The sequence below is a fragment of the Paraburkholderia caledonica genome (assembly GCF_000383275.1).
Classification (GTDB): domain Bacteria; phylum Pseudomonadota; class Gammaproteobacteria; order Burkholderiales; family Burkholderiaceae; genus Paraburkholderia; species Paraburkholderia caledonica.
In genome coordinates, this window is sequence record NZ_KB911046.1 from 57,672 (window position 1) to 115,342 (window position 57,671).

The 57,671-nt window shown below is 58.1% G+C and carries 50 protein-coding genes and 4 pseudogenes (2 of these 54 cut by a window edge); 15 read left to right on the forward strand and 39 right to left on the reverse strand.

Going from position 1 to position 57,671, the window contains the following annotated elements:
• From H281_RS0128170 to H281_RS37045, 6 genes and pseudogenes are all read left to right on the forward strand, one after another.
• Positions 1-827, forward strand: the 3' portion of a protein-coding gene (locus H281_RS0128170) for an SDR family oxidoreductase (RefSeq protein ID WP_020070493.1). 184 nt of this gene lie to the left of the window's left edge; 827 of the gene's 1,011 nt are visible here — the last part of the coding sequence; its start codon lies beyond the left edge, outside the window; the stop codon is at positions 825-827.
• Positions 828-830: 3 nt separating this feature from the next.
• Positions 831-2,606, forward strand: a complete 1,776-nt coding sequence (locus H281_RS0128175; RefSeq protein ID WP_020070494.1) for a glycoside hydrolase family 15 protein — start codon at positions 831-833, stop codon at positions 2,604-2,606.
• A gap of 131 nt (positions 2,607-2,737) precedes the next feature.
• A pseudogene (locus H281_RS35475) lies at positions 2,738-3,064 on the forward strand (transporter substrate-binding domain-containing protein); the annotation flags it as partial.
• A 418-nt stretch (positions 3,065-3,482) separates the two neighbouring features.
• On the forward strand, positions 3,483-3,668 hold the full coding sequence (locus H281_RS0128185; protein WP_020070496.1) for a hypothetical protein: 186 nt from the start codon (positions 3,483-3,485) through the stop codon (positions 3,666-3,668).
• A 69-nt stretch (positions 3,669-3,737) separates the two neighbouring features.
• Positions 3,738-4,178: a universal stress protein gene (locus H281_RS0128190; RefSeq protein ID WP_020070497.1), complete on the forward strand. Its 441-nt coding sequence runs from the start codon at positions 3,738-3,740 to the stop codon at positions 4,176-4,178.
• A 71-nt stretch (positions 4,179-4,249) separates the two neighbouring features.
• Positions 4,250-4,411: a hypothetical protein gene (locus tag H281_RS37045; RefSeq protein WP_164701958.1), complete on the forward strand. Its 162-nt coding sequence runs from the start codon at positions 4,250-4,252 to the stop codon at positions 4,409-4,411.
• A gap of 470 nt (positions 4,412-4,881) precedes the next feature.
• Here the strand turns inward: H281_RS37045 and H281_RS0128200 are convergent, their stop codons facing one another.
• Positions 4,882-5,199: a DUF1840 domain-containing protein gene (locus H281_RS0128200; RefSeq protein ID WP_020070499.1), complete on the reverse strand. Its 318-nt coding sequence runs from the start codon at positions 5,197-5,199 to the stop codon at positions 4,882-4,884.
• A gap of 1,075 nt (positions 5,200-6,274) precedes the next feature.
• Between H281_RS0128200 and H281_RS34950 the strand changes: the two genes are divergently transcribed.
• Positions 6,275-6,757 carry a universal stress protein gene (locus H281_RS34950; RefSeq protein ID WP_020070501.1) on the forward strand — a complete coding sequence of 161 codons (483 nt, stop codon included), beginning with the start codon at positions 6,275-6,277 and terminating at the stop codon, positions 6,755-6,757.
• Positions 6,758-7,305: 548 nt separating this feature from the next.
• Here H281_RS34950 and H281_RS37745 read toward each other — a convergent pair.
• From H281_RS37745 to H281_RS0128245, 7 genes are all read right to left on the reverse strand, one after another.
• Positions 7,306-8,205 (reverse strand): reverse transcriptase domain-containing protein, encoded by a 900-nt coding sequence (locus tag H281_RS37745; protein WP_456306467.1) that lies wholly within the window; start codon positions 8,203-8,205, stop codon positions 7,306-7,308.
• A gap of 750 nt (positions 8,206-8,955) precedes the next feature.
• Positions 8,956-9,378, reverse strand: coding sequence for a LacI family DNA-binding transcriptional regulator (locus H281_RS36165; protein ID WP_084690189.1), 423 nt, complete (start codon positions 9,376-9,378; stop codon positions 8,956-8,958).
• Between the two features lie 332 nt (positions 9,379-9,710).
• Positions 9,711-10,757 (reverse strand): histone deacetylase family protein, encoded by a 1,047-nt coding sequence (locus H281_RS0128225; protein ID WP_020070503.1) that lies wholly within the window; start codon positions 10,755-10,757, stop codon positions 9,711-9,713.
• Between the two features lie 65 nt (positions 10,758-10,822).
• A complete protein-coding gene (locus H281_RS0128230; RefSeq protein WP_027805017.1) occupies positions 10,823-11,935 on the reverse strand; it encodes a porin in 1,113 nt (370 codons plus the stop codon).
• A 247-nt stretch (positions 11,936-12,182) separates the two neighbouring features.
• Positions 12,183-13,628, reverse strand: coding sequence for an aldehyde dehydrogenase family protein (locus H281_RS0128235; RefSeq protein ID WP_020070505.1), 1,446 nt, complete (start codon positions 13,626-13,628; stop codon positions 12,183-12,185).
• 20 nt (positions 13,629-13,648) lie between these two features.
• Positions 13,649-14,767, reverse strand: a complete 1,119-nt coding sequence (locus H281_RS0128240; protein WP_020070506.1) for an ABC transporter ATP-binding protein — start codon at positions 14,765-14,767, stop codon at positions 13,649-13,651.
• A 12-nt stretch (positions 14,768-14,779) separates the two neighbouring features.
• Complete coding sequence (locus H281_RS0128245) at positions 14,780-16,168, reverse strand: aminotransferase (RefSeq protein ID WP_020070507.1); 1,389 nt, start codon at positions 16,166-16,168, stop codon at positions 14,780-14,782.
• Positions 16,169-16,301: 133 nt separating this feature from the next.
• Here H281_RS0128245 and H281_RS34960 point away from each other — a divergent pair, with 133 nt between their 5' ends.
• Positions 16,302-16,979 (forward strand): GntR family transcriptional regulator, encoded by a 678-nt coding sequence (locus tag H281_RS34960; protein ID WP_020070508.1) that lies wholly within the window; start codon positions 16,302-16,304, stop codon positions 16,977-16,979.
• Between the two features lie 79 nt (positions 16,980-17,058).
• Here H281_RS34960 and H281_RS0128255 read toward each other — a convergent pair whose 3' ends face one another.
• The 13 genes and pseudogenes from H281_RS0128255 to nagA all read right to left on the reverse strand — a co-directional run bounded on the left by H281_RS0128255 (position 17,059) and on the right by nagA (position 29,387).
• On the reverse strand, positions 17,059-18,099 hold the full coding sequence (locus H281_RS0128255) for an ABC transporter substrate-binding protein (protein WP_020070509.1): 1,041 nt from the start codon (positions 18,097-18,099) through the stop codon (positions 17,059-17,061).
• Positions 18,100-18,152: 53 nt separating this feature from the next.
• On the reverse strand, positions 18,153-19,175 hold the full coding sequence (locus H281_RS0128260) for a histone deacetylase family protein (protein ID WP_027805019.1): 1,023 nt from the start codon (positions 19,173-19,175) through the stop codon (positions 18,153-18,155).
• A 34-nt stretch (positions 19,176-19,209) separates the two neighbouring features.
• Positions 19,210-19,950 (reverse strand): SDR family NAD(P)-dependent oxidoreductase, encoded by a 741-nt coding sequence (locus tag H281_RS0128265; protein ID WP_020070511.1) that lies wholly within the window; start codon positions 19,948-19,950, stop codon positions 19,210-19,212.
• Positions 19,941-20,867 carry an aminotransferase class IV gene (locus H281_RS0128270; protein WP_020070512.1) on the reverse strand — a complete coding sequence of 309 codons (927 nt, stop codon included), beginning with the start codon at positions 20,865-20,867 and terminating at the stop codon, positions 19,941-19,943. The genes H281_RS0128265 and H281_RS0128270 overlap by 10 nt, the downstream gene beginning before the upstream one ends.
• A gap of 16 nt (positions 20,868-20,883) precedes the next feature.
• Positions 20,884-21,699, reverse strand: a complete 816-nt coding sequence (locus H281_RS0128275; RefSeq protein WP_020070513.1) for an ABC transporter permease — start codon at positions 21,697-21,699, stop codon at positions 20,884-20,886.
• Between the two features lie 10 nt (positions 21,700-21,709).
• Positions 21,710-23,053: an ABC transporter permease gene (locus H281_RS0128280; RefSeq protein WP_020070514.1), complete on the reverse strand. Its 1,344-nt coding sequence runs from the start codon at positions 23,051-23,053 to the stop codon at positions 21,710-21,712.
• 42 nt (positions 23,054-23,095) lie between these two features.
• Positions 23,096-24,142, reverse strand: a complete 1,047-nt coding sequence (locus H281_RS0128285; protein ID WP_241077921.1) for an ABC transporter substrate-binding protein — start codon at positions 24,140-24,142, stop codon at positions 23,096-23,098.
• Positions 24,143-24,238: 96 nt separating this feature from the next.
• Positions 24,239-25,288, reverse strand: coding sequence for a transketolase family protein (locus tag H281_RS0128290; RefSeq protein ID WP_020070516.1), 1,050 nt, complete (start codon positions 25,286-25,288; stop codon positions 24,239-24,241).
• Positions 25,285-26,175, reverse strand: a complete 891-nt coding sequence (locus H281_RS0128295; RefSeq protein ID WP_084690191.1) for a transketolase — start codon at positions 26,173-26,175, stop codon at positions 25,285-25,287. The genes H281_RS0128290 and H281_RS0128295 overlap by 4 nt, the downstream gene beginning before the upstream one ends.
• A gap of 300 nt (positions 26,176-26,475) precedes the next feature.
• Positions 26,476-26,982, reverse strand: a pseudogene (locus tag H281_RS34965) (IS110 family RNA-guided transposase); the annotation flags it as partial.
• A gap of 128 nt (positions 26,983-27,110) precedes the next feature.
• Positions 27,111-27,386, reverse strand: a pseudogene (locus tag H281_RS36170) (IS5/IS1182 family transposase); the annotation flags it as partial.
• A 41-nt stretch (positions 27,387-27,427) separates the two neighbouring features.
• Positions 27,428-27,625, reverse strand: a complete 198-nt coding sequence (locus H281_RS37675; RefSeq protein ID WP_408735250.1) for a DUF6685 family protein — start codon at positions 27,623-27,625, stop codon at positions 27,428-27,430.
• 631 nt (positions 27,626-28,256) lie between these two features.
• A complete protein-coding gene (gene nagA, locus H281_RS0128310; RefSeq protein WP_020070520.1) occupies positions 28,257-29,387 on the reverse strand; it encodes an N-acetylglucosamine-6-phosphate deacetylase in 1,131 nt (376 codons plus the stop codon).
• Positions 29,388-29,489: 102 nt separating this feature from the next.
• Between nagA and H281_RS0128315 the strand changes: the two genes are divergently transcribed.
• Both H281_RS0128315 and H281_RS37680 read left to right on the forward strand, forming a co-directional pair.
• Positions 29,490-30,356 (forward strand): LysR family transcriptional regulator, encoded by an 867-nt coding sequence (locus tag H281_RS0128315; protein WP_027805022.1) that lies wholly within the window; start codon positions 29,490-29,492, stop codon positions 30,354-30,356.
• A 184-nt stretch (positions 30,357-30,540) separates the two neighbouring features.
• Complete coding sequence (locus H281_RS37680) at positions 30,541-30,714, forward strand: 3-hydroxyacyl-CoA dehydrogenase family protein (protein WP_408735249.1); 174 nt, start codon at positions 30,541-30,543, stop codon at positions 30,712-30,714.
• A gap of 310 nt (positions 30,715-31,024) precedes the next feature.
• On the opposite strand, the gene H281_RS0128325 is transcribed toward H281_RS37680, so the two are convergent.
• The 12 genes from H281_RS0128325 to H281_RS0128375 all read right to left on the reverse strand — a co-directional run bounded on the left by H281_RS0128325 (position 31,025) and on the right by H281_RS0128375 (position 43,549).
• Complete coding sequence (locus H281_RS0128325; protein ID WP_027805023.1) at positions 31,025-32,176, reverse strand: iron-containing alcohol dehydrogenase; 1,152 nt, start codon at positions 32,174-32,176, stop codon at positions 31,025-31,027.
• A gap of 130 nt (positions 32,177-32,306) precedes the next feature.
• Entirely contained in the window at positions 32,307-33,125 is an 819-nt protein-coding gene (istB, locus tag H281_RS0128330) for an IS21-like element helper ATPase IstB (protein WP_020070523.1), read from the reverse strand.
• Entirely contained in the window at positions 33,122-34,168 is a 1,047-nt protein-coding gene (istA, locus tag H281_RS0128335; RefSeq protein ID WP_020070524.1) for an IS21 family transposase, read from the reverse strand. Before istA ends, istB begins: the two co-directional genes overlap by 4 nt.
• A 244-nt stretch (positions 34,169-34,412) precedes the next feature.
• Entirely contained in the window at positions 34,413-34,865 is a 453-nt protein-coding gene (locus H281_RS0128340; protein WP_020070525.1) for an acyl-CoA thioesterase, read from the reverse strand.
• Positions 34,866-35,140: 275 nt separating this feature from the next.
• Positions 35,141-35,845, reverse strand: coding sequence for an ABC transporter ATP-binding protein (locus tag H281_RS0128345; protein WP_020070526.1), 705 nt, complete (start codon positions 35,843-35,845; stop codon positions 35,141-35,143).
• Entirely contained in the window at positions 35,839-37,632 is a 1,794-nt protein-coding gene (locus H281_RS34975) for a branched-chain amino acid ABC transporter ATP-binding protein/permease (protein WP_020070527.1), read from the reverse strand. The genes H281_RS0128345 and H281_RS34975 overlap by 7 nt, the downstream gene beginning before the upstream one ends.
• Positions 37,622-38,518 carry a branched-chain amino acid ABC transporter permease gene (locus tag H281_RS0128355; protein WP_020070528.1) on the reverse strand — a complete coding sequence of 299 codons (897 nt, stop codon included), beginning with the start codon at positions 38,516-38,518 and terminating at the stop codon, positions 37,622-37,624. The genes H281_RS34975 and H281_RS0128355 overlap by 11 nt, the downstream gene beginning before the upstream one ends.
• Positions 38,519-38,551: 33 nt before the next feature.
• On the reverse strand, positions 38,552-39,685 hold the full coding sequence (locus tag H281_RS0128360; protein ID WP_020070529.1) for an ABC transporter substrate-binding protein: 1,134 nt from the start codon (positions 39,683-39,685) through the stop codon (positions 38,552-38,554).
• A 41-nt stretch (positions 39,686-39,726) separates the two neighbouring features.
• On the reverse strand, positions 39,727-40,521 hold the full coding sequence (locus H281_RS0128365) for an enoyl-CoA hydratase/isomerase family protein (RefSeq protein WP_020070530.1): 795 nt from the start codon (positions 40,519-40,521) through the stop codon (positions 39,727-39,729).
• Between the two features lie 12 nt (positions 40,522-40,533).
• Entirely contained in the window at positions 40,534-40,860 is a 327-nt protein-coding gene (locus H281_RS37685; protein WP_084690193.1) for a Zn-ribbon domain-containing OB-fold protein, read from the reverse strand.
• Positions 40,861-42,021: a thiolase C-terminal domain-containing protein gene (locus H281_RS0128370; protein WP_020070531.1), complete on the reverse strand. Its 1,161-nt coding sequence runs from the start codon at positions 42,019-42,021 to the stop codon at positions 40,861-40,863.
• Positions 42,014-43,549, reverse strand: a complete 1,536-nt coding sequence (locus H281_RS0128375) for an AMP-binding protein (RefSeq protein ID WP_020070532.1) — start codon at positions 43,547-43,549, stop codon at positions 42,014-42,016. Before H281_RS0128375 ends, H281_RS0128370 begins: the two co-directional genes overlap by 8 nt.
• A gap of 427 nt (positions 43,550-43,976) precedes the next feature.
• Here H281_RS0128375 and H281_RS0128380 point away from each other — a divergent pair, with 427 nt between their 5' ends.
• Positions 43,977-44,633, forward strand: coding sequence for a TetR/AcrR family transcriptional regulator (locus H281_RS0128380; protein ID WP_020070533.1), 657 nt, complete (start codon positions 43,977-43,979; stop codon positions 44,631-44,633).
• 111 nt (positions 44,634-44,744) lie between these two features.
• Here the strand turns inward: H281_RS0128380 and H281_RS0128385 are convergent, their stop codons facing one another.
• Entirely contained in the window at positions 44,745-45,596 is an 852-nt protein-coding gene (locus tag H281_RS0128385; protein WP_020070534.1) for a 3-hydroxybutyryl-CoA dehydrogenase, read from the reverse strand.
• A gap of 761 nt (positions 45,597-46,357) precedes the next feature.
• Between H281_RS0128385 and H281_RS0128390 the strand changes: the two genes are divergently transcribed.
• Together H281_RS0128390 and H281_RS0128395 are read left to right on the forward strand one after the other, a co-directional pair.
• Complete coding sequence (locus tag H281_RS0128390) at positions 46,358-47,932, forward strand: 4-hydroxyphenylacetate 3-hydroxylase family protein (RefSeq protein WP_020070535.1); 1,575 nt, start codon at positions 46,358-46,360, stop codon at positions 47,930-47,932.
• A 41-nt stretch (positions 47,933-47,973) separates the two neighbouring features.
• The gene (locus H281_RS0128395) at positions 47,974-49,920 is read left to right on the forward strand and encodes an AMP-binding protein (RefSeq protein ID WP_020070536.1); all 1,947 of its coding nucleotides are present in this window, start codon (positions 47,974-47,976) and stop codon (positions 49,918-49,920) included.
• A gap of 38 nt (positions 49,921-49,958) precedes the next feature.
• On the opposite strand, the gene H281_RS0128400 is transcribed toward H281_RS0128395, so the two are convergent.
• Both H281_RS0128400 and H281_RS0128405 read right to left on the reverse strand, forming a co-directional pair.
• Entirely contained in the window at positions 49,959-50,489 is a 531-nt protein-coding gene (locus tag H281_RS0128400) for an isochorismatase family protein (protein ID WP_020070537.1), read from the reverse strand.
• Positions 50,490-50,991: 502 nt separating this feature from the next.
• Complete coding sequence (locus H281_RS0128405; protein ID WP_020070538.1) at positions 50,992-51,867, reverse strand: oxidoreductase; 876 nt, start codon at positions 51,865-51,867, stop codon at positions 50,992-50,994.
• Between the two features lie 177 nt (positions 51,868-52,044).
• Between H281_RS0128405 and H281_RS37690 the strand changes: the two genes are divergently transcribed.
• Entirely contained in the window at positions 52,045-52,392 is a 348-nt protein-coding gene (locus tag H281_RS37690) for a MerR family transcriptional regulator (protein WP_027805027.1), read from the forward strand.
• A gap of 278 nt (positions 52,393-52,670) precedes the next feature.
• Here the strand turns inward: H281_RS37690 and H281_RS0128415 are convergent, their stop codons facing one another.
• A complete protein-coding gene (locus tag H281_RS0128415; RefSeq protein WP_020070540.1) occupies positions 52,671-53,321 on the reverse strand; it encodes a TetR/AcrR family transcriptional regulator in 651 nt (216 codons plus the stop codon).
• Positions 53,322-53,604: 283 nt separating this feature from the next.
• On the opposite strand from H281_RS0128415, the pseudogene H281_RS37380 reads away from it, so the two are divergent.
• A pseudogene (locus tag H281_RS37380) lies at positions 53,605-53,780 on the forward strand (transposase); the annotation flags it as partial.
• A 1,235-nt stretch (positions 53,781-55,015) separates the two neighbouring features.
• Here the strand turns inward: H281_RS37380 and H281_RS0128425 are convergent.
• A complete protein-coding gene (locus tag H281_RS0128425) occupies positions 55,016-56,122 on the reverse strand; it encodes a porin (RefSeq protein WP_027805028.1) in 1,107 nt (368 codons plus the stop codon).
• Between the two features lie 1,013 nt (positions 56,123-57,135).
• A protein-coding gene (locus H281_RS0128435; RefSeq protein WP_020070544.1) for an ABC transporter ATP-binding protein crosses the window boundary here: on the reverse strand, positions 57,136-57,671 show its 3' portion. It continues 529 nt past the right edge of the window; the window shows 536 of its 1,065 coding nt (coding positions 530-1,065); the start codon falls outside the window, past its right edge — the gene reads right to left on this strand; the stop codon is at positions 57,136-57,138.

A 57,671-nucleotide genomic window follows, 5' to 3' on the forward strand; every position in this document is an offset into this window, starting at 1 on the left:
CCCTTCCCACCGACGTCGCCGACGCGAGCGCCGTGGATGCAGGTGCATCGCGCGTGGAAGAGACGCTCGGTCCGATCGACGTCTGGGTCAACGTTGCGATGGCGACCGCGTTTGCGCCAGTCTCTGCCCTCGAGCCCGACGAAATCGAGCGGGGCACGAAAGTCACCTATCTCGGCCAGGTGCACGGAATGATGTCGGCGCTTTCGCGCATGCGCACACGCAACCGCGGAACGATCGTCAACGTCGGCTCCGCGCTCGGCTACCGCTCAGTGCCGCTGCAATCAGTCTATTGCGGCGCCAAGTTCGCGATTCGCGGTTTCACGGATTCTCTGCGCTCTGAGATCATTCACGACGGTGTGAAGGTCCATCTGACGATGGTCGATCTACCCGCCGTCAACACACCGCAGTTCGACTGGGCTCGCAACAAGATGGGCAAGCGCGCCCGGCCCGTGGCGCCGGTCTTTCAACCGGAGGTCGCCGCACGGGCCATCTTTTTCGCGGCGACTCACCGTCGTCGCGAAGTGTGGGTGGGATTCTCGACCGTGAAAGCAATACTGGCCAACCGCGTTGCGCCCGCGCTCATCGACCGCTACCTCGCGAAGTCGGGCTATACGGGTCAGCTGACGAACGAGCCGCTCGAAAACAGCGCTGCCGGCAATCTGTTCGAACCGGTACAAGGCGATTATGCGGCGCACGGCAGGTTCGACGGCGAAGCGACGCGGCACTCATGGGAAATGTTCACCGATCGTCATCGGACCTTCTTCTGGGCAGTCGCGGGCGTGGGCGCACTGAGCCTGCTTCGCGCCGTGGCGAGACGGCGGAGCTGAGCCATGAGCCGCCCGATCGAGGACTATGCGCTGCTCGGCGACGGCGAGACGGCGGCTCTCCTCAGCAGTGACGGTTCGATAGACTGGCTGTGCTGGCCTCGTTTCGATGACGATGCGTGTTTCGCCGCGCTTCTCGGCACTGCCGACAACGGCCACTGGATGCTGTCGCCGGTCGCCGCCATCAAAGGCCACGCGCGGCGTTATCAGCGCGACACGCTGATCATGGAGACCGACTTCGCAGTCCAGGACGGCGCCGTTCGCGTGACTGACTTCATGCCGGTCGGCGACGGTCCGAGTTCGGTGATCCGCATCGTTACAGGATTGCACGGCGTAGTCGACATGGACTCGGCATTACGTTTGCGCTTCAATTACGGTGAACTGGCTCCGTTGCTCGAACGCCGCGACGGCGCGGTCGAGGCGCGCATCGGACCGGACTGCGTCGTACTTCGGACAGACGCACACATCGAGTTGGCGGCCGGCACCATTCGTTCGCGCTTCACGGTCAAGGCAGGCGATTGCGTGAGCTTCACGATGACCTGCAAGCGCGCACACGAGGCGCCGCCGCAACCGCTTGATGTCCAGCACGCGCTCGATGAAACGCAGCGCTTCTGGCGCAACTGGATCGCCTCGTTCGACGACAGCCGGACCGCCTGGCCGCAGGCGGTTCGTCGCTCACTGTTGACGCTGAAAGCGCTAATGCATCGCCGTACCGGCGCGATCGTGGCCGCGCCGACGACCTCGCTGCCCGAAGCGCCAGGCGGCAAATTGAACTGGGACTATCGCTATGCGTGGTTGCGCGACACGAGCTTCGCCATGGTCGCCCTGCTCAATGCGGGGTTTCATGGAGAAGCCCGTGCATGGCGTGACTGGTTACTACGCACCATTTCGATCGAGCCTGAAAGAAGCAGGATCATGTATCGCGTGGATGGCGGGCGTCATCTCCGCGAGTGGACCGTGGACTGGCTGCCCGGTCATCGCTACGCCAAGCCGGTTCGGGTCGGCAATGCCGCGGCTCATCAGCATCAACTCGATGTGCTGGGAGAAGTGATCGACTGTCTCGACGTCGCACGGCGGGGCGGACTCGACCCCGCGCCCCACGAGGACCTGATCGAGACGCGCATTGTCGAACACCTGGAGAAAGTGTGGCGCCTCCCGGGCGCCGGAATCTGGGAAGCGAGAGCAACGCCGCGCCATTACACATACTCGCGCGTTATGGTCTGGGTTGCGCTCGACCGCTTCGTCAAACGCCGTCAGCCTGGCAGCGCGGGGACCGCGACTGTCCAACGGCTCTCCGTGCTGCGCGATCGCATTCGTCAGGAAGCACTTCGCGAAGGCTGGAACGAAGGGCTCGGCACCTTCACGCAGTACTACGGTGGCGAAGAACTCGACGCCAGTCTGCTGCTGATGCCGCTGGTCGGTTTCATTTCCGCGGACGACCCGCGGATGGCTTCGACCATCGAAAACATTCGCCGTGGACTAAGCGAAGGCGGACTTATACGGCGCCACCATCGCAACCCGTGCGGCCCGAGCGAAGGGACGTTCCTCGCCTGCTCCTGCTGGATGGCGGATTGCCTGAACCTGCAAGGACGCACACTGGAAGCGCGGCAACATTTCGAACGAGTGCTGGCCACCGCCAACGATGTCGGATTGCTCTCCGAGCAATACAACGTCCAGCGCCGCGAACTTGCTGGCAATTTCCCTCAGGCGCTCAGTCATCTCGCGCTCATCAATACGGCTTTGGGGTTGAGCGGGCCAACATTGCAAAGGGGCGGCGGGTAGACGACTGCCGCGATGGCGTTGTCAGGCGCCGACCCAGCGGTGTCACGAACACTTTCCTTTAGATCAAACCGGCGTTGGTAAACCACTGCCCATCGATCAGCCATTCTTTCCGCCTTCAGCTCACGGGCACGATGCGCGCGTCGATCAATCTGGGCACCCGGGCTCGCCAGCAAAAATCCGCAAACCGGCGAGCCTTTCGGCGTCGCGGTCGATCTCGTGCGATCGTTCGCGAAAACGCTGAGTGTAGAACTGGAACTCGTGGTCTTCGACACGGCCGGCAAATCGGTGCACGCCGTAAGCGAGGAGCGCGCCGATTTCGGTTTCTTCGCCGTCGATGCGTTGCGCGGCGAGAAGATTGCGATTACCGCGCCGTATGTGCTGACCGACGGCTTCTATCTGATCCGGAACGAGTCGCCGGTCAAAACAAATGAGGACGTCGTCAGGCGCACAACCGCGTTAAAAATGTCATGCCTTAGCTATTTCGGCACCTTTCGAGCGTTGCCATCATCGCCATAGACCACCTTTTGCTCGATAAGTCGCTCATTACCAAGCTTACACTCGATTCATCCAGCGCAGAGGCCCAAGCATACCCACCCCAACGCATCAAAAATCGCCCAAAACCGTTGAAACGCCTTGACTTGCGGTGCGAACCGAAATCTCACACTAGCGTTATCCAAGGACACGATTAGCAGTTACTATATTTGTATCACACCATGATATATAATTGGACCAAGGGCCCCTAAGGCAACCCGGGCGTATTGAACATACAACCGGCGCAAGATAACAACCGGGCAAGCGGCCCCGGTGTGTCGGCAAAAGTGCTTCACTCGAGGCTTTGAACGCGCGGTCTCACTGCGAACTGAAGGGGAAGGCGCAATGGTCATCAATAACGATTTTGAAATCAGCTACCTGCTGATTGCGTTTGCGCTGCTTGGCACGATCCTGGTTGGTGACCTGCTCAGAACTCCGCAGGTGCAACGCTGGCATCCCAAGCTGCTAGGTGCAGCATTGGGCGCTTTACTGGGTTTCATGCTGATCGAGGCCGTGCCGATGTTCACCTGAACGATTTCGCGGCGACCAATCTGATCGCTCGACTGAATGACGCAGCCAAAGTTGACAAAGGCATCCGCCATGGCCCCGTTCAACCGGATCCTTCTCTGCTACGACGCCACACCCGAAGGACGCCTCGCGCTGCGTTTCGGTGCGGCCCTCGCGCAACAGTTGCAAGCTGAAACCCATCTGCTTTCGATTTTCGACTGCACCTACACCTACTGGTCAAGCGGGTTCGACGTTATGTCGTCGATGAAACCCGAGGTCGATGAGCAGGCGGCACGAGAGACCCTGCGTGAGGGGATTGACTGGCTGCGGGCGTGGGGCGTGACTGCAACGGGACATTATTCGGTCGGAAACGCGGTTGACCAGATTTCCCGCCTGGCGGACGCACTGAAGGTCGACCTGATCGTCATTGGACATCATCCCCACGGTTTCTTTGCGCGCTGGTGGTCGGGAGAAAACCACGCATTGCTGCTTGATCGCGTATCTTGCGGTGTCCTGTTCAAGGTGGCCGCCTGACGGTCTTGGACGAATCCGAATCGTGGCGGCCAGGAGCTCTTGTTGGATGCACAACCCTTATGGAGGCGAAGATGATAATGGATCTTCTGGTGCAGATTGCCGTTGCGGGCGCAGTGCTGACGCTGGTGGTCCTTTTTGTCATTGCACGGGCTCCGGGAGACGATCCTCGCGAACGGATTTTCCAGCATGCAGCCGGTAAGCACTGGTGGAACCGCACGCGTCACGGACCTTGACGGTGCGGACAGGCCGCTACAGTGCTAGCCAGAGAAAGATCACGTGCCGGTCGTCGCCAGTGTGCTTATGACGCGTGTCTCCCGTGTGCCACCGCCTGCTGTCCGGGCAGCAGCCGTTCGGCCACTTCACCAGCACGAAGGGTCCGCTCGATAGCATATCGAGTGTCGTACGCCCGTACACGCTGACAACCCTTACCGGAATATCGGAAATATAGGGAGCAGACGCTTCAGTGGTTGGCGCAGCCCCCAACGTCCTGACCGGCTCGGCGCCGTTCCGGTAGGCGCACAATCTTGAGGCCGCATCCTGTGGTTGGCCGCATGAGTGCGCGCCTGCCCACGCCGGCGCACAGATGCCGCACGCGGCGAAAGTGGCAGCGAACAGGGGCGGTGCAATCCATCGTTTCATCCTGGCGCCTCTTATCGGGCGGTGCGACACGCACGCGGCACTCACAGGCGCTGCAATGCGGCATCTACAGCCCCCAGATAATGTCAGCATTCTGTTTGCTGGCCTCACGCATCATGTCGAGAAATGGCCACGCTCGCTGCGAAAGTCCACTGCCGGAACCCTGACGGCGTTCGCGGGAATACTGCAGTGATTCGAGGGCAATCTCCGCTTTTTCATCGTCCGAAATCGCCGTTTCGAGACGACTGATTGCGCGAGGCAACTCATCGTGGAGAATGACCCCACGCGTATTGAGCCGCTTGCCCACGAGACCCAGTAGATACTGCGCGAGGTCTCTGAGCATGACGACATCGGGCGTGGCGGGCGATTGAAATGTGATGAGCATGATGGCTCCTTGCTTCGATCGATCTTGCGCTATTGCACCCGAAAACTATTCGGACTTGCCCCTGCAGGCTCATGCAACGCGTCTTGGCGTTGTGGCGCAACACGCCTGGCCGAACCGATGATCTTCATCCTGTGATGGCGGCCGCGGGCCTTCAGGATGACTGGCTGTTTGCGTCGGAGCGAACCGCGGCATCCCCATGGACGCACGCCATCCAGATAAATCATCTTTGTAGTTTCAGCCGGCCTGCTCCTGTTCAAGAGTCTGTCACGGAGATGCCTGCCTTCATTTTATATCACGGCGTGATATTTTCAAGCTCAGCCTACAGGTCGATTGCCCGGTTTCGCGGCGACGCCACGCTCTTAACCTGGCTGTCCCGCATGGTTGTCAACGAATGCTACGGACGTCTGCGCCGGGCAGCGCGCCGGCAGAACGCAACTCCTTGGTGGACGAAACATTCAGGTCGATATTAATGCCATGATCGCGCAAGGATTCCGATTCGCCAGACAACGCGATAGCGCGCGCTAACTGCCCGAAATCTTTCGCGTTGTGTTTGTGTTGCGTTCTGTCGTGCAACTGAGCGTCGAGGAGACGGCAAGTTTCTCGACATCTCGGAAGCGACGGTGCGAAGCCGCCACTTCCGCGCCAAAAGCCTGTTGCGCGAATCGTTGGTGCAACGATATCGATCTCGCCCAGCGTGACGTACTCGAATTCGGCGGCGCCAACTGCGACAGGGTGATCAGCAACGTCCTGTCGCGGAAAGCCGGGAGGATGGCCAGAGCAGTAGCGCACCGGCGATTTAGATCGCTCCCCTCGTCGGCGTCTGACTCACGACCTCACGCGCCAGTGCGGCGGACTGCAAACGTTCTCGTAGATCTTGTTACAACGCACTCACCGGTACGCCATCTGAAAGCTGCAAAGGCGACCGTTTTTATATCACACAATGACATATAATAAAATTGAACCCACCTTCGACGTTTGTGCTGCCGCAGTCTAGCGCGACAGCCTCCCGAACTGTAGCGATCTACTGCTCGGTTGCTGAACTAGCGAGACGGATTGAATCGGAGCGAATGACGACATGTCTGCATTCGGGCGCATCCTGTTGTGTTACGACGCAACCCGTGAGGGGCGGCGCGCGTTGCGCCATGGCGCCTCATTGGCGGAGCTGATGAATGCGGAAACGCACCTGCTTGCCGTTCTCACTAGCCCGACATGGTCGCAGGGGGCCGATATTGCGTCCGCCGTGCCGTTCGATACGCTGGAGCAGTCTGCAAGGGAGATACTCTGCGATGGAATCGAGAAACTTGCGGCGCGCGGAGTCGTCGCAACATCCCATTTTGCGATTGGTGACCCGCTGGACCATATACCGCTTTTTGCCCGCGAGCTGAAGGCCGATCTGGTTGTCGTGGGGCATCGCCGAAGCGGCCCAGTCCGGCGATGGTGGAGCGGCAGGAACGACAGATTGCTGCTAGATAGGGTTTCCTGTGCAGTACTGATCGCTATGGACCTGGACGACGCAGACGCTCACGAGCCGGTAGAGACAGTTATCACGCATGCATAGTGTCTTGGGAAAAGCGCGTCGCCAAACGATCCGGCAGTCGTGATTTTCCCACCACGCCAATACCTTGAAACATGACCAACAAAACCATTGAAGCCATCATTGGTGACACCGCATGTTCAGTGTCACCAGTTCGGCTCGGCGCATGCTGGGCTCCCGCAATCCGACCGGAAGCGCCCCAGCATGGCATCATCAGCAAAACGCGACATTTCAATTTAGCGGAAACGCGACATCTGAACTTGGGACTCACATCCATTCCGTTGATAATTTAATTTATGTCAAATTGGGTGTTTTGCGAAGAGCGCTTGATGTCGCTAATCGTTGGTTCAAGTAATTTTGTTTCGGTTTTGCAATCGCGGTAGGGATGCCCATTACTGGGCACCCCCCGCACAGATCCCGCGTGCGCGATCCGCGCACCGGGCTCCGACCTCGGGTGTTTGACGGCAAAGCGCTGGTCGGGCCACGGATGAACGATTCCAGGGCGTGGGAGCCAGGTGTTGGCGATCCGCGTTATTCGCTCCCACGTCATGGCGTCCTTCTGGCTGCGTCGCTTAAGCGTGCGCCGCCAGAGGTTGACAACGTGGTGACGAAACGCGCCGAGCGCGCGCGAGTTTGTGGGAACCGCGTGATACGCAAAGTACCCGCGCACCACCTGCCTTAGCCACTTTCCTTGCACTGGTATCGGGTCGTGCATGCGCCGCCGAAGCGCCTTCTTGACCTGCCTGAGTTTCTCCCGCATGCGGTCGCCACGAGTCTTCCGTTGAAGCTGGAAGGCACCGCGACGAGACTTGCCGCAGATAAATATGAAACCCAGAAAGGTGAAGGTCTCCGGCCGTCCAAGACCACGACTTTTGGCGGTTGGCGGCTGCATAGCGACCAAATTCCAGTAGCCTCGTCTTGTCCGGGTGAAGCGTAAGCGCGAACTCCTCCAGCCTCGCTCGCATCGCGTCCCAGAAGCGCCTTGCGTCGGCTTCGTACTCGAAGCCGACGACGATATCATCCGCGTAACGCACGATGATCACGTTGCCTTTGGCTTCACGCCGTCGCCACCGATTGGCCCAGAGATCAAAAGCATAGTGCAGGTACACATTCGCGAACAGCGGTGATGCCACTGCCCCCTGCGGTGTACCCGTTTCACTGACGCTCAGTTCCCCGTCCTCCAGAACGCCCGCCTTGAGCCACTTACGCACAAGGCGGATGATGCGCTGGTCGCCGATCCGGTGTTCCAGAAATCGGATCAACCATTCCTGGCTTAATCCGCCAAAGAAGCTCCGAATATCTGCGTCCAGAATCCAGTCCACTGGCGTGCGGTCGATGGCCACCGACAACGCATCCATCGCATCATGCTGACTGCGCCCGGGCCGGAACCCGTACGAGAAGCCGAGAAAATCTGTCTCGTAGATCGCGTTTAGCACCTCGACCACCGCACGTTGGACGATCTTGTCTTCCAACGCAGCAATTCCCAACGGGCGCTGTTTCCCATCCGGCTTGGGTATGTACTGCCGCCGAACGGGCAGTGCCCGGTACGCTCCACTTTGTACTTACGCGTGCAGACGCAGAAGGTTGCCCTCCAGATTTGCTTCGAAGTACCGCCATATCATACCGTCCACCCCAGGAGCCGCATTGCGCTTGAGCGCATGGAACGACTCGCGAAGCCGGTCGATGGTGACGTGGTGCAGCAGAGCGGTGAACCGCTCCTTCTTCCGCTGCCATGCAGCTTGCCGTACACGTTCCAGCCCCTGTGGCACGCTTGCCCGGTTCTGCGCCCGGCACGTGTTGGACTGACCCGTGTTCCCCTTGGTCCCCGCCCTTCGCTCCACCCACTCCGCGGCCGGATCCCCGGCGTTGTTCGCGGGCTTCTTCGCTACTATTGCGGAGTCTGACTTCTCCGTCCGTTCATCATCGGCGACGGCTCCTCGCCTTCCCGATGCGGGCCTGTCCATGCCGCGACAGGTCAGACTGGAGATCTCCCGGTTCCCGCACAAGCAGCGTACGCACGTGCCAGGGTCTCTGACCACGCTGGGCCGCCCGGTCACTCGCGATAGCGCAACCGGTCGTGTTGCCTTCCATGATTACTAACATGTCTGCGCCCAGGACGATACAACTATCGTGGCTCAATGGCTGGCCCGCACGCACCCCTGCCGACGCTTCGCAGACGTCCTCGCGGGCGGCTACGCACGGCTCGGGGCCGACGTGAGTTGCTAGCTCTTCATCGTAACGGACTTCCACCGTCTACTCTTTGCCGGTCTCCCGGCGCACAGTAATTTTGTTCCGTGCGAGCTGAAAGTCGCTTGAGTTTCTGTTTCACAGGAGAATTGATGACTTGATGAAACCGGTTGTTCCATCAACCGTTCCCTACCTGGACATGCTAAGCCGGTAACAGCTCGGTGTGAAGCTCTGGGGACAACGTAGCCGCCGGGCAACCCGGAACGCTTTGTGCGAAGGGTCGCCGTAATCCGGTTTGGGGAATATTTAAGCCGGCGCGCCGCTTGAAGCACACGGTCAACCACATCCGCGCTGATCAGATGACGGGTATCGGGATTCATCACACGGGAGACTGTTGACGAGTGAACGCCGATAGAATCGGCCAATTCTCGCAGAGTAATCAGCTTTTTTTGCGTCATCTCTGGAACAACGCGGTGCTGCCGGCCGCGCTTTATTAACCATAGCCACCTGGCCTAACCGGCGGGAATGAATCGGAGTTCCTTGTCGCGGGACGGTTACAAAGTTCAAAGGCAGCGCTTCTGCCCGGGCATCACGCAATCGAAAAATCCTGACGCCGAATGCTGCGGACGTGAGCATCAATGCCGTTGCTTAATCGGCCAGCGGAAGAAAGGAGTCTCGCGATTACCGATGCGGAGTAGCTGTACGGGACGAGTTCGCACCACTCAATGAGGCTTTCGATTCACACAGCGCTATGTTCACGAGCATGCCTCACGCCCCGAACTCAACGCTGTCAGTCATGGATCGGCCCGTCATGTTTACTTGCAAAATTGATCATAAAAGAGCCGAAGACGTCCGATAGAGTATCGAGGTTATAACCGCCCTCCTGCACCAGAACGGTTGGTACGTGGAGTGCCCCCAGGCGCGCCCCTATTGCACCAAAGCCAGAAGTGCTGATACGCAGTCCATTCGCCGGGTCGGCTTCATGAGCGTCGAAGCCCAACGACACAACTAACGCGTCTGCATTGAAAGCCCGGATTACCTCTTCTGCACGTACCAACGCGGTAAAATAGGCTTGCTCGTCACTGCCGCGGTCCAGCGGCAGGTTCAGGTTGAAGCCCGCCCCGACCCCGCGGCCAGTTTCCGACGCATATCCCGTTGCGTATGGGTAATAATCCGCAGGATCCCGGTGAATCGACACGAACAACACGTCAGCGCGTTCGTAGAAGATTTCCTGCGTGCCGTTTCCGTGGTGAACGTCGATGTCGATGATCGCTACTCTCGAACGTTTCTTTAGTAGCGTATGTGCGGCAAGCGCCGCATTGTTGAAGTAGGTCGCACCTCCTCCCGCATCTATGCCTGCGTGGTGGCCCGGAGGCCGACATAGGGCATAACTGAACGATCCGTTTTCGGACACAATCAAAGCGGCGCGAATCGCGACGTTGGCCGAGGCGACAGCGGCCTCGAAGGTATGGACGCCAATGGGCGACAAAAAGTCGGTCATGTGAATGCCCGCACGGCCGAGAACCGATCCTGGATAGGTCTCGACTGACGTTCCTACCGGGAAAAAGCTGGGTTGGACCAGGGAGGCATCCAATCCCAGCGCCGACCATTCACCATATGCTGACTCAAGGAAGCGGATGTAGCGTCCAGAATGCACAGCGGCAAGTTCCGTCCAACTGGTCGCTTCCGATAGGATGGGTTCGAGCCCTGCCTTGATCGCCTCGACGAGTAGACGCTCCACCCGCTCAGGAACATCCCGGCTCGTTCGCAAGGAGCCCCTCTCGAAGACCTGACCGGGAATATGCAACCGATGCTTGTCAGAATAGACGACATGCATTGACGAATCTCCTTCAAACCGGTCCGCCGCGGAAAACCGGCAGCGGACCAGTGACAATCGCCGCTTCAGAACCGGTGGCGGATACCGGCAACGCCGACTATCTGATGATTGTTGCTGGAAGGCGCCGCATCTTGCTCGATCCACGCATTGGCACCGCTCGCACGCTGATAAAACGCATTCAGATAAACGTCAGTGCGTTTGGACAGGAAGTAGTTGGTTCCCGCTCCGATCTGATGGTAGTGGGCGTTCGTCGCAGTCGCTGATGTGCTTCGCTGAGTGGTGTACATATAACCCAGACCGAGTTGAACTGCCGGTGTCAGCATGTATTTCAAGTTTACTTCGTAATTGCCAAAATGGAGGCTGCCTCCAGTCTGCAAATCGAACGTCGAATTGGTATAGAGCAATCCTAGTGTCGCCGTCCCGAAGGTATAGGCTGCTCCGCCACCAGCCACCCTGTTGCGCTTCACATTGCTGATGATGGAAGATGCGAGACTGAAGTAATTATCCGAACCGATCGCCCCTCCGAGACTGCTGCCCGGATTGTCGAGCAGCGCATAAGCAGCGTCGAGACGAAGCGGGCCGTTCACATAGTCCGCGCCAACGCTCCAGGTGCGATTCGACGCGAATCCTCCCGCCGCATTGGAAAAACCGTAGAGAGCGCTCCCAGTCAAGCCGCCAATGGTTGGGCTCGTGTACTTGACGGAGTTCTGGGAGCGATACGTATTATTGATCGCGTCGGTATCGTAGATCGCGTTTCCATAGCCTGAGAGCGTCCCGACGCCGTTGGCCTGCAGATAAGGCAGGAAATCCTGGACGCTGTTGTACTGGCGACCAAACGTCACTGAGCCATATGAAGGATCACTGATTCCGACCCAAGCGCTACGGCCGAAAAGGCGACCACCCTGCGCGAGCGCCCCGTTCTCAGGATTGAAACCGTTCTCGAGCTTGAAAAGAACCTTTCGCCCGCCCCCAATGTCCTCAGCCCCCTGAATCCCCCAGCGCGATCCTGCATAGTTGCTAGCAGTGGCTTGATAAGCTTTCTCGCCTCGCTGATTGTTCGTGAAAGTAAAGCCGGCATCGACCAAGCCATAAAGCGTTACCGAACTTTGTGCATGCGCGTGTACACCTGAGCATGCAATCGTACAACCGACTGTGACCTTACAAATTTTAGTTTTCATTTCCAACCTTCCTTTATTTGTAGTTAGTTGTACAGATTAAATCTATCAATACTTACAATTGTAGGAACTGCGGTTTGTTCTACGGTCGCAGCAAGTCGACGCTCTAGAACAAACCGCAGGTCAGTCGATTGACGCGTTGAGGCGAATCAGATACGTGACCTGCTCGGAACAATCATGCTGAGATTGTGGCAGCCATGCCCGTGTTCGCTCACCTAGTCACAGCCAACATCTGCAAGAACTAACGACCTCACACCTTTCCGACCTTGTCTCTCACGACCATCAGACGAAGTTCCGTCATGTCCTCGATCGCATATTTCACGCCTTCGCGGCCCAATCCCGAATCCTTGACGCCGCCATACGGCATGTTGTCGACGCGAAATGACGGAACGTCGTTGATCACCACGCCCCCCACTTCCAGTTCGTCCCATGCAAGATTCACGTTCGTGAGGCTGTCGGTGAAAATGCCGGCCTGCAGGCCGAAATCGCTGTCGTTGACCGTTTCGAGCGCCTGGCTGAAGTCCGTGAACTTTTCCAGGATCGCGACCGGCCCGAATGCTTCCTTCCGGTACAGATCCTGGCCGCGCTGCACGCCTTCCAGCAGCGTCGCTTCGAACATTGCGCCCTCGACCTTGCCGCCCGCGATGATTTTCGCGCCGCTCGCCACGGCGCTTTCCATCCAGCCGGCTAGCCGCTTCGACTCGGATTCCGAGATCATTGGGCCAACGAAGGTCTTTTCATCCTTCGGATCGCCCGTTTTCAGCGACTTCGTTTCCGCGATGAGCTTTTCACGCAAGGCGTCGTAGATATCGGCGTGAATCAAGATCCGCTGCACGCCGATGCAACTCTGCCCCGACTGATAAAACGCGCCGAACGCCAGCCGGTCCACGACGTAATCCAGCTTGTCAGCCTGATCGCGATCGACAATCGCCGCCGCGTTGCCGCCCAGTTCCAGGATCACCTTCTTCTTGCCCGCTTTCTTCTTCAGTTCCCACCCGACCGCCGGCGATCCGGTGAACGACAGGAGACGAAATCGATCATCGGTGGTGAAAAGATCGGCACCGTCGCGATGAGCGGGAAGGATAGAGAACGCGCCTTTCGGCAGATCGGTTTCGGCGAGGATTTCGCCCATGATGAGCGCGCCAACCGGCGTGCGGCTCGCGGGTTTCAGCACGAACGGGCAACCCGCCGCGATGGCCGGCGCGACCTTGTGCGCCGTGAGATTCAGAGGAAAATTGAACGGCGAGATGAACGAGCACGGGCCAATTGGCACGCGTTTGTAATAGCCGTGGTAACCGGCCGCGCGTGGCGCAATCTCCAGGTTGATCATGCCGCCGTCAATACGCACCGACTCCTCGGCCGCGACCCGGAAGGTATCGATAAGCCGCGTGACCTCACCCTTCGAATCGTTGATCGGCTTGCCCGCTTCAATGCACAGCGCCTCGGCGAGTTCGTCGAAACGCTCGCGAAAGCGCTTCACACAATGATCGAGCACCGCTTGGCGCTGATACGGCTTGAATTCCCGCATCGCGCGCTGGGCGGCAACGGCGTATCCAATGGCCGCGTCGATCGCCTTCGCGTCCGCCATGGCCACGCGGGTGGCCACTTCGCCGCTGAATTTATCGGTGACTTCCAGGTCGGTATTGGCCGCGACAGCTTCGTTCGCCAGATAGTAAGGGTATGATTTTCGTAACATCAGCTATACCGTGACAGGGGTTATTTAAGTGATGACAGCGGTTGATGCATCGATCGCTGAAACGCGTGTGCATCCTGCGTTCTCCACCCAAAACGGAGTTCCTGACCCACACTTGGCAAGGCCCGATATGCTCCAGAAACTTTTGCGATGAATGAGTCCCCCGAGTCAGTGACCAACAACACCCGCAGGTGATCTCCCAAGTACGTCAGGTCAGAAACTCGTCCTTGCAGCCATTGCCATTGATCGTCGGCAGATCCCTGTTCGATCGACACGCGCTCAGGTCTGACCACAATTTCAACCACTCGATCAATCTCTCGAACCGGACTCGTCGATGGCACCTCGAGCGAAAGGCCGGAAGTCAGACGAACCGTGTCAACCATACTGCCCACGCTGACGACGGTACCTGTAAGCCGATTGCTCTCGCCGATAAAGCTCGCAACATCGAGATTTGCCGGTCTTTCATAGAGTTCGTCTGGCGAGCCAATTTGGGAAATGACGCCTTGCTGAAACACCGCAATCCGGTCGGACATCGTCATCGCTTCGGCCTGGTCGTGGGTCACATACACTACCGTCACGCCCAACTCGTGATGTAACTGCTTGATCTCATACTGCATGTGCTCGCGAAGATTCTTGTCAAGGGCGCCAAGTGGTTCATCCATCAGGATCAATTCAGGCTCGAAAACCATCGCGCGCGCCAGCGCCACACGCTGCTGTTGTCCGCCGGACAGCTCCGAGGGCCGACGCCTTTCCATGCCATGAAGTCGCACCATGTCCACGGCGCGTTTGACCTTTGCCACGGTCTCGTTGCGCGATACATTTCGCATCCGCAGCGGATAGGCTAGATTTTGCTCAACGGTCATATGTGGGAACAGCGCGTAGTTTTGAAACACCATGCCAATTCCGCGCTTATGCGCCGGAACAGTCTCAATCGGTTTGCCGTTCATCCAGATTCCGCCTAGCGTCGGCGTCTCGAACCCCGCGAGCATCATCAGTGTCGTTGTTTTGCCCGATCCTGATGCCCCGAGCAACGTCAGGAACTCGCCGCGGCGAATAGACAGGTTCAAATCCTTTACTACCAGATTTTCGCCGTCGTAGGATTTCTGTACCCCAACGAAATCAATAATTGATTTGCTTTCCACCTTGCACCCCTCTTAATTCAGGTCGACCTGCGGGCTTCGCCCGGCTTCGTCAAGCGCACGCGTGAGCTTCTGGACAATCAAATCTATTTCGTCCCGCGTGACGATGAATGGCGGACTCAGGGCAATCACATCGCCCATATTCCGCAGGATCAACCCGTGCGCCCTCGCTCGCGCTTCGACTGTGGCACCGACATGGGCCTCAGACCGAAACGGCGCTCGCGTGTCCTTGTCGCTGACAAGCTCTATTCCTGCTATCAAGCCGCGCCCCCGAATTTCGCCCACGAGAGGATGTCCGGCTAGCGACGCGAGCCGGTCGTGCAGGTAAGCACCCAGTTCCTGTGTCCGCTCCGGCGCGTTCATTTCCTGATAGATCGTGACCGCTTCCAGCGCAACGGCAGCAGCAACCGGATGGCCCGAGTAGGTGAAGCCATGCCCGAATGGGCCGCTGCGTGCGCTTTCACTTTGGAGCGCGGAATATATTTCTCCGCTGATTACCACGGCGGAAATAGGCACATAACCCGATGAAAGCGTCTTTGCGCACGACATCATGTCCGGCACGAAGCCGGCTCCTTGTGCACCGAACCAGTCACCGGTGCGCCCGAAGCCGCAAATGATTTCATCGGACAACATCAAGATGCCATGTTTTCGGAGCACCTTTTGGACAGCCGGAAAGTAACCGGCCGGCGGCACGATGACACCGCCCGCCCCCAGAATCGGCTCAGAAATAAAGGCTGCGATCGTGCCCGCGCCTTCGCGAGCGATCAACGCTTCGAGCTCAGCCACCAACCGGGCGACAAACTCCGCTTCGGTCTCGTTCGAACGGCCGTTCCTGTAGAAATGCGGACACTCGACGTGCAGGATTCCTTCCACCGGCAAGCCAAATGCCGCGTGCATATGCGGTAGACCCGACAGGCTTGCGCCCATGACCGTCGACCCATGAAAGCCCTTCTTGTGCGCGATCATCTTCCGGCGTTCCGGCTTGCCGAGCGCGCGATGATACGACCACGCTATTTTGGTCATCGTGTCATTGGCTTCTGAACCAGACGATGCAAAGAAAATTTTCGGGTCTTCAAGCGGCACGATCGCCGCAACCCGTTCGGCAAGGCGCGCGACAACGTCGGGAACACGGTGGTTGAACGTGTGATAGTAAGGCAGTGTTTCAAGCTGCCGTGTCGCAGCGGCGGCCAGGCGTCGATCAGAAAATCCCAGCGCCGCGCACCAGAGCCCGGACATCGATTCGATATATTCTTTACCGGTTTCGTCGTAGACGCAGATTCCATCACCCCGACACATCACGAGCGGCCCTCGATGCTGATGTACAGGGAGGTTGGTCTGCGAATGCAGATGGAATTGCACGTCTTTTCTTGCCAGATCACTCAGGTTTTCGGTCTGAATACTCATCTTGCCTCCCGTTTCAATATAGGATATATCCTATATTTTTGAAAAAAATTGGCAACCCATTTCATTGCCGTAGCGGCGTTCAACCAAACGCCGAATCCGTTATAATTGCCCAAAATATACGATATAGAATCCAGTGAACGACCACCTTCAACCCATCGAACGCGCGAACATGTCTGCGCGCGTGTATAGCGAAGTCCGTGAGGCGCTGATCGCCGGTAGCTTCATGCCAAACGAACGAATTCGCATCCACGAACTGGCCGAACGGTTCGGCACCAGCGCAACCCCGGTTCGTGAAGCGCTCATGCGGCTGGTCAGCGAGAGAGCGCTGGATATGCAGGCCGCCAAGATGATCAGCGTGCCGCCGCTCGATACGGCCCGTTATGTCGAGCTCCGAACCATTCGGCTCTCGCTCGAACCGCTCGCGATCGAACTGGCGACTCCCCGGCTATCTAAACGCGATCTGGCCGAGTTGAACTCAATTAACAAGCGCTACATCCAGGCCGGGTTGAAGCATGACCCCGTTGAGCGGATGCGCCACAACCGTGAGTTCCATTTCGGTATCTACAGTCGGTGCGGACTTCCTACTCTGCTGGCGATTATCGAAACCTTGTGGGCTTCGACCGGTCCCATACTTCGCGCCTACTACAACGATGCCTATTCCGGGTCGAACAACGATCCCGACAGTCATCGAGAAATTCTGGATGCCTTGGGGAAAGCGGACGCCCAGGCTGCCGGTGAAGCAATCCGCACCGACCTGCTCGGCGCGGGCTCCACCATCAGTGCATTCCTCGATCGGGTTTCCGGTAACTGAAACTCGTCGATGGAGCCTGATCAGACGTCATCGACCCGGGGACCCTGTCATCAACGCAGCGCAACCCGCTCCTGCATTCCTAGTGGCTGCTCCAGCGTGCAAAACGTTGCTGCAATTCGTCGAGATGATCCGCCCAGAACGCGGTGTTTTGAAGAACCGGACCCTGCAGGTTCTGAGGCGCGTTAGGCAAGTTGGCCAAGGCCGCTGCGGGCAAGGATGCCAACGCCTGCCGATTCGCCGGTCCGTATGGAACGAGCTGAGAAAAGCGCGCCTGCTCCTGCGGGGCGGACATATAGTCGATCAACCTGACAGCCGCTGCCTTATTCGGTGAGCCCTTGAGCACGACCCAGAACGTGGGGCCGTAGATCTCATTCTTCCAGACGATCCTGAATTGCCGGCCTTCCTTGTTAGCCGCATCGAGCCGGCCGTTGTACGCACTGGTCATGGCAACCGCGCCCGAGGCAAGCCATTCAACCGGCTGCGCACCGGCATCCCACCACTGGATATACGGCTTCAGTTGATCGAGCTTCGCGAATGCCCGGTCCTGCCCGGCGGGCGTGGCGAGCACCTTATAGACGTCGGCAGGTGCGACACCGTCGGCGAGCAAAGCAATTTCCAGCGTTTGCTTCGCCTGCTTGCGCAGACCCCGCTTGCCCGGCCATCGTTTGACGTCCCAGAAATCGGCCCATGACTTTGGGCCGTCCTTGATCCGGCCGCCGTCATAAGCGAGAACGTTGGCCCATATCATCGACCCCACGCCGCAGCGCGAAATCTCGCTGCGAGGGATCCCGGCGGTCCCCGGCGCGGCACGCGCCCAGTCAACCTGTTCCAGCAAGCCCTGATCGCAGCCATTGACGACGTCCTCTTCATCCATCTGCACGAGGTCCCAGATGACATTATTCCCTTCGACCATCGCCTTGGCCTTCGAGAGACCGACGAGGTTGGTATCCTCGATCAGGTGTTGCCCTGTTTGCTGTTGATAGGGCTTCCAGTAAGCTGCTCGATACGCATCCTGCAAGGCGCCGCCGACACTCACCACGGTAAGATCGCGAGCGTATGCAGTCGAGAGTGCGCAACACACCAACGCCGCAGCGAGCGGCACTATTTTTAGTGGCTTCATTTAGATTCCCCGGAAATCAGATCGACAAAAGCGGCGCTCAGTTTCGAACCCATCTAGCCGGCGAAACCGCGAAAGAAACTCAACAGGTTCGCGCCGATATTGGCGCGATCGTAGCCACCTTCCTGAACCAGAACGGACGGTAACTTGAGCGCCGCAAGCTTGCCCGCGATACGGGCAAAGCCATCGGTCGTGATGCGTAACCCCTGAAACGGGTCGAGTTCGTGAGCATCGAGACCGAGTGACACCACCAGCGCGTCCGGTGCAAACTTCTCGACACGGCGCAAGCCAAAATCCAGCGCACCGAGGTATGCGTCGTCGCCGGTGCCCGCAGGCAACGGCAAGTTGAGGTTGTAACCAAGTCCGGCACCTTCGCCGCGCTCCTGAGCGTAGCCGCAGAAATACGGGTGATAGTCGACCGGGTCGCGATGCAGGGAGACGAAGAATACGTCTGGACGTTGATAGAAGACGCCTTGCGTGCCGTTGCCGTGATGAACGTCAATATCGACTATGGCGACCCGACGGGCCGTGCGCAGCAAATACTGAGCAGCAATTGCGGCGTTGTTGAGGTAGCAGACGCCGCCTCCGCGATCCGCATAAGCATGGTGACCCGGCGGGCGGCACAGTGCATAAGCAGCGTGCTCGCCGGCGGCGACCCGCCTCGCGGCATCTGCGGCAAGATTCGCCGCGGCCATTGCAGCCACGTATGTTCCCTCACCCATCGGCGAGGCGAGATCCTGCATGTGATATCCCGCTCGCCCGACGATCCGGGTCGGATATCCGTGAGTCATGCCATGTACCGCGAACACGTTGGGCACCACTTCCGGACCGGCCTCGGGAATCTGCCGCCACATCTCGTAGGCCTCTTCGAGAAAGCATAGATAGTCCGGCGTATGAATCGCGGCGACAGGCGCAATTCCAAGCTGCTCCGGCACAGGCGTCGGGTATCCCGCGGCCTTGACGGCCGCCAGCAATTCGTCGGCGCGTTCGCGCTTTTCCTGGGCTTCGCCCATTGCGCCTGCTTTGAAGAAAAAGCCTGGCTCGTGCAGGCGATGCGCTTCCGTATAAAGAACGGGAATCATAAAGGTCTCACTATCAGATCAGGATGTCGTTTCAGACCGGACGAGGGGGAGTCTTCAGCCCCGCTGTCTCGCCGCCGTCGACGGTTAGAGTCGCGCCATTGACATAGCTGGAAGCCGGCGACAACAGCCAGTGCACGGCCTCGGCTACTTCGGACGGCTCAGCCAGCCGTCCTGCCGGAATCCTGTGAGTCAGCGCCGCCAGACGTGCGCTATCAGCAAGTACCTTCTCCATCATCCGCGTTGCAATCTGCCCCGGACAGACCGCGTTGAAGCGAACCTGCTGGCCGTATTCCAGCGCAAGGGCCTGTGTCAGTCCCAGCAAGGCGGCTTTCGACGCACAATAGATCGCGAGCCCTTCTTCGCCGACCTTGCCTGCAATCGACGACATGTTGACTACCGAGCCGCGTGCCGCAATCAAGGCCGGCAGTGCATGCCGGATGAACAGGAATGCGGAACGCGCGTTGACCGCCATCACCCGATCCCAATCCGCCGCGCTTGCCTCGGAGAATGCACTGCGGGCCGAGGTGCCGGCGTTGTTCACCAGCCCCGACAGCTTGCCATTGCTGAGCGCCACCGTTGCTTCGACAATGCGCTGACAATCCGCTTCGCTGGCGACATCGCCCTGCATGAAGGTAGCGCCGGAAAGCTCCGCTTCGAGCGCTCGCCCGCTGGCTTCATCGCGTCCGGTGAAAACCAGCTTCTGGTTATCGAGCACGAGGCGTCTTACGATAGCTTCGCCGATTCCATGTGTGCCGCCGGTGATCAGAAACATGGTACGGGTTCTCCGTTTTGCAGGCTGTAGTCGATCGGCGTGCCGAGCCAGCCAGTTTCCTGGCGCCGCCAGTATTCACCTGCGAATTGCCTCGTGATGCCGCCGACGCAGCCGCCGCCCACCGGTTCGCCATCCAGAACGGTTACCGGCATGATGCCGCCCGCCGTACTGGACAGGAAAATTTCGTCCGCCTGGCGTAGCTCGTCCGGGCTGACTGGCCGAACCTCGCAGCGCCGATCGAGCAATCCGGCCAATTCGATGACGGTACGACGAGTCATCCCTTCGAACACTCCGCTGTCCGGCGTAGCAAGAATGCCATCCTTAACGAGGAACACGTTGAACCCGGCACCCTCGGTGACATGTCCGTGGCCGTCGCCCAGCACGGCTACGATCGCGCCACGGTCGTAGGCTTCGAAAATTCCCATGGTCAGGTCGAGCCAGTGAAAGTTCTTGACGCGCGGGTCTACCGCTGCGGGCGGAATGCGCTGCACGCCGCTGACGATCATGGAAAGGCCGCGTTCGCGTTGTTCGTCGTTTGCGATCCAGACGAACGGCTGCGCGAAGGCATAAAAGCGATTGATACATTCTCGTGGATCGCGCGAACCGCGAGTGGGCACGCCACGCGTACAGGTCATCTGCACATACGCATCCCGCAAGCCGCTTTTGCGAACGCACTCGGTGAGAATGTGCTCGATCTGCTCCTTTGAGTAGGGCAAGCTCATCCGCAGGCTGCGCATCGATTCGAAAAAACGGTCGATATGATCGCCCAGCCGGAAAAAGCTGCCCTTCCAGACATGGGCGACATCGTAAGTCGCGTCGGAGCGCACGAAGCCCCGGTCGAGGATCGGAATCGTGGCTTCTGAAACCGGCATATACACGCCTTCGATGAAGGCAACGCCATTGCTAAAATCGGACATGGTCAGGACTCTGCAATCAGGTGGGCAGTTGCAACTGGCGGCGCGCACGTTGCGTCATCCATGCGACGCAAAGCAAAGTGAGAAACGCGACCAGCAGAAGAAAAGTGGACATCGCAACGGTGGACGGGTTGATGCTGTCGCGCATGCCGTCGAACATCTGGCGCGGCAACGTGCGTTGCGCCGGTCCACCGATAAACAACGCGACCACGATGTCATCGAACGACGTCATGAAGGCGAACAGTCCTCCGGAGACGATACCCGGCGCAATCAATGGCAATGCGATACCAAAGAAGCTTCGCATCGGCGCGGCGCCGAGCGTCGACGCCGCTCGCAGGAGGTTCATGTCGAAGCCCTGCAGCGTCGCGGTCACGGTGACCACCACAAACGGCGTCGCCAGCACGGTATGAGCAAGCACGAGTCCGGGCAGGGTGCTCGTGAGCCCGAGTTGACCGAAGAAGAAATACATGCCGAGCCCACTGATAACGGGCGGCACGATCATCGGGGAGATCAGGAAGCCGAGCATCGAACGCGCCGCAGGCAAATCGCGCCGCGCGAAAGCAAACGCTGCAAGCGTCCCCATCACCGTCGCAAGAACTGTCACGCTGGCGCCCACGATCAGGCTGTTCAACAGCGCGTCCATCCACGGTCCGCCGGTAAACACCTGCCTGTACCACTGCAGTGAAAACCCCGGAAGCGGATAGGACAAGAAGCTGCCCGAGCTGAACGAGATCGGCACGACCGCTAGCAACGGCGCGATGAGAAACACGATCATGATGCCGCCAAACGCGTGATGGATCGCGTTGGCAAGCCGGCTTAAAGATTGATGGATCATTCTTCCCTCCCTAGCGCAAGCCGGCGATCTGGCGAATGCCTACTGTTCTCGCCGCAATCGCGTAGATCAGTGCGACGCTGGCCAGCAAGACGATTCCGAGTGCCGACGACATGCCCCAGTTCACCGTTGTGTTTGCATAGAAAGCGATGAAGTAGCCGAGCATCTGTTCTCGGGCACTGGCAACCAGAGACGGCGTGATGTAATACCCGATCGTGATGATGAACGTGAGCAGTGCGCCCGCGCCGACGCCGGGCATGGTCATCGGCAGATATACGTGTAAAAAGCCGCGTACTGGATGCCCGCCGAGCGATGCCGAAGCGTGCATGAAATGCTTCGGTATCGCCTTCATGGATGTGTAGATCGGCAGCACCGTGAACGGCAGCATGATATGGACCATGACGATATACAAGCCAGTCGAGTTAAATATCAATGTCAGCGGTTTGTCGACGATATGAAGTGCGATCAGCGCATTGTTTACGAGGCCATTCTCCTGAAGCACGACGATCCATGCGGTCGTCCTCGCCAGCAGCGACGTCCAGAACGGCAACATGACGGCGAGGAGCATCGCGAACGCAAACACCTTGTTCGCCTTCACCATCAACGCCGCGAGCAGATATCCCAGTACCAGGCAAACGGTCGTCACGACCGCCGCGATCCTGAAGGTGCGTACGAGTATTTCCAGGTAAATCCGCTGATCGCCAGAAACCCGGACAATATGCCCGCTGTCGTCCACGTGCAGATCGAGCGCCGCCAGCAGGTAATATGGCGTGTAGGACGGTGCTGCGCGGCGCAACGCCCGCCACGTCGACGCAGCGCCCCACTCGGGATCGATCATGGTAAGCCTCTGTGTTGCGCTTACGTCATTCCCGCTCGTCCCGGTTGCCGCACCTGCAGTCGCTGCCGCGGTCGCCGGCGTGCCCGTCCCGGCCGGCTGGGCCGCCCAGCCGCCTACGCTGTTCGTGTCTTCGCCATTGGCAAGCGTGCGCGCCGTCTTCAGAAACAGCGTCCGGAAGCCGCTATGCTCATAGTTCATCCGGCGCGCTACTTCGCCGAGTTCCCGGGAGCCATAGGACGCTTTGAGTTCGGCGGCAAGCGTTCGGTAAATCGCCTCCGGCGGCAACGCGGTCGCGTTCTCCGGTTGCCATGCAAGGACCGCTTCCGCGGTATGAGGAAGCGCTTCCCGGACCTCGGGATTGGCGAGCGCCCGGTAGAACATGACTCCGATCGGCAAGACAAAAAAAGCGGCAATGTACACGCTTAACGGTGCAATCAGAAAAAGCGACACCAGCCGCCGGCTACGGTTCGACGTTCGCAATGCACGGCGCAATGGCGTCGGTATCGAGAGTGTGGTCACGGAAGTTTCCATTTGGAGCCTGACGCTTGATGGGCGCAAATTTTATTGAGCAACCCACTTGTTGAATCGGGCCACGAGTTCTTCTTCATGGTCGAGCCAGAAATTCGTGTCGAGCAGCAAGGCGTTTTGCATGTGATCGGGCGCCGTCGGAAGTTGCGACAGCAAGCTGGCGGGAATCATGGATGCGACCTGACGATTGGCGACCCCGTACGGAATCGTCTCGACGAATTTCTTCTCATTGGCCGAGTCCATGGTGAAATTCAATAGATCGTAGGCACCGGCTTTGTTCGGCGTGCCTTTGATAATCGTCCAGTAGTCCATGCTGAAAAGCTGGTTGCGCCAGACGATGGGGAACGGCCGCCCTTCCTTCTGTGCGGCACTGACCCGTCCGTTGTAGGCGGCTGTCATTGAAACCGTACCCGAGGCCAGCCATTCGAGCGGTTGGGCCCCTGTGTCCCACCACTGGATCTGCGGCTTGATCTCGGCGAGTTTCCTGAATGCGCGATCCTGGCCCGCGCGCGTGGCGAGTACCTTGTACACATCCGGCGGTGCGACGCCGTCGGCCATCAGCGCAATTTCGAGCGTCATGCGCGGTTGCTTGCGCAACCCGCGCTTGCCCGGATATTTCTGCACGTTCCAGAAGTCCGCCCAGGATTGCGGCGGATTCGACGCGAACTTCTTCGGGTCATAACTCATCACCTCGGACCAGACGAACGCCCCCACTCCGCATTTGGCGATCGCCTGAGGCACATACTCGTTCGCATTCGGCAGTTTCTTGCGGTCGAGCACTTCCAGCACGCCCTGGTCACATGCAGCGGCCATTTCGTTCTCATCCATCTGAACCAGATCCCAGGTGATCGCGGACGATTCGACCATCGACTTCTGCTTGGCGATGCCGCCGTCATAGCTGTCCTGGATCAGATGATGGCCACGTGCCGCAGCAAAGGGCTTGAAGTACGCGGTATCGAACGCCTGCTGCAAGGAGCCGCCAAAACCGACCACGGTGAGGTCGCGCGCCTGGGCGGTGGCCGACCAGCCACACGTTCCGAGCATGAACATGAGGCTAGTTTTTGTTAGTAGATTCATCATCTGATCGTCCTCGAGTAGGTGAATGAAAACCTGGAAACGTGCGCTCGAGCCCGCACCAACGTCCTGTGCTCGCGCCGTTTCCAGAACAGGGGAATATCAGACGGCGCCGGCCGTTCGATATTTCGCCCCGGCCGCCGGACGTTGCAACTGTTCCAGCGCCACCGCGCGGATCCCCGCTGCATCGAGCCGATAATGGCGATACAAATGGGTGGGAGGCGCAATCAAGCTGTATTCGTCATTGAACCCATGACGCTTCAAGCGCACGCCCGCGCCCTCATCGGTCAGCACCTCGGCTACCGCACCGCCCAGTCCGCCGAGCACGTTGTGCTCTTCGACCGTCATCAATGCAGCGCTCTCGTTTGCCACCGCGAGGATCGCGTCACGATCCAGCGGCTTGATGGTCGGCATGTCGACCAGTCCCACCGACCACCCTTCCTGATTCAGTTGTTCGACTGCGGCGAGCGCCGGATGCACCATCGTTCCGCACGCGATAATCGTCAGGTCGCTGCCACGCCGATGAGTAATCGCTCGGCCGAATTCGAACTCGACGTCCTGCGCATAGACATCCGGCTCCTGGCCACGGCCGATGCGAAAATAAATCGGCTGCCTGTGCGTGGCTGAGGCCCGAATCGCCGCAGCGAGTTGCGGGCCGTCAGCGGGCGCCACAACCGTGAGATCGGCGATGCTGCGCATGATTGCGAGATCTTCAGTCGCATGGTGCGACGTGCCGTAAAACCCGAGCGTGATACCGGCATGGTGACCGATCAGGCGCACCGGCAAGGCCGAGTAGGCGATATCCGTGCGGATCTGCTCGCAGCACAGCAGCGCAAGGAACGACGCGAACGTCGCAACAAATGGCATGGCGCCCGTCGTTGCCATACCGGCCGCGGCCGACACCATGTTCTGCTCTGAAATCCCGAACTGCGTGAAGCGCTCCGGATATTTTTCGGCAAACCGCACAAGGCCATTCGAGTATTGCAAGTCGGCTGTTCCGACCATGACCGGATGTCCCTGGTCCACCAGTTCGCACAGCGCGCCAGACAGATAACCGAGTCCCGCCGCGCGTTCGTTGATCTGCCGGTATTGCCAGGATGCAGGATTGAGCGGCTCCGCATTTTTCGGTTTCGCTTTATAAGCCGTCGTCATAGCACTGCTCCATTGATCTCATCGATTGCTCTCGCGGCGTCATCGTCGGCGAGATAGCCGAGATGCCAGCCAGGTTCGGTTTCCATATAGCCGACGCCTTTGCCTTTCGATGTTTGCGCGATGAGGCAAGCGGGTCTGGTGCGCGAGGCGTCATCGGCCAGTTCGCGCAGTTTCAGGGTCAACGCGCCGGCATCGTGCCCGTCGACTGTGTGCACATCCCAGCCGAAGGCGCGCCATTTTTCGTCGAGCGGTTCGATACCGATAATGTCGTCGACCTTACCGTCGAGCTGATAGCCATTACGGTCCACGATCGCTATCAGCCGATTCGCCTTGTGGTGTGCGGCGGACAGGGCTGCCTCCCATACTTGTCCTTCGTGCATTTCACCGTCGCCAAGAAGCACGAACACGTTGAAATCGCAACCTGCCGCACGCTGTCCGAGCACCATGCCAAGACCGCCCGACAGCGCATGGCCTATCGACCCGGAACTGAAATCGATGCCCGGCACCTTGCGCATGTCCGGGTGATCCCCCAACGGACTGCCAAGACGCGTGTAGCTATCGAGCCATTCCACCGGGAAAAAATCCAGGTCCGCGAGAATCGGATAGAGCCCAACAGCGGCGTGGCCCTTCCCCATCAGAAAGCGATCTCGCTCGGGCCAGGCAGGTGTTCCGGGACGCAGATTCATCACGTCGTAGAACAACGAAGCGAATATCTCTGCACAGGAGAAAACCGACGTGTAATGACCCACCTTGGCAATCGAAATCAACCGCACCGTTTCGAGTCGGACAAAGCGCGCTCTTTCCTCTATCCGACCGATGACCGAACCGTCTAACGCAGGCCGTACCGACCGCCTGCCATCAGGCAACCCATGTTGTAGCTGTTGCATAAAAACACCCTTTATTGAATATAGGATATATCCTATTCGCAAACAAAAAAACACACAACCGCGGGTTTGCCCTTGTTACGCTTCAAAGCCCCACTGCATAGCACTCCCGGCGTTCAGAAAGTGTGCCGCATCGCCACACGCAACACGATTTGATGTGCGTTTGTTGATTTGCGCGGAATCTTGACCCACGATTGGAGTGAACCCCTGAGGCTGGACCGGGAATCGGTCCAGCCTCAGGGGTTCACCCCAAATTACTGCGTAGGGTGGGTCAGGATTCCGCGCAAATCAACACGCTGTTTCGTCTTCTAGCCAGACAGGAACAGCGCGGCGCAACTGTAGAATCTCTCGGGGCGCCACAATGCCATATTCGGAGGTCAGGCCGCGAATCTGGTTTGCCTTTGCGTTACGTTGCTCCATTAATCCGGCGCGGACGCGGTGAACCGCCTGCACGTCCTGCTGCTCGACGGTCTTGACGGCAACAAAGCGCATTCCTGGCCGGCTCATCGCTTCACAGATAGCTTCGGCGTCGTTTGCGTCGTTTTTGTTACTCTTGACGTATGGCTTCACAAACTGCGGGGCTATCAGCTTCACGGTATATCCGATCGCCTGAAGACGACGCGCCCAATGATGCGCACTACCGCAGGCTTCCATGCCTATCACGGCATGCAGAGGAACGGTCCGTTGCAAAACATCCAGCCATTCCACACGGGTAAGCTTGCGGCTCCATATTGCCTTCTCGCTTCGATCGACGCCATGCATCTGGAAAACGTTTTTGCCGAGATCAATCCCAACACGAATCATGTCCATTTCAGGTTCCTCCTCGTTGACTGGTCGAACGCAACGACAATCATGCGCCGTGCGCCGCGAGCCAGCGGGTGAGGAGGAGTCCATCCCATTGTTTATGGCCGCACTCCGACCGATAAGGCCAGCTCGATGACCGTCTTTACATCGAACCCGGTAGGACTGGTGCGGTCTGCACTTTCAATCAGATCGAGATATCGCTGCACGCTTTCCTCGATCTGCTTCTGGCGCTTGTCGATCTTGCTTGCCGTGTAGTTCCTGTCGCGGGTGTTCGATGCCTTGAACTTGCTACCGTCGATAGCCACCATGTCACTGGATAGCAGCTTGAGCCCGCGACACAGTTCGACGAAACGCCGGCATACGTTGCGGATCGCGGCGCCGCTGTCACGGCGGAAGTCCGCGATCGTCTGGTGGCAACGTGGGCACGCGCTGGGCCAGTAGACTTGCAGATTCAGGTCATGCTCGACAGTCGTGAATCGATGGATCGCCCGACCTCCTCCCTAAGTTCGATCACTTCCAGGCTGGCGCGCAAGGGGACGCGTCGTCGTAACTGCCCCGCAATGTACGCTGCGCCGGCGAAGTGGTGGGATCCGCCGGCGTTATACAGGAAGAGTCGACACCCGCCAACGCGTCGGGGCCGTGCGGACAGGCTACAAAATTGGCCACAGCCGTCACCGGAAGGAACAAAATTCCTTGCGACTTTTTAAGGTAAATTCGTTCCCGGAAATCCGGGAACGCCGATGCAGACGCCACAAGCGCGCGAACAAATTTGTGCGAACCAACGGGCCATCGCGGCTCTTCAAGGATTCGCGACGTTTGCCGTTATGTCACCGCTTAACGGCATCCGTGTGACACCCCTGAGACAAGAAAGCCAAAAGTAGCTTCTTGTGAAGCTATTGAAAGAGACGGTGGGGATGCCGAACTCAAATGCGCTTATCTCATCGCCTCAGCCGCCGGGAAGACCGGCAACAGCATTGCCAAACACCTCAGTACGCGGGAAATTCGGTTCGGGCTTTCCGCCCCGCGAGGACGTGATCAGCGAAAGTGCCGGGAGAGACGGCAACGGAGACCGCGGGAACGATTGCAAGGCCGTGACGATGTGATCGGGGCCCGCGAAGGAAACCCCGGCGGGCGATAGTGACAGTCGCGCGATACTTTTTCCCGATCGCTGCTCGCAACGACATGCAGCGTCATCCCGTCAACCGAACCTAGTAGTGGTGCGTGGAAGGTTCCACCTGCAAAACCGTATCCGAGCAGTGCGACCTGAAGATTCCTGTTTGTCATGGTTGCTCCACACTGATCGTCGAGGCTGGCTTGACGTGTTCACCCTCGATGCACACCTCCTCTAACGCAAGGTTTTGACTGAGCGCTACATAGTCCCCCCAAGCTCCAGGTACAAGTCGGCCGCGATCCTGCAGTCCGAGAAAATCAGCCGGAAAGCGCGATAGACGATCCGACGCGTCCGCGATGGTCATTCCCAGTGACACCAGGTTGCGCAGCGCCTCGTCCATCGTCAACGTGCTGGCAGCGAGTGTTCCATCGGCAAGGCGAACACCTGACTCACAGCGCCTTCTGAAAACCTTCTGGGCACCGAGCGTAAATTCGCCTTCACCCATGCCCACAGCTGAGCACGAATCGGTGATGCAGTAGAGCTTAGGGATCGCGCGAAACGCAGCCTTTACAGCCCCAGGATGAACATGCAGTAAATCAGGAATCATTTCCGCGTATTCCGCGTGCGCAAACGCAACTCCGACGATCCCAGGATCTCTGTGATGCATGCCGCTCATCGCGTTGAACAGATGGGCGAAGCCCGTCGCACCGCATTGCAACGCGGCGAGCCCCTGCTCATAGGTACCAGTGGAATGTCCCAATTGAACCCGAATGCCGCGTTCGACCAACTTACGAATAATGGCCAATTGACCCTCAATCTCCGGGGCGAGAGTCACCAACCGTACATGCGCGATGTTCAGTAGCTCATCGAGTTCTGCCGGCGCGGCACAGCGCGTATGCGCCGGTTGGGAGCCCCGCTTGTTCGCATTTAAGAATGGCCCTTCCAGATGCACCCCGAGAATGCGCGACTGTCCAGGGCCGCGCGGCTTCCGAATCGCGGCGCCCAGGTGTCCCGTCGCCACCCTCAAATCGTCCTCGGGCGCTGTCATCGTTGTGGCGAGGAAGGAAGTTGTCCCATATTCAGCGTGCGTTTTCGCGACGACACATGCTGCTGTCTCGCCGTCCATAAGATCCGTGCCGCCACCGCCGTGCACGTGCAGGTCAATAAATCCTGGAAGGACGTAGCCCGCCGCTAGAAGCGGACTCGTAACAGGCGATCCCTCGATCCGCGCGATCAACCCCGCGGCATCGACGACTACCCGTCCAAGTACCCAGCCTTTAGGGGTCAAGATGTTTTTCATGCGAGATCTCTGATTCAATTTTCAAATTTCATCATCACAATTTGCCCCGATACGTTCGATGCGTCCAATGACATTTTTAGTGGCTCGTGATACGCTCAGAACATGGAACTAGACCTGCTCCGTTCGTTTCTCGCATTGGCAGAAACACTAAATTTTGGAAAAGCATCTTCGGCGCTGCATCTTTCTCAACCTGCTTTGAGTCGCCGTATTGGTAAGCTTGAGGAAGAACTTGGTGGTCCCGTTTTTTCACGGGGGCGGCAGGGGGCTCGTCTCACGGAGCTTGGCAAGTCATTTGCGACGGATGCCCGGCAACTGATCCAAGGGGCCGATGAAGTGTTGAAACGGGCTCAGCGTCTTGCTAGCGGCGAGATCGGAGAACTGCGAATCGGTTTTGGATTTTGGGCCATCACTATTGTGACCACTGCGGTGCCGCGTTTTCGCAGTCACTATCCGGAAGTACGCATACAGTTAAACGATTGTTCGTCGGCCGAGCAACTTCTAAAGCTGAAGAATGGGCTCTTGGACATAGCGTTCATGCGCATGGTTGCGGATACTTCGTTGCAGCAACACGCGATCTCAAGGGATAGCCTTGCGTTCGTCGTACCGCATCATTTCCCCTTGCCTGATAACGCGATAAATGCAAAATCGGTCAAGGGGACCCCTTTCGTCATGATCGCTCCTGACCGTGCACCAGATTTTTATCAAAGCGCCATGGATTTTCTTCGCCAGAACCAGTTGGATCCATCTATCGTTCAGGAAGCAAATGAGTTTCACTCGATCCAAGCATTAGTGGCAGCAGGGCTTGGCATTTCGCTTGTGCCGGCGTCCACCGCTAAGCTTTCCATTGAGGGCCTCCAGCTACGGATCATTCCCGCCAGCAAGAAGCAATGGAAGCTTGGGGTCGCCATTCGACGTGGCGAAACGCAGCCTGCAGTCCGGCGTTTTGTCGAATTGCTCGAACGGGACTGATGCATCAGAACACGCCGGGGCTATGGAAGTAGCGATTCGCGCGCTTTGTGAACGCGTTAGCCGGTTGTCATCTACCCTTGCGATGTAATACAAGCGCATCCGAATAGAACGAATAGAACGAATAGAACCGCGACAATGTTCGGGACACCAGTCAGAAGTAACAGTAGACGCCCTGCTTAATAAGATGCGGATCTCCGTAAAGAATTCAGCAGGGTTTGTCGTCAACAGAATTCTAGTGCCCATGATTGACGAAGCGTTCTTCGTACTCGCCGAGGGTGCGCGTGCGGGGAAGTTGACGCGGGCATTGAGCTCGGAGCGAATCATCTTACTGGTCCGCCCGGACTACCGGTTTGTTTGAGCTTGAAGTTGTCTATCAGTAATGGACGTTCTAAAAACGGATCTCGGAGACCAGCAGTACCGCGACTCTCCGCATTTTCGCGAGATGGTGGCCGCTGGCCGCCCTGGATGCAAGACCAAGCAAGGTCGTCTTCGGACAAAACGCCGTGAGTCAGGCTATCGCGAATAAGATGACTCGGGTCTGCAACGGGTCCCATAGTCGAATGCTCAACGTGGAGGAACTCAGTCTGTGCTGGGTGCGCCCAAACGACGCGTGCGGCACTAGCTCGGCATAGTCGTTGTGTGGCGTCCGATGCGCGGTCATGGAGACGTCAGAAAACTTCCTGATACATCGCCAGCGCGTCGTCGTACCCAACTTCCCGAGGATTATTAACAAGCAGCCTGCTCTGCTTCATTGCATCAATTGCTAGGTCAGGCAGATCTTCCGCGGTGATGCCGACGTCACGCAGCCTTACCGGTAATCCCAATTTCACCGGCAATTCCGTTAGATAAGCTAGTAACGCACGTGTGAGTTCTTCAGGGCTACCAATTGCGTTCGGCACTAACAGGCTAGCCAATTCTGCATAAAGCGATTCCGCCGACGTCATGTTGAAGCGCAAGACTGCAGGCAACATTAGAGAGTTCGACAGCCCATGTGGGACGTGGAAACGAGCCCCTATTGGATACGCCAAGGCGTGTACCGCCGCAACAGGCGCATTGGCAAAGGCCATACCAGCAAGATTTGCCCCGAGCAGCATTGCTTGGCGCGTTTCTACGTCGTGTCCTTGCGCACAAACCCGTTCAAGATGCGGTCCAAGCAGCCGTAAGGCTTCGCGTGCAAGACAGTCAGACAGTGGGTTTTTCAACGATCGACTTGTGTAGGCCTCGATGGCATGCACCATGGCATCGATTCCGGTCGCGGCACTTACGTGCTTCGGCAGCCCAATCGTCAGTTCGGCGTCAAGCACAGCAATATCGGGCAACAATACCGGACACACGACCCCTTTCTTCTCGCCCGCGCCCGTCGTTACTATCGAGATAGGGGTAGCTTCAGATCCGGTGCCCGCCGTGGTGGGTACGAGCACCAAGCGGAGTCGAGGGCCTTCCGTCTTGTGAATACCGTAGATATCTTCTAAGTCGACTCCGCTTTTTGCGAGCAGTGCAGCGAGCTTGGCTACATCCATAGGACTTCCTCCGCCGATCGCGACAACGCAATCAACGCCGGATGACCGCGCAAGTTGTGCGGCGGCTTGGACCGTTGCTGCAGACGGATCGGCCTCGACATCGAAAAAGCACTCCACCGCGATCCCAGAAGTGCGAAGGTGAGCCATCGGAGCCTCAAGCAGACCCGCATTCTTTACGCCGCGATCCGAAACGAGCAGCACCGAATTGACGCCCAAGGGCTCGAGCACTTCACCGATTCGAGCCGCCACACCTGGTTCGGCAATAAGAGCGCGTGGCGATTGAAACTTAAATCCAGCCATTGTCATTTGCTCCTGCATTACGTTTGCGATGGAACTGAAAACCGACGATGCGCAATGTCAACGGCACTCAGGAATTGATACAGTTTCTGTCGGCATCGGCACTTCAGATTTGATACACCGGGTTGTAGTGTTATTGCGGTGCCGACCGCATTCCGTTGGCGGCGTTCTCCTTTGTTGTAGTCGATCTCTTCATGACCAGTCCGGCGCGCCGCTTGTCGCGTAGTCGATAGCTCTCGCCCTGGATCGCCACGACGTGAGCGTGATGCAATAGCCGGTCGAGCATGGCAGCAGTGAGCGTTGCGTCATCGGCGAACGTCTGGTCCCACTGCCCGAACGGAAGGTTGCTGGTCACGATCAGACTGCCACGCTCGTATCGTTTGGCGATCACCTGGAAGAACAGGTTGGCCTGCTCACGGCTCATCGGCAGGTATCCGATCTCATCGATGATCAACAGCCTGTACGGGTTGACGAATCGTTTTAGCGCGTCTCCCAGCTGGTTCTGTCGATGTGCCGTGGTCAGTATCATCAGCAGGTCCGCTGCGGTGATGAAACGCACCTTGATCCCCGCTTGCGTTGCTGCATAACCAAGTGCCATTGCAATGTGCGTTTTGCCTGTGCCACTCGGTCCGAGTAATACGACGTTCTCGTTTCGCTCCAGAAACGTCAGACTTGCCAGCTCCTGGACCTGAGATCTGGGCACACCGCTGGCTGCTGCGAAGTCGAAGCCGTCGAGGGTCTTGATCGTCGGGAAGCCTGCCAGGCGTGCAAACGTCGCGCGCTGTCTGACGAGCCGTGCTGTGTGCTCGGCCTTTAGTACCGATTCGAGAAACTCTGTCAGGTTCACCTCGTCGGCGATCGCCTTTTGCGCCAGGTGTGGCAACGCGTCCGCGATGGTCGTGAGCTTCAGTTGGGCGCATAGCTGCGCCACGCGTTCGTGTGCGATGTTCATGCGGCAACCTGAATCAGCTGGTCATACACCGACAGCGGGTGCTGTAGCGGAGACAGCCAGTCGTGGAATCGCTCGCGCAACTCTTGTCCGCTTGCTGGTGTCGTTGCTGGCAACAGCGCCGGATACGGTGGCGGTACGCTCTGCAAGGCCTTCTGCTCAATAAGCAGTTGCTCGCCTGGCTTCAAGCGGGTCGTTCCATGTATGCGGACATGCGCAACTTCGCGTAGCCAACGCCAGACTTCAGTGTTGGCGGTCGCCACGTCCAGTTCGACGTTGACCGCCTTGAACTGAGCGGCCAACGGAACGTAGAAACTGCGGCGCAAATATCCGTTCATCCGTTCGACCTTGCCTTTGGTCTTCGCACGATAGGGCCGACAAAGCTCAGGCCGAAACCCGTAGTGTCGCGCGAAGTCGAGAAACCCCGGCTGGAAGCGGTGCTGCTTCGGACCGTATGCATCCCGCTCAATGACCACGGTCTTCATATTGTCGTACAGCGCACGGCGTGGCACACCGCCGAACCAGTTGAAACAGTTGACGTGACACCTCAGCAAAGTATCGAGCCGCATGTCGGAAACGAATTCGACGTAGGTCGCACGGCTATAGCCAAGAGTGGCTACGAATGCGAACAGATTCGCTCCTTTGCGTCTGCGGAACTCGACCCAGTCGACCTGCATCTGATCGCCCGCAGCAGTCTCGAATCGCACCAAAGGATCGGGCGCCGGTACAGGCCTCAATGTGGCAACGAACTTGCGCACGATTCTCTCGCCGCCATCGAATCCCTTCGACTGAATCTCGCGCCACAGAACTGTCGCTGGAATCCAGTCCGGTGCCGCTGACGCGATCCGTTCCCGAAGATAGGCTTCGAACGGTTTCAGTATCGACTCGCGCGGAGTCGCCGCGGGCCGAAACGTCGGCGCATCCTGCGTCGCCAGATACTTCCGCACAGTGTTGACGGAGCAGCCAACCTCACAAGCAATGGCACGCAGGCTCTTGCCCTGCTTGTGCAATATCCTGATCTGCATGTATCCCTCGTACGAGATCATCGCCGCTCAAAGCGGCCATTATCCCTTCGTCGAGGTGTATCAATTCCTCAGTGCCGACGGTGTATCAATTTACAGGTGCCGATGACACGCAACAACCGCACTGCGAGTTCCCGGGAGGATTCCCTTGTGTAGCGTTCAATTCCTCTGCCTGATGCGGCGACATTGAAGAAACGAAGCATGGGTGCGCCTCCGCCCCGCTCGGCTTCTCGCAAGTCGCACTCCGTGCTGACACGCATGAAAAACGTCAATCTATCGTTCGTAACTCGTTGAGCGCCTCCAGGAGCGTGCGCGTCAAGATCACTGGCTTGCGGGAATCTGGGTCGACGTATACGTGCGTGAAATAGCCTTGTGCAGCAGCTGTCGGCTCATGATCGTCGAAGATCGAGAGGCGGTAGGTCACGGAAGTCCGCCCGATCCGGGCTTTGCCGACTGCGACGTTGATGTCTCCCGGGTAGGCAAGTGACCGGAAGTATTGGCACTGCGATGCCACTACCAGTCCGACGATCTCCCCGCTTTTCGGCTTGATAGCCCCTCGCGCCTGTAGGAAGTTATTCACGGCCGTGTCGAAGAAGAAGTAATAGTGCGCGTTGTTGACGTGCCCATACTGGTCGTTATCGGCCCAGCGCAGAGTTATGCGCTCAACCACAGAAAACCGCTCCAAAAGTAACGGCTCCTCCCTTTCATTCGCCATTGGCATCGCCTTCTCCGTTATGGTCTCGACAGACAACGCCTGATCGGAACCGGGCGGCGTCAGGCGAGCAGTTCAGGACAAGCTTGGCCCACATTGACGTGGACGGGCATCAATTGAACCGCCCAGAGGTCATCGTCCGTCGAACAGGTACTCGATTGAAGGCACCTTCTGAAGAGTCGACCTTCCGCGAGCGCCGATGAGCACACACGACTGACATATCTGACTCGAAACGACTTGAGCATTTCTGCAAGGTGTGTCGCTGCTTCTTACCTTCAATGCTGTTAGGTCAGGTAACCGTCGATAATTTCCTGACGACCCGTGAGCTCTGACGCGATCCCGTGCAGCACGCACTTTCCATTTCGGAGCACCATGGCTCGGTGAGAGTGCTGCAGGGCGAGCCGCGCAACCTGTTCCACGAGAACAACGGCGAGTCCCTCGACCGCCAGGTCCTTAAGGGTCGCGAGGATCAGGTGAACGACCTGAGGAGCTAGGCCCAGCGATGGCTCGTCAAGCATGAACACCCGCGGCCGCATCATCAGACCACGAGCGACCGCGAGCATCTGCTGTTCACCTCCGGACAAAGCGGCTCCCGAAATGCCCTGACGGCTCCGCAGCACCGGGAATCTGTCGAATTCGCGTTCAATGCCTTTTTCGATCTCGCGAGTCGGCAAACCGATTGCCTGCGCACCGACATACAGATTCTCCCTGACCGACAACGTGGGGATAATCTGCCTGCCTTGCGGCACGTGAATGAGCCCACGACGGGTCAACAGATGGGCCGCCTTTCCGACAATGGATTCCCCTTCGAGTTCGACCTTGCCCTTCTGCAGTGGTAGCAGACCAGAAACGGCCCTCAATAGGGAGGTCTTGCCCGCACCATTTGCACCGACGACGGCTAACACTTCACCCGGCTGGACATGCAAATCGATACCCTTCAAAACCTCGTTGGGTCCAATGGCGGCATGAATGTCAATTGCTCTCAGCATTTCATCGCCTCATCCGTTCCCAGGTACGCTCGAAGTATCCGCTCGTCGGATCTGATTTCCTCGGGCGTCCCGGTCCCAATAAGTCTTCCTTGTTCAAGCACGCTGATGGAGTCACATAGAGACATCACGAACTCCATGTTGTGTTCGATAAGCAGGATCGTCACGCCGGCGTCCCGGAGCCTGCCGACTACCTTTGCCACTTCCATTGCTTCCGCCCCATTCAGGCCAGCGATCGGCTCATCGAGCAGCATCAGCCTCGGACGCTGCGCAATTGCTCGAGCAAGCTCGACCAGTTTCCGGTGCCCGTAGGAAAGTTCCGTCGGATACGCTTGGCAAAGGTGCTCAATCCCGAAAAACGCCAGAATCTCCAGCGCCTCGCGTCGTTCCGGGAGGTCAAAAGCACGTCCCATCCACCACTTGGCAAAGTTCGCAACGTGACCATCGGCAGAGGACATACCGAGAAGCACATTCTCAAGAACAGGGAGTGCCTCTACGAGTTGGAGGTTCTGAAACGTCCGTGCCAGCCCTCTTTTTGCTCTGTCTGCAGTGACCAGATTGGAAACGTCCGCCCCGTCCAGGCGAACCCTTCCCGAGTCGCACAGATAGTTGCCCGCGATAAGATTGACCAGTGTCGACTTTCCCGCACCGTTCGGCCCGATAAGTCCGTGTATCTGCCCGGCGGCAACCGAAAAGGAAACGTCGCTCACGGCGAGTACGCCTCCGTATTGCTTCGACACCGACTCCACGGTCAATGAGCAGCCGTCGAGTTGCAGATCGACGCGAGCAATTGCTTCACTGCGGTTTTCCGGCGACGGAGAACCTTTCCGGGCTGATTTTGGCTTTCGCCAAATGTCTACGATTCCTGCCGCACCCTGCGGAAATACAAGGAGCACGAGCAACATGATGCCGCCGTAGACCATCAACCCGTAGCGATCCAGGCCTGCCACCAGTTCTACGATCGTCATCAGAATAGCGGTGCCTGCCAAGGGCCCTATGCGTGCGCCCAATCCGCCGATGACCGCAGCGATCAGCAACGAAAGACTCAACGTGACGGAAAACGCGTCACTCCCAACAAATCCCGACTGATGCGCAAACAGCCCCCCAGATAGCCCCGCAAGCGCCGCGGACACTGCGAAAATAGCTGATCGCACGATCGGTACCTTTATGCCGACCGAAGCCGCGAACGCTTCCGAGTCGCGAGTCGCAAGCAAGCAGCGGCCGATGCGGGAATCGAAGACGTAGTCATTCAAAATCTGGACGACCAGCAGAGTCCCGCCCACAACGTACAAGTACCAAATCTCGCCGTGAATGGTATCGCCAAAATCCACTTGTGGAACGCCACTAAGTCCCATGGTTCCCCCCGTCAATCCCACCCATCGTTGCGCGAGAATGCTCACAACGAAGCCGACGGCAAGGGTCGTCATCGCCAGGTAGAGACCGCGCGTACGTAGTGCGAACACTCCAACCACCGTCCCCACCGCTGCAGCGACCGCCACTCCGAAGAGGACGGACGCTGCAATAGGCCAACCCAGCTTAAGCGAAGTGAGCACGGATGCGTACGCGCCTATCGCATAGAAGGCTGCTTGCCCCAGCGACATCTGCCCCGACAGTCCCACTAGCAGGTTCACGCCGATTACGGCGATGGCCGTGTAGCAGAATGACTGCGCAATGTGGATGCCAAAACCCCCGGACCAGATCCACGGGAGTCCGGCCAACAGAATGGCACACAAAAAATACGGCGCTTTGCGAGCCCGTCGAAGACCCAGTGCATTCTGCTCAGCGGACATCTTCGACACGCTCCCCAAATATCCCAGAAGGCCTGATGGCAATCACAAGCAGCGCGGCAAGCAACGGATACAAGTCGCCAAAGCTTGAGTCCACATAGTTCGACAAGGCTTCAAACACTCCAAAAAACGCACCTCCAATCAGGATACCCAGTGGATTCGCAAACCCACCGATAGCCGCGACAATCAATGCCTTGATCGTGAACATTAAGCCAAGCTGGGGGCTAAGAGTGACCATCGGGCCAAGCAGAACGCCTGCCGCTGCGGCCAGAACCGAAGCAATGATGAAAACTGCCGTCTTCACGCGACGCGCGTTGATGCCGAGCAGCTCCGCAGTTTCTGCCCCAAAGGCGACAGCCTGTACCCGTCTTCCCCAACTCGACCGGAACATCAGCCAGTAGAGCAAGGCAACGAGCGCCGTTGCGCAGCCGATGACCACCAGGTCCTCAACCATCAGTCCAACGCCGAGAATCCGAATAATGCCTCTACCAGTGGCAAAAATCGGTGGGGAGTATTGCGCGGATTTTCCATACACGAGTTCAACGACGTTTTGCAGCACAAGGGCGAACGCTGCGGTTGTGAGAATCCACGAAAATCCGCCGAGCGATGCACGGGATCGTCCTTCAAGAGGCCTTATCGCAGACCGCTCAAGCAGCCAGCCCAGAGCGCCCAGTCCAGTTACGGCCGCAATCACCGACGGTGCAAGCGAGAGCCCACCCTGGCGGCACGTCAGGACCAGATAGCTCGCCGCAATCATGAAGTCACCTTGCCCAAAATTCACACGATTTGTGGTCAGGTGCGTGATGTAGAGTCCCAATGCCGTGAGGACATAGATCGAACCCATCGCCAGCCCCGAAATCACGATCTCAATTAGATTTGGATAAGTCATGTCATGCCCTCAAAAGCTTGATGTCAGTCCTGTTCACTTCAGGCGCACAACCACTCCGTTTCTCCACACACCAAGGAAAACGTCGTTGGCGGAAAGGCATTCGTGATTTGTCGCGCTGAACGGATGCGATGGAGCCGCGGAGACGGCCTTGAGACCGTCAGTGCGCTCGATTGCGTCGCGAACGGCGGCTGCCGCAGGTCTGTCACCAGCTTTCTCGATCGCCTTGAATACAATCTGTCCGGCATCGTAGCCCAATGCAGCCACCACGGGCCAACGATAGTCTTTTCCGTACTCTTTCTTCATTCGCGAGTCAAATGTCTGGGCGGCCGGCGCGCTCAGGTCCAGCGCCTGCCCCATCACAGTTCCTTCGATATCTTTCGGGCCCACGATCTCCACGACCTTCTGTGACGAGAGCCCCCAGTTTCCCGCGACCACGGGCTTGTACGCGAGCCGGGCCATGGGTCTGAATGGAAGTTCAAACGACTCATGGAAATCCAGCAGAAGTTGCACGCCAGCGTCATGCATCTTCATCATCTGCGGAGTGAGATCGGCAACGCCTGGCGCGGCCGCCTCCACTGCCGCAAGCGAGCTGCCACGCTGCTTCAACCCATCCTCAATCGCCTTCGCCGCGAAAATGCCATAACCAGTTGTCGAATGTATAAGTCCAATCCGACTGTAATTTTTTGCTGCCCACTCCAGTATCTTGTCGATCTGATACTTCTCGACCATCGAGCACCGGAAAACAAAACTTGGCTGTTGGTTGGCGAAATCGCTCGTGAGATTTGACGCAATTGCCGGACCGATCATCAGCGGAACCTTCATCCGCTGGAAAATTGGCGCCATGGCGGTCGCATTGCCGCTACTCACAGTGCCAACGGCAGCTACGACGTTGTCGCTCTGAATAAGGCGCTGTGCAAGTGAGACTGCTCGTTGCGGATTGGCTTCGTCGTCGTACACGACCAGCTTGATGGGGGTTTTCGCGCCAGACGCCTGGTGATCCTTTAACGCGAGCTTTAGCCCCTGCAGATACGATTCGCCGAAGTCGACGATAGCTGGGGGACCGCTCAACCCCTCAATTACACCCACGCTGACCTGCGCCAGAGCATACGACGAAACGCTTGCTAGGCTTCCCAACATAAATAGTTGTACTAACTTCCTGAGTTTCACGGCTTTGGTCTCCTGTCGCCTATACTCTTTTATCTGAAGCCTTATTTGCCTTTGAAATTCGCGGGGCGGCGCTCACGAAATGACGTGGTTCCCTCGACGAGATCCTCTGTCATTCCGAAGTCATAGAAAGAGCGGGACTCCAGACGCAGTGCCTCGTCCATCGGCATGCCAATCGCGCGCTTCATCACTTCCTTTGCGAAGCGATGCGAGAGTGGTGAGCGGCTGGCAAGCATCTGTGCATAGCGCATCGTTTCCTCAAGCAGACTCTCAGCTGGGACAATGCGGTTAACCAGTCCGATCCGGTAAGCGTGCTCCGCATTCAGCCGCTCCCCAGACAGAATAATTTCCATTGCGTGTCCGAGCCCCACGATCTGGGGCAGGCGGATCAGACCACCGTCGCACGCGTGGAACCCCCACTTCGCATCCTGGAGAGCGAATTCGGCGTTGGGCGAACAAAAACGGAGATCAGCGGCCAGCGCCAGTTCGAAACCGCCCGAAATCGCGAAACCGTTGACCGCAGCGACTACCGGTTTGAATATGTCCATGTTGCGCGTGATCCCTGCAAAACCGGGGCCATTGGTGTACTTCCGACGGAAGTCAGGCGCTGGGCTGCGCGCGAAGTTTACCGTGTACGTTTTAAGATCGGCCCCAGCGCAAAATGCCTTTTCGCCCGCGCCCGTCACCACGGCAACATATGCATCGTCGTCATCGTTGAAGGATTCGAACGCTCCAACGAGTTCATCGTTAGCCTCGAAATTGAGCGAGTTCATACGCTCGGCGCGATTGATAATGATCAGACGGACGTGTCCGTGCGATTCGTAGAGAATGTCAGCCATGAGACTTACTTCCTAGGTGAGTGAAAAGTAATAAGTTGATTCGTCTGCGGCAGTTGCCATAACGGTCGCACCAACCGTAGCCCTTTCAATCGCGGAAATCCGCCCGGTGATGCGAAGACCATCATGCAAATCAACTACGCATACGGTGTAAGGCGCTTCGTCGCGAAAACGGAGCGGAGGTCGCCGAACCGTCGTCCACGCGGCGAGTGTTCCGTTACCTGAAATATCTTGCGGATGTAAATCCCTGCTCAGGCATCTCGCACATAGTGTTGCGGTCGGAAGATCCAGCCCGCCGCAGTTCGCGCACCGCACCACCCGAATGTTGAGGACGTTGTCCATTTACGTGCCCCTCCGCAGAATACTTACGGTGCAGGCGACTCCCGTCCCTCCGAGGTTGTGAGTAAGGCCTACGTGTGCCCCCTCTACCTGGTTGGGGTGTTCGCCTCGCAACTGGCGAACCACTTCGTAGACCTGTCCCACCCCCGTCGCGCCTACCGGATGCCCCTTCGAGAGCAATCCACCACTGGCGTTAATCGTCACTTCGCCGCCAAGTCCGGTGCGCCCATCCTGCGCCCAGACACCTCCTTTTCCTCGAGGCACAATGCCAAGATCTTCGCTGTCGACGATCTCGGCAATCGAGAAGCAGTCGTGCAGTTCGACGACATCTACGTCTTGCGGTGTAAGGCCCGTAGCAGCATATGCGAGCTTCGCCGCCTGGACGGTTGCGTCGAAGGAGCACATGTCGGGGTGGCCAGCGATGCGAGCCGCACCGCGTGTTTGAGCGCTGAAAAGTACGTCTACAGGACTTTGAGATGAGCTTGACTTCATCGATTTCGCTGTGAGAACGAGTGCTGCGGCGCCGTCGCTCGGGGGGCAACAATCAAAGAGCCGCAGCGGGTCACAAATCTCGGTAGACTCCTCAATTTCGTTGTCGGTGAGTTTGCGGCCCATCTGCGCCAAAGTGTTTGTCACGCCGAACTGCTTATTCTTCTTCACGACTGCGGACACCTGTCCACGCGTGGTGCCGTAGCGCTGAGCGTGCGCAACCCACGCAAGGCCGAACAGACCTGGAAAGGTCAAACCGGTCGTACCGTCGTTCTCATTGTCCATGGCACAGTTCAACGCCGAGGTCACCTCCACGGTCGAAGCGTGCATCATCTTTTCAACACCGACCACCAGAACGGCATCGCAAAGGCCACTTGCGACCGCGAGCCAGGCATGTCTGAATGCGATGCCGCCTGACGCGCAGGCGCCTTCGACCTTGGTACAAGGGATATTCGGTAGACCCAGGCTATCCGCCACTATTCCGGCCAGGACTTCTTTTCCGTTGAGCGGTCCGCTGACGAAATTACCAAGATATAGCGCGCCAATCCGCTCCCGATCGACTCCCGAGTCGACGATTGCCTGAGCTGCAGCGTCCACTGCAAGAACTTCGATAGGAAGGTCCCGGTGCTTTCCGAAGACGGTGGAGCCAATTCCTGTAATGACGACATCACGCATCGAATTTTTCCTTGGATGTTAGAAGTTTGCGCAATTCTGTCTTTAGCACCTTGCCGTAGCTATTCTTGGGCAATGCGTCGACCATGCGGTATTCTCTGGGTCGTTTGAATCGCGCGATCCGCGTCAGACACGCCTGATCCAGGTCCTCGGCAGTGACCGAAGCTCCCTCGCGCAACACGACAAACGCAACCGGCACCTCGCCCCACTCCGGATCGCTGCGGCCTACAACGCAGCATTCGAGCACTGCTGGATTGTCAAGAACCACATCCTCGATTTCGCGCGGATATATGTTTGTTCCTCCACTAATCATCACGTCCTTCGACCGATCGATTAGCGTCAGCAGTCCGAACTCATCAAAGAAGCCTACGTCACCGGTGTGTAACCAGCCATCGCGTAAAGCGCTTTCGGTTGCCAAACGGTTTTCCCAGTAGCCGGACATGACAACCGGGCTGGAAACGACAATCTGGCCCGCCTCACCGACCGGCACATCTGAATCGGCCTCGTCAACGACACGGATTCGAACGCCAGTACGTGGATATCCGCAAGATGCCAAGACCTTCGCGCGTCGCGACACCGGGGTCTGAATATGGGCTTCCCGGGGAAGACCAGCGATGGTCATTGGACACTCACCTTGGCCATACAGCTGGAAGAGCCTGGGGCCGAATGTTTCGAGACATGCCTCGAGGTCGTGGACGTACATCGGGCCTCCACCGTAGATGATCGTCTCGAGGTTTCCGCCGGCGCCTTTTCCTGCAACAGCAGCTCGCTGTAGGCGCATAAGCATCGTCGGGGCCGCGAACATCGAAACTCGAGGCATGACGTTCAAGATAGTTAGGATCTCTTCGACGTCGAATCCCTGAAGAACGACCTGATGGCCTCCCGCGCAAAGGTGGGGAATGGCGTAAAGCCCGGAAGCGTGAGATAGCGGTGCGGCGTGCAGTTGTGTGTCTCCGACCAGCACACGGCCAACGTCTGCGTGATATGCCATCGACATAAAAAGGAGCGCTTGATGAGAAATCGCCGCGCCCTTTGGTTTACCAGTCGTGCCGCTGGTATAAAAGATCCAGGCGGTGTCCCACGGAGCTACGTCGCAACAAGGAAGCCTTAAACCAACCAGCAACGACTGATACTCGTCACCGCCCAAAATCAAAATCGGTGCGGGCGCGGACTGAGAGGGCAACGCTGACAGGAGCGCAGTGGCGTGCGAATCTGACGTCGCAATCAATCGGGAACCACTGTCTTTCGCGATATGCGCCACTTCCCTAGGGTGAAGCTTTGCATTCACCGGAACGACGCACAGTCCGGCGTTCCAGGCGGCGAACATTAATTCAAGATATTCAGCGCAGTTCTCCGAGTAGATGAGAACCCGGTCATTCTTTGCTAGGGAGTATCGTGACAGCAACGCAGTCGACAGGCACTGCACATGGTCAACCAGCTGGGCAAAATTGAGCTTCATGTCGCCGCAAGTGACGGCGGGGTTGGCCAAGACGCTGCGCGATCGAGTCAACAGGCAATGCGCGATATTCACGAAGTCTCCTTTCCGATCTAACCTTGTTGGCGCAGTAAACGCGTCACCGCCGAGCCGCTCGAGTTCAAATCAAGCTGCACGACGCTTGGCTAAAAGTGCATGTCGAATATAGTAGACCGATTGACTATGAAATGCATGCGAGGGAAAACCCTCCCGGCCCCTTGAGGCGACTACTCGGAAAACGCGACGTGCGGTTCGGCCCGCGCGTGCGATAACTGCTCGCACGCAGTCCCCGGAATCGACTGGCCTTTTCTCCGCCCGGCTCGCTTACTACCGCAGGCCTATCTGTATCCACTCAACGGAGATCGAACGTTGCGCACCAGCTGCCTCTGTGACGCGGAGGCGCCCTTAGCTAACTCCATTCTCTAGACTACCGGTCTAGTATAATTTGCGTTGTGGCATTGAGCGTAAATGGGGACAAAGCAAGATGAATTCTGAAGTGACGAAGGCGAGAATCCCGCGGCGGCCGAGAGCCACTCGCGCGCTCGATAGGGAGCATGCCCGAGATCGGCTAATCCGACGAGGCGTTGAGTTACTGGCCGAGCATAGTTTCGATGGCACTGGCCTGGATGTCATCACAAGCGGCCATGGGATTCCCAAGGGATCCTTCTACTATCACTTTGCGAGCAAGCAGGCCTACGCTGAAGAAGTGATCGACGCATACGCAGCGTACTTCGACGCGCGTTTTGACAGGCTGTTTGGGGACGAGACGCAGAGTCCCCTAAACCAGTTGCGAGATTACATTAAAGACGGCGCCGACGGCATGGCCAGGCACGACTGGCGGCGGGGATGTCTGGTCGGGAATCTAGCGCAAGAGCTGGGCGCACATAACGAGGCATTCCGCAGCAAGCTGAACGCGGTGCTTGATTCCTGGCAATTGCGGATTTCTGATTGCCTTAAGCGCGCGGTGGCGGCTGGAGAATTGGACCCCACCTCGGATATCGACAGTCTGGCGCGCTTTTTTTGGATTGGCTGGGAAGGCTCCTTGATGCGTGCGAAGCTAACTCGTAGCGACGAACCTCTGCGCTGCTTCGCCAACAACTACTTCCGGTTACTTGGACACCCTCAACGAGTTGACAGTTAACGGACGTGCACTACGCGGAGACCTGGTGCCATTCTCCGGTTATCTGACCAGTCTTAAACGTCGCGAGCAGACGTTTGGGAAAGGTGATCGCGTACCCGATCCGAAAAACAGTCAGGAATACGAGTAGACACCCTGCTTGGATTTGCGCCCAAGACGTCCAGCGGCCACCATTTCCCGCAGAAGCGGAGAAGCGCGGTATTTCTGGTCTCCGAGATCGTTTGTTAGGACGTCCATTACTGAAAGACAGACGTCAAGGCCAATCAAATCCGCGAGTCCGAGCGGACCAATAGGATGGTTCGCTCCGAGCTTCAGACCAGCGTCAATCTCCGCCGCGCTCGCGACACCCTCGGCAAGAACGAAGAACGCCTCGTTAATCATCGGCACCAGAATTCTGTTGACGACAAACCCCGGTGAGTTGTTTACAGAGATTGGCGTCTTGTTGAGGTCGCGCGCGAACTGCTCCACCGAATTCGCGACATCCTCTGCTGTTTGAAGGCCACGAATCACTTCAACAAGGGGTAGCAAGGGAACTGGATTGAAGAAGTGCATCCCGACGAAACGTGACGGGTCGTCAAGCGTTGCGGCCATCTCGGTGATTGAAATCGAAGAAGTATTCGATGCGATGATTGCACCGGACGAGACGACGGCCTCCACTTTCTTAAGAATGTCCCGCTTCAACGCGACGTTTTCCGTAGCAGCCTCAATGACGAGTTCGGCGTCCCGAAGGCTCGCGTAGTCCATGGATCTTTCAATCCGCGCGAGCGCGGCTTCAGACAGCGCCGGCTCAAGAATGCCCTTCGAGGTCAATCGTTGAAGGCTCGTGACCATTGTCGCAAAACCGCTTGCCAGCGCAGCTTGCGACACGTCTATCAGGACCACATCAATGCCCGCCAAGGCGACTGTTTGCGCGATACCGTTGCCCATAGTTCCCGCACCGATGATACCTACCCGCTTTAAAGTCATTGTGTTTAAGCTCCAGAAATATTCGCCGTGATACACCTATGTGCGTTGCCGAGCCTCAATGCGCTCCAAGACTATCTCCAATTCGACTGAACAGAACTCGGTCAACTCCTTCCAGAACGTCCTGATCCGAGGGGCATTTTCAAGGACCAGCAACTAGGAGAGTACGCAGAGGATGCCGTCGTTTCTGCACGTACAACTGCTTTGCACGCGCTCCAATGAGTTACGCCGATTCGAAGGACCCCAGCGTTTCTTGTAACCTTTCATTCCGAATGTCGTTCAATTTGGATATCAGGCCATGCGGCCACATCCCGTCGAATAAAAGCACCCGAGGTTCTGATAGCGAGGATCGGTCGCGAATTCATAGTGGGCCTTTGCTGAGAGTTGCGCGCTGATGGCATACGGGGGTTGTTCCGGCGCTCCAGCGATTCAGCGAAAAGCGATCTATAGGACCGCTCGTTGGCGGCGAGATCGAATCGATTCGCATCAGACGTGGACCCGCTTGCTTCGCAAGCTCCCGAATACTGGCGTGGTCAAGTCCACGCGCCTCGAACACCTCACGAACGTCGCGTAAGGATTTGCGCGCACTTAGCGTCGCCGCTACGTCCAGCCAGTCGGGCCGCTAATGTTGACGATCTCCTCCGCCCTGGTTCATCTGAACCTCCATTTTCCACACATCGTGACATACCGTCAAACGCTTGACAATCAATTGAACGCCGTTTAATTTCCTAGCATAATGTTCAATAACCGCATTGGAGCGCCCCATGCTGATGTCTGCCCAGGAATATGAAGAATCCCTCCGCGCCTATCGCCCAAAGGTTTTCGTTGACGGTCGCCGCGTCGAGTCAGTGGTAGACGAACCTGTTTTCCGTCCGGGTGTCAACGCGGTGGGATTGACTTACGACTATGCGCTGCGCGAGGAATACGCACCGATCATGACCGCCTCCCAAGCAAGCAGCGGCAAGATCGTCAACCGTCTTTTGCACATCAATACCAGTAGTGGAGACCTCCTCAACAAGCTGGAAGCCGTGCGCCTGGTCTGTCAGGAGACGGGTTGTGCACAGCGCTACTTGACACACGATGCGCTGAATGCAATTCACCAGGTTTCCGCGCGGATTGATGACGCCAAAGGAACAACAGAACATCGGGACCGTTTCGCCGCCTATTTGCATGACATCCAGGATCGCGACCTTACACTTGGTGTTGCGATGACGGACGCCAAAGGTGATCGCAGCAAACGTCCCCATCAGCAAGGTAATCCTGATACCTACGTCCACGTCACCCATCGAGACGGCAAAGGCATCCGCATTTCGGGTACAAAGGCTATCGTGACCGGCGCTCCGTACATGCATGAGTTTCTGGTCATGCCGTGTCGAAACATGGGCAAAGAAGACGCTGACTTCGCCGTTTGCTGTGCGGTTCCGGTCGATGCGGAGGGCATTACGATTGTTGCCCGCCCCGCAGGCCGCCCTGGCGAAAAGGCTGCTCTGTTCTCTAACAAATATGGCCAGTCGACCGGTGTCGTGGTGTTCCAGGACGTATTCGTTCCGTGGGATCGCGTTTTCTACGCTGGTGAGTGGGAGCACAGCGGATATATGACGTACAACTATGCGACGCATCACCGCCATAGCTGCATCGGTGCACGCGCGGGCTTTGGCGACCTGCTGATTGGCGCGGGCGCGCTCATGTGCGAGGCCAACGGCTTCGACCCGGGTGAAGAGCATCACCTTCGCGACCAGATGGTCGAGCTTATCAAGATCACCGAAGGCTTCTACGCATGCGGAGTCGCAGCGTCGGTCTACGCGACCCAGGACGCAGCGGCTCAGAGCTTTGTTCCTGACCACGTATTCTCGAACATCGGCAAGCTGCTGCTGGCAACGCAGATCTACGACATGCACAAGATCGCACATTACGTATCGGGTGGCCTCATCGTCGCTTTACCCGGGCCCGATGAGGACCACAACCCGGAGACTGCAGCTACGCTTGCCGATGTACTTCGCGCGAACCCAGATGTTCCTTACCAAAAAAGAATCGAAACTGCGCGCTTCATTGAGGATCTCACCGCTTCCTATCAAGGCGGCTGGTACTCGGTTATCAGCCTGCACGGCGGCGGTTCGCCGGAAGCGATGAAGCGTGAGATCTACCGCAACTACCCGGTCGGCTCGAAGGTCAAGCTCGTCGAGCGACTGATGGAGCGAGGCCTCACCGATGATCCCGATCGAGCAATCACGCGCAATACACAGCCTGGCAAATGTTGCTCTCAGGGTTGTACCGTGCCTGGTGCGCCGGTCATGGTTGACCTTCCGGAACTGCCTTCCAAACGCGAGACCCCGGTTTGAACTCGCATACAGGACAACGGCAGACACTCGAAGGAGACGCCATGAACGAGGGGGAGTTCAGGGAGGACTGGAGGACGGACCCAATGGCATTCTGGGCGCGAGCTGCAAGCTCCGTCGCATGGAGCCGCCCGTGGGATGAAGTGCTGACGCACCAGCCAGGCCAACGTTTTTCCTGGTTCGACGGCGCGTACACGAACGCGAGCTACAACTGCCTCGACCGGCATGTCGAAGCCGGCAGAGGCGAGCAGGTCGCTATCGCATTTGAGAGTCCTGTCACGGGAACGGCACAGACGCTCACTTACGCGTCGCTTCGCGATCAGGTTGCCGGTTTCGCAGGCGTTCTGCAGCTGCAAGGCGTGCGCATGGGAGATGTCGTCGTCATCTATATGCCCGTCATACCGCAAGCGATCATTGCCATGCTAGCCTGCGCCCGGATCGGCGCCACACACTGCGTCGTCTTCGGTGGATTCGCCGCCAGCGAGCTCGCAAAACGTCTGCGCGACACGCTGCCGAGGGTCATTGTGACCGCCTCGTGCGGATTCGAGGTCAAACGACGAATCCCCTACAAGGAGACCGTCGACGAGGCCGTTCTGCAATCTGCGTGGCAAGGACCAGTTATCGTCTATCAGCGAGAACTGGGCAGAGTGGAACTTGCAGAGCGCGACGTCGATTGGGAACGGGCCATGTGCGGGACTTATGGCGTCAGCCCTATCCCTGTGCCGGCCGGCCATCCTCTGTACATCCTCCATACGTCGGGCACGACCGGATCACCGAAGGGAATCCAGCGTGACACCGGTGGATACATGACGGCTCTTCTATGGTCGATGAACAACATCTATCGCAGTCTCCCCGGGGACGTGTTCTGGGCGGCATCAGACATCGGCTGGGTAGTCGGTCACTCGTACATGACATATGGGCCGCTGTTAAACGGTTGTACCACAGTGCTTTTCGAGGGCAAACCCGTCGGCACGCCAGACGCGGCGGCCTTCTGGCGCGTCATTGCGAAGCACCGGGTCAACGTGTTGTTTACTGCCCCCACCGCGCTTCGAGCGATTAAAAAGGAAGACCCTGGTGGCTATCAACTTCGTGAGCCGGTGATGGGTGAACTTCACTGGAGATACGATCTGGGCAGCCTGCGATCTGTCTTCCTCGCGGGGGAACGGTGCGACACAACGACGATCGAGTGGGCCGAGGATCTGTTACACGTCCCTGTCCTCGATCACTGGTGGCAAACGGAGGCGGGCTGGCCCATGGCGGCGTCAACCGCAAAAGGTGCGCTCGGTGGTGAGCGACGACGGGGGGCAGCCGGACGCGCCCTACCGGGATGGGATGTGCGCTGCGTAGATGACCAAGGCGCCGAAGTAGACGCAGGCGCCTCAGGTAACGTTGTTTGTGGGCTCCCGCTGCCGCCGGGTGCAATGACCACCATCTGGAACGCGCACGAGCGGTACGAGCGCTCGTATTTCGGGCGGTTTCCCGGTTGGTATGACACTGGCGACGCTGGCTACGTTGATGCCGATGGCTTCGTCTTCGTGATGGGCCGCACCGATGACGTCATCAACGTTGCCGGCCATCGGCTTTCTACCGGTGCAATCGAGGAGATCGTATCGCGCCTCGATGCAGTTGCTGAATGTGCAGTGGTCGGTATGGCGCATCCGCTGAAAGGCCAGGTTCCGTTGGTCTTTCTGGTCTTGAAAGACGGATCGAAAGATGGCGCAGACGCCGCGGAGACTGCGGCCGTCAAGGTCGTCCGCGAACAACTTGGCGCTGTCGCGTCCATGCAAGCCGCCTTTGTAGTGGAGCGGCTCCCAAAGACGCGTTCGGGAAAAATCCTTCGCCGCTCGCTACTGCAAATCGTTGATGGGAAGGCCGTAGCTATTCCCGCAACGATCGAGGATCCCGGAGTGCTCGTCGACGTAGAGCGAATAGTCAAGGCGCGCGGTATCAAGGGCGAATCGCTGTTCGGCAGCTCCCACGACCCTGAGTGAACCGCCGGAATCAGGGCAACGCGTACGCGCTGCCCTGATCATTTGACCAGTTTCAGCACGCTCCTGAACTTCGGATGGTCGCTGGAACGTAACCATTCGAACGCGAGCATTTCTACACTCGCCGACTCGGCCCCCCTTCTGATCATGCGGTCGATGGCAGCATCTCTATTTGCTGCTGTTCTGGAGCCGACTGCGTCTCGCACCACGGTGACGTCCAGCCCGCGTTCAAGCAAACCGCAGACAGTCTGTAACACGCAGACGTGCGCTTCGCACCCAGCAACGATGACCCGCTTACGGTCGACAGGAAGTGCGTCGATCAGGCCATCGGCACAAGCATCAAAATGTTGCTTGGACAATGTGTTCGAGCAAAGACTCCGGATCTCCGCCACATTGTTGCCGAGGCCAGTGGGATTCTGTTCCGTGCCGATCACAGGGATCTCAAGTATTTGCGCGATCCTGGCCAACTTCCCTGCATTATCGACAACGGCTTCGCGCTGGTCGATCATCGGCATAAGTCGCTCCTGAAGATCAACGAGCACGAGAACCGAGCCCGAGAGCTGATGTATCACAATGAGTTCTCCGGAAATTGGCCCGGATCAGATCCTGCGCTCCTGGATCTGAGACCGGCGCCTCGACGCAGCGTTATAGCATGTTGCCGACGCCTCTCAAGGTACCGCCCTTCAAACGTAGTCAAGCGTATGAGCGAGCTTTCCATAGCGGTCAGACGGCAGCGCGAGTTGGGACGCGACGGCCGTGGTTCAGGCCGGAGCAGTGTCAGCGACGCCGCCGCGGCACGGAACATACTTAAAGCACAACCGTCGCCCGACGGATCCACGCTGATAGGCAACGATTAAACAGCTGACCGCCTCCAAAAATCAATAAGTGTTAGCCGTCGAAGTCAAACTGTCCCCGCAACTTTATCTCGTCCCGTCGATTCAGGTTTGCCGAATACATGAGATCAGTCAACGAACTTCCCAGCATGCGACGGGGCCAGGCATGCGATGAGTTGAGATAGGCAGATGCGAGGGCGATGACCCATCGACAGTTGAGGCGGTTATCCAACCGGCCCAGTTAGAGTGCTTCTCCACGCGCATCTTCATAGTCGACCGCCTCACTGATCTCCTCCCAGACTGTTGCATCGTGGAGTAACTCTACCGCCCTCTGCTTTGCATACTTTACCGCTGCTCGACCCAGAAACAGTCGGAAAGGGCTCTCAGGAGACTCAACTGCCTGCACGATCGCATCTCCTGCGAGAAGCGGATCACCGGGCTGTCTGCCAAAGCTCTCGATGAGTGCGTGCCTGATCGCGCCGACTGTAGGAACGTAGTCTTCGTATCGGGTATCGGGCATCTCGAAATGCGCGTCGCCCGCGGCCTGCCTTACGCGCAGTCCGCTAGGGGCAGCGACAGTAACGCGGATTCCAAGATGTTGAACCTCCTTTTGCAGCGCTTCCGATAGTCCGAGTAATGCCCATTTAGATGCGTTGTAGTAACCAACCGCCGGGAACGCAACGATCCCACCGGCAGAAGCTACATTGACAATATGGCCACTACGCCGCTGGCGCATTTGAGGCAAGACTGTCTTGATCATCGACCCGACGCCGAAGAGGTTGACGTCAAACATGCGTCTGACGTCACGCTCGTCGCTCTCCTCGACCGAGCCGAAGTATCCGATGCCGGCGTTGTTCACCAGCACATCAATTTGGCCGAAGTGCGCCGTCACATCGACGACGACGCGGTCTACGCTCGTGGGATCAGTCACATCCAACGCAAAAGCCCTCGCGGCACCCTCATAGCTCGCGACCAGATCCTTCACGCTGCCAACGTCTCGGGCGGTCACTGCAACGCGGTATCCCCTGCTTGCAACCTGCTTGGCAATTGCACGACCGAGACCGCTTGAGCAACCGGTGATCAGCCATACCTTGTCTGCGCTCCGGACTATTGTCATACGTCACCTTCATAGTGGAAGAATTGCGTTCGATCGCTCCGTTATTACAGTTCTCGAACAGGGAAGAACATTGTGCGAACACGCCGTGCTGTTCGAACAGGTCGGCGACAAGCGCGTCGTCTCAATGACCTTGGCATGGTAAACTCTGACAGCAGTGTGAGAGTCAAGAGGACATCGATGCGGATCAGCCAGCTTTCTAAGCACACAGCTGTGAGCGTGCGCATGCTCCGGTACTACGAGGAAAAGGGCCTTATTCGACCGAAACGCCGCGATTCAGGCTATCGCGAATACGACAACTCGGACCTCCAGCGGGTCCGATGTATTCGAATGCTCAACGCGGGGGGACTCAGCCTTGACAAAATCTTGCGTATCCTGCCATGCGTTCTCACTGAGTCACCCACTTTTGAGCCTTGCCCTGAACTGGGGGCCTTTTTCAGACAAGAGATCGCTGCAATCGACGAGCAGATGAAAGCTCTAAGACAAAGTCGACGCGTACTAAGAGAATATTTGGAAACCCTCGCCTAATTGCCGGCGCTCGCTCTTACACGGTCTGCTTCGTCATTTTTGATGATTGCATCATGCAGCTAGACAAGCCGCGTCGCAGTCAAATCTACCGTCTTGATCGTTTGTATTCAGATAGCCTACTGGCACGGCCGCCCGCTCATCGGGTCTTGGGATGGGTTGTTTAACGACCAGACTGCTCGGACGCAAGTGCGGCCCATGCTGATACTGCCAACCCTCGAGCAGTGTTGCGGGTTACCTCGAATAACCCAATAGGACAACGCCAAGGCAAGTTACAGCATTTATTTTTTCCCCAGCGCATGGACGCGCTGGACTGCCGCCGCCACATAATTGGCGCAAAGCTCGGCGGGATTTTCATCGAACATGCGGATCCGCCTCGTATTCTCAAGCAATAGCAGGCCGACACAGTGAGCGAAGAATGCAGTGACTTCCATCCGGGCTGTTGAAGGCGACGCGCCGAGTTCCATCAAAGCCGTCTCGAAGTGCGCAAGAGCGTCGCGCAGACGTTGATTCAGCGCGAGATTCAACTCGGGCGTCAACCCCTGCGGACGCATTCCGCCGAAGAGGTAGAAGCCCAAGTCGAGGTCTCTCGGATTCGATGCGTAGAATTCGTAAAAAGCCGAGGCCGCGAAAATGGCCTTCTTCGAGGCAGATCTCAAGCCACTGATCCGCTCAAGCACGGCATGGTTCAACCGCTCCAGCGACTCTGCGAGCAGCGCGCCGTAGATCTCCTCCTTCGCGCTGAAGTACGAATAGATCGCTCCGGGCGTATAGCCTGCCCGCTTCGCAATCTCCCTCATGTTCGCGCCCTCAAGCCCGCGCTCCTCAAACACCTGCCTGGCCGCAGTCAGGATATGGGCGCGTTTAGCGTCGTTTACGACAGCCAGCCGGTCGCGCCGCTGCTGCTCTTGAACGTCCTGCGCAACTTTCATAACCTCCCTCCTTTGTGAATGTTTGCATTTATCACCCCCATTGGCAATCAATTGAACACCGTTTATTTTACCTGTCACATGTTCTTTCTCTTTACAGACGCCACGGTACGCAAGCAAGCAGGACACCACAATTTGGCAGAGGGTGGGCGCTGGATGGGCAATTCGCTTAATGCCCAACCCAAGTCGAACAAGCACATGCTCAGACGGGGATGCAGGCGATCTAGATGGCCGAGGCACGAGCCGACCCCTATGGCGCTTCGACGGTTCCGTGTCGATCCGTTCGGCGAAATATCCGAAGGCCGCACCGCCGAGACGCTAGAAAAGGATCGTGAGAGCCTGGTGGCGTTCTGCGACTTCCCGGCCGAGCCCTAGCACAATCAGCGGACGACCAACGCTATGGAGTCAGCGCTCCCGACGGTAGTTCATCGAACGACGCGTAGTCGCAACTGCGTGTCGCGCCTCCTTTCCTCTGTCTGGTATCAGGCTGTTCGCGAAGGTATAAAAGCTGGCGCCGCGTCAACGGACCGGAGAGTCTCAAGCTTTTGCTCTCACGCGCAGGTTCGCCCTACCTTTTCGATGCGCGATGACTACGTCGGACAGTACAGTCTGGTCAGGGTCACAGATGCTTATGTCGACAGGCAAAACATCGACGATCTCGGTCTCAACGGCACGATCCCGCATTCACCCGACGCCCGTCCCACCATCTTGGCGTGCTGCTTAGCACCTACATCTACGGGTATCTCCACGGAGTATGCTCCAGCCCATACCTTGAGCGCGAACACCTTTGCAATGTCGAAATAGAATCGCGCGGTGATATCCGGTGGGGTCCTGCCAGCAGCCCTGGAAGCGCCCGCGCTTCTTTTCGTCCCCGGCCTCCCGATTGATTATGATCCCACTAGCGCCTATCATCTCGTAGGTCGCTCTTTCATTTCCGTCGGCGATACAACGTAGCGCCACTCCGCGTCTGACGCTCGCAAAAACAGCAAATGTGGTGCCGGAAAGACCGTAGGCTGAGGGCGACAAGACGATGGGATACAAGGCCGGACTTGTAAGGTGCCCGCGATCGAAAAAACGTTGGCGCGGGGATCGACTTAGATACTGTCCGCAATAATGACCACCGATTTAACGGGCATTGTTTTGTCGCAGGTGTATGCTCGCTTGGCCGACGCGCTACTGCGCAGCGGCTGAGGTGCAACCGCCGTACACGGTTTCTACGGGTGGACCGTTGAGACTGATGTTGGCAGTGAAGTGTCACAGCCGCGTCAACCACTCAGCGCTCGCGAATAGCAACCTTTCGTCTCGCGCCGGGACTAAACGTACTTCCTTCGCGCGAAAAGCCGCCTTGCAACTGCCATGGGTCGACCGGCTGCAAGGTCCGCACCCATCCACTCGATTTGCCTCGACGCACCCAGCGCCTCACTCCAACCGCAAGGGGTCACCGTCGGCTTGAGCTCCAATCAGCCGCAAACGCCAACCCGCAGGACACGCGACACCGCGTCATACCTCGTGCACATTCCGGCGCAGCAGCGATCCGGACCACAGTAATCCTCAAGTTCATCAGGCCTGTGATGCAGATTTGACGCGATGCTGGACACAGCTCACTGATCAATGTCCGCGCTGGAGAAGTGGTGAACGGCGATGCGGCCAATTTGCGCTTCAGCAGGCAGTACGGGCAGGGCGCCAAGCTGTCCTAGCTAGAAGTTATGCAGCACCCCAATGCGCGCACTGCCTTGCCAGCTAACCTGCGAAGGCGCGAAATCGTGGGCAATGACCGGGTCAACGCCGGACGACGACTTTAGATAGTCGACCGACGCGTACATTCGCGTGCGCTTCGACAAGCTGTAATACGCACCAAGACTCACCTGATGCCACTTATGCCCCTCGAACCGGGTGTGCTGATACGCCAGGGCGGTCAGCAGCGCAGGCGTTGCCTGCCACGTCGCCCCGGCCTCATAGACCTGCATCACCGTCGCGTCGCCCTGATACTTGAGACGCGTATTTGTCACGTTCGCAATCAACGACACATCTCCAATCGCATAGCTCGCACCCACGCCAAAAGTTCCCAGCGAATTGAGCGCGAACGACTCCTCGACCGGCGTCACGACATCGCCCACGCGCGTAACGACTGGCCGGCCCATGAAGCTGCGCAGGCCCATCGCCGCATATGGATCGAAAGTCGTGCCCGCGAGATACGTGTAAGCCGCCGCAGCCGTGAACGGCCCGTGGTTGTAGAACACGCCGCTGCTCCACGCGCTCCCCTGATGGAACGCGCCCGCTGTATTGCTGAACGAGTACATCGCAATCGCGGATAAACCTTGGAAATCGGGCGAGCGGTATTTCACCGAGTTGTTGAGGCGGTCGCCCAGTGTCCGGTCCAGGTCGCCTTGGTGAAAGCCGTAGCCCGAGGCGATCGCGGCCACGTTGTAATACCAGGCGAAATCGGTGGTCGCGTCGTACTGGCGACCTAAGGTGAGCGTCCCGTATGGCGAACTCACGCCCACGTAGGCTTGACGTCCGAATATCAGCCCGCCCTGCCTGAGTGAACCGTTGTCGAGGCTGAAGCCATTTTCTAGCTTGAAGACGGCTTTCATACCGCCGCGCAGATCTTCCGACCCATCGAGCCCCCAGCGGCTGCCGCGATAAACGCCGCTTTCCATACGAACGTTGTGCGCGCCGCCTTCGTTGTTCACTACTGTGATGCCTTCGTCGACGATGCCGTACAGGGCCACTGAACCTTGCGCGTGGGCGAGCCCTGTCATCGACGCCGCGGCAGCCGCGGCGAGCGCCATTCTGCTTTTCATTTCTAACCCTTCTTCTGTTGTAAAACGTGTGTGCGTGCGCCTCAGATGAGGACGTCGATAACCGCGGGTAATGCGTCTTCGATTGCGCCCGGTTGATAGCCGCCTTTCTGCAGGATGACGATGGCCAGCGCCTAGGTACGCATGATTCGACCCGAGCGCGCATCCGCAGCGCTCATGACGTGCGAATTCGCCAGCCGACCGTCGCCTGGCGCATCACAGCCCGCCGCGATCACAGACGCCTGCGCGCCAAAGGTCCGAGCGTGTCGATGCATGTCGAACTCCTCGCGACCGCCCGGTGGCCAGCACAAAGCAAGCGCGATGTGTTGTCATCCAGAACCGTATCGCGGCCGCCACCACGGGTCGCGTCGCCAGCACTCGCCTCTGAAGGTTCTTTGCTGGTCGGGCAACTCAGATTGCAGACATGGATGCCGGCATGCGAGAGCACGGGCACCGCCCTGCGCACAATGACGCGCGATGGTGGAAGCGCGTTGCGAATTGCTTCAGCGCTAGCGTCGTCCGTTTCGCCGGACTGCCAGCGCGCCCACGGATTACGTACGACTTCGAAGCAACCCCTGTGATACACGGCGATATCAGCGCGATGCCGCCATCCGCATGTTCGTCGGATACGCTGCCCACCGGCTTCAGAGCACGGGACGGACATGCAACGCACTCAGATCTTTCATGCGCCGTCGCAAAACAACCACGATAGAACGAGCGGCAGGGCATGTGGTGCATCTGACGTTTCCAATTGAACGTTATCGTTAAATATGGATTCCTAAATATCGAAAATAAGATTGGTAGATGCATATAATTACGTGATAACGCGCATCGCTAGACAGCCTTCGGACATCTGGCCGTACCCTTCACCCGCCAAAGCCGCTGTCCTCGCAGCAGATGCGTCGCGCAGCTGCGTTGCAGGGCGCTCGGCGCAGGCGCTTCGTGAGGGGGCCGTTCCGTTTTTCCTTCCTTTCGCTCAGCGAAGACAGCTAGGTTCGTTCGACGTGCGTCCGACATCACACCACGACGTGAAGATCAGACGACTTCCAGCCCACCGCACAACGAACACCGGGCGCAAGCTCGCGCGCCTCCGGGCCACGCACGCGCACGCGTAATGCGGTGTCGTCGCAACGGCCGCTTAGCAGCACGCTGTCTCCGTAATTGACCATCGTTTCGATTAGCAACTGGCGCTGCACGTCGCATTGATTGCGCTTGATGGCCTCGCCGCAATGAATCATCTCAGGGCGCAGCAACACGTCCACCTTCGCGCCCGGCATGGCCTCAAAGCGCTTGCGGCCCACAAAGTCGGCGCCCGGCAGCGCGAAGCGTCCTCCGCCTAGCGCGCGGGCGACGAACAGATTGCTGTCGCCCACGAACGACGCGACAAAACGCGTCGCCGGCTCGAAATACACCTCATCCGGCGTACCGATCTGCTCGATGCGGCCCTCGTTGAACACCGCGATACGATCGGACATCGTCATCGCTTCCGTCTGGTCGTGCGTCACGTAGATCATCGTCACGCCTAGGTCGCGATGGATGCGCTTCAACTCGA

Coding starts and splice junctions, on each gene's coding strand:
- H281_RS0128175 (WP_020070494.1), top strand. CDS start 831: ATGAGCCGCCCGATCGAGGACTATGCGCTGCTCGGCGACGGCGAGACG.
- H281_RS0128185 (WP_020070496.1), top strand. CDS start 3,483: ATGGTCATCAATAACGATTTTGAAATCAGCTACCTGCTGATTGCGTTT.
- H281_RS0128190 (WP_020070497.1), top strand. CDS start 3,738: ATGGCCCCGTTCAACCGGATCCTTCTCTGCTACGACGCCACACCCGAA.
- H281_RS37045 (WP_164701958.1), top strand. CDS start 4,250: ATGATAATGGATCTTCTGGTGCAGATTGCCGTTGCGGGCGCAGTGCTG.
- H281_RS0128200 (WP_020070499.1), bottom strand. CDS start 5,199: ATGCTCATCACATTTCAATCGCCCGCCACGCCCGATGTCGTCATGCTC.
- H281_RS34950 (WP_020070501.1), top strand. CDS start 6,275: ATGTCTGCATTCGGGCGCATCCTGTTGTGTTACGACGCAACCCGTGAG.
- H281_RS36165 (WP_084690189.1), bottom strand. CDS start 9,378: ATGACGCAAAAAAAGCTGATTACTCTGCGAGAATTGGCCGATTCTATC.
- H281_RS0128225 (WP_020070503.1), bottom strand. CDS start 10,757: ATGCATGTCGTCTATTCTGACAAGCATCGGTTGCATATTCCCGGTCAG.
- H281_RS0128230 (WP_027805017.1), bottom strand. CDS start 11,935: ATGAAAACTAAAATTTGTAAGGTCACAGTCGGTTGTACGATTGCATGC.
- H281_RS0128235 (WP_020070505.1), bottom strand. CDS start 13,628: ATGTTACGAAAATCATACCCTTACTATCTGGCGAACGAAGCTGTCGCG.
- H281_RS0128245 (WP_020070507.1), bottom strand. CDS start 16,168: ATGAGTATTCAGACCGAAAACCTGAGTGATCTGGCAAGAAAAGACGTG.
- H281_RS0128255 (WP_020070509.1), bottom strand. CDS start 18,099: ATGAAGCCACTAAAAATAGTGCCGCTCGCTGCGGCGTTGGTGTGTTGC.
- H281_RS0128265 (WP_020070511.1), bottom strand. CDS start 19,950: ATGTTTCTGATCACCGGCGGCACACATGGAATCGGCGAAGCTATCGTA.
- H281_RS0128270 (WP_020070512.1), bottom strand. CDS start 20,867: ATGTCCGATTTTAGCAATGGCGTTGCCTTCATCGAAGGCGTGTATATG.
- H281_RS0128275 (WP_020070513.1), bottom strand. CDS start 21,699: ATGATCCATCAATCTTTAAGCCGGCTTGCCAACGCGATCCATCACGCG.
- H281_RS0128285 (WP_241077921.1), bottom strand. CDS start 24,142: ATGATGAATCTACTAACAAAAACTAGCCTCATGTTCATGCTCGGAACG.
- H281_RS0128290 (WP_020070516.1), bottom strand. CDS start 25,288: ATGACGACGGCTTATAAAGCGAAACCGAAAAATGCGGAGCCGCTCAAT.
- H281_RS0128295 (WP_084690191.1), bottom strand. CDS start 26,175: ATGCAACAGCTACAACATGGGTTGCCTGATGGCAGGCGGTCGGTACGG.
- nagA (WP_020070520.1), bottom strand. CDS start 29,387: ATGAAAAACATCTTGACCCCTAAAGGCTGGGTACTTGGACGGGTAGTC.
- H281_RS0128315 (WP_027805022.1), top strand. CDS start 29,490: ATGGAACTAGACCTGCTCCGTTCGTTTCTCGCATTGGCAGAAACACTA.
- H281_RS37680 (WP_408735249.1), top strand. CDS start 30,541: ATGCGGATCTCCGTAAAGAATTCAGCAGGGTTTGTCGTCAACAGAATT.
- H281_RS0128325 (WP_027805023.1), bottom strand. CDS start 32,176: ATGGCTGGATTTAAGTTTCAATCGCCACGCGCTCTTATTGCCGAACCA.
- istB (WP_020070523.1), bottom strand. CDS start 33,125: ATGAACATCGCACACGAACGCGTGGCGCAGCTATGCGCCCAACTGAAG.
- istA (WP_020070524.1), bottom strand. CDS start 34,168: ATGATCTCGTACGAGGGATACATGCAGATCAGGATATTGCACAAGCAG.
- H281_RS0128340 (WP_020070525.1), bottom strand. CDS start 34,865: ATGCCAATGGCGAATGAAAGGGAGGAGCCGTTACTTTTGGAGCGGTTT.
- H281_RS0128345 (WP_020070526.1), bottom strand. CDS start 35,845: ATGCTGAGAGCAATTGACATTCATGCCGCCATTGGACCCAACGAGGTT.
- H281_RS34975 (WP_020070527.1), bottom strand. CDS start 37,632: ATGTCCGCTGAGCAGAATGCACTGGGTCTTCGACGGGCTCGCAAAGCG.
- H281_RS0128355 (WP_020070528.1), bottom strand. CDS start 38,518: ATGACTTATCCAAATCTAATTGAGATCGTGATTTCGGGGCTGGCGATG.
- H281_RS0128365 (WP_020070530.1), bottom strand. CDS start 40,521: ATGGCTGACATTCTCTACGAATCGCACGGACACGTCCGTCTGATCATT.
- H281_RS37685 (WP_084690193.1), bottom strand. CDS start 40,860: ATGGACAACGTCCTCAACATTCGGGTGGTGCGGTGCGCGAACTGCGGC.
- H281_RS0128370 (WP_020070531.1), bottom strand. CDS start 42,021: ATGCGTGATGTCGTCATTACAGGAATTGGCTCCACCGTCTTCGGAAAG.
- H281_RS0128380 (WP_020070533.1), top strand. CDS start 43,977: ATGAATTCTGAAGTGACGAAGGCGAGAATCCCGCGGCGGCCGAGAGCC.
- H281_RS0128385 (WP_020070534.1), bottom strand. CDS start 45,596: ATGACTTTAAAGCGGGTAGGTATCATCGGTGCGGGAACTATGGGCAAC.
- H281_RS0128390 (WP_020070535.1), top strand. CDS start 46,358: ATGCTGATGTCTGCCCAGGAATATGAAGAATCCCTCCGCGCCTATCGC.
- H281_RS0128395 (WP_020070536.1), top strand. CDS start 47,974: ATGAACGAGGGGGAGTTCAGGGAGGACTGGAGGACGGACCCAATGGCA.
- H281_RS0128405 (WP_020070538.1), bottom strand. CDS start 51,867: ATGACAATAGTCCGGAGCGCAGACAAGGTATGGCTGATCACCGGTTGC.
- H281_RS37690 (WP_027805027.1), top strand. CDS start 52,045: ATGCGGATCAGCCAGCTTTCTAAGCACACAGCTGTGAGCGTGCGCATG.
- H281_RS0128415 (WP_020070540.1), bottom strand. CDS start 53,321: ATGAAAGTTGCGCAGGACGTTCAAGAGCAGCAGCGGCGCGACCGGCTG.
- H281_RS0128425 (WP_027805028.1), bottom strand. CDS start 56,122: ATGAAAAGCAGAATGGCGCTCGCCGCGGCTGCCGCGGCGTCGATGACA.